This is a genomic window from Pseudomonas chlororaphis subsp. chlororaphis (assembly GCF_003945765.1).
Lineage (GTDB): Bacteria > Pseudomonadota > Gammaproteobacteria > Pseudomonadales > Pseudomonadaceae > Aquipseudomonas > Aquipseudomonas chlororaphis.
The window spans coordinates 2,389,089-2,444,494 of record NZ_CP027712.1; the positions used below are offsets into that span (position 1 = coordinate 2,389,089).

At 64.0% G+C, this 55,406-nt stretch carries 53 protein-coding genes (2 of these 53 cut by a window edge); 25 read left to right on the forward strand and 28 right to left on the reverse strand.

Annotation, left to right across the window (positions count from 1 at the left end; all coding sequences use genetic code 11):
- On the reverse strand, nt 1–1,283 hold the 5' portion of the coding sequence (locus C4K27_RS11095) for an acyl-CoA dehydrogenase C-terminal domain-containing protein (RefSeq protein ID WP_053260449.1). The gene continues 490 nt to the left of window position 1, outside the view; only the first 1,283 of its 1,773 coding nucleotides appear in the window; it begins with the start codon at nt 1,281–1,283; the stop codon falls past the left edge of the window.
- 124 nt (nt 1,284–1,407) lie between these two features.
- Nucleotides 1,408–3,030 (reverse strand): acyl-CoA synthetase, encoded by a 1,623-nt coding sequence (locus C4K27_RS11100; RefSeq protein ID WP_053260450.1) that lies wholly within the window; start codon nt 3,028–3,030, stop codon nt 1,408–1,410.
- A 181-nt stretch (nt 3,031–3,211) separates the two neighbouring features.
- Between C4K27_RS11100 and C4K27_RS11105 the strand changes: the two genes are divergently transcribed.
- From C4K27_RS11105 to C4K27_RS11115, 3 genes are all read left to right on the forward strand, one after another.
- The gene (locus C4K27_RS11105) at nt 3,212–5,101 is read left to right on the forward strand and encodes a PAS domain-containing sensor histidine kinase (RefSeq protein ID WP_053260451.1); all 1,890 of its coding nucleotides are present in this window, start codon (nt 3,212–3,214) and stop codon (nt 5,099–5,101) included.
- Nucleotides 5,098–5,733: a response regulator transcription factor gene (locus C4K27_RS11110; protein ID WP_053260452.1), complete on the forward strand. Its 636-nt coding sequence runs from the start codon at nt 5,098–5,100 to the stop codon at nt 5,731–5,733. Before C4K27_RS11105 ends, C4K27_RS11110 begins: the two co-directional genes overlap by 4 nt.
- An 84-nt stretch (nt 5,734–5,817) precedes the next feature.
- Nucleotides 5,818–6,588 (forward strand): hypothetical protein, encoded by a 771-nt coding sequence (locus C4K27_RS11115; RefSeq protein WP_053260453.1) that lies wholly within the window; start codon nt 5,818–5,820, stop codon nt 6,586–6,588.
- Between the two features lie 222 nt (nt 6,589–6,810).
- Here C4K27_RS11115 and C4K27_RS11120 read toward each other — a convergent pair whose 3' ends face one another.
- The 5 genes from C4K27_RS11120 to C4K27_RS11140 form a co-directional block, all read right to left on the reverse strand.
- The gene (locus C4K27_RS11120; protein WP_053260454.1) at nt 6,811–7,848 is read right to left on the reverse strand and encodes a DUF4062 domain-containing protein; all 1,038 of its coding nucleotides are present in this window, start codon (nt 7,846–7,848) and stop codon (nt 6,811–6,813) included.
- Between the two features lie 300 nt (nt 7,849–8,148).
- Complete coding sequence (locus C4K27_RS11125; protein ID WP_053260455.1) at nt 8,149–8,550, reverse strand: type II toxin-antitoxin system HicB family antitoxin; 402 nt, start codon at nt 8,548–8,550, stop codon at nt 8,149–8,151.
- Nucleotides 8,551–8,790: 240 nt separating this feature from the next.
- Nucleotides 8,791–9,072, reverse strand: a complete 282-nt coding sequence (locus tag C4K27_RS11130; RefSeq protein ID WP_053260456.1) for a hypothetical protein — start codon at nt 9,070–9,072, stop codon at nt 8,791–8,793.
- Between the two features lie 423 nt (nt 9,073–9,495).
- Nucleotides 9,496–9,852 carry a DUF7079 family protein gene (locus C4K27_RS11135; RefSeq protein WP_053260457.1) on the reverse strand — a complete coding sequence of 119 codons (357 nt, stop codon included), beginning with the start codon at nt 9,850–9,852 and terminating at the stop codon, nt 9,496–9,498.
- 155 nt (nt 9,853–10,007) lie between these two features.
- Entirely contained in the window at nt 10,008–10,556 is a 549-nt protein-coding gene (locus C4K27_RS11140) for a YniB family protein (RefSeq protein ID WP_053260458.1), read from the reverse strand.
- A 147-nt stretch (nt 10,557–10,703) separates the two neighbouring features.
- Here C4K27_RS11140 and C4K27_RS11145 point away from each other — a divergent pair, with 147 nt between their 5' ends.
- The 3 genes from C4K27_RS11145 to C4K27_RS11155 all read left to right on the forward strand — a co-directional run bounded on the left by C4K27_RS11145 (nt 10,704) and on the right by C4K27_RS11155 (nt 12,712).
- Nucleotides 10,704–10,853: a hypothetical protein gene (locus C4K27_RS11145; RefSeq protein WP_307669563.1), complete on the forward strand. Its 150-nt coding sequence runs from the start codon at nt 10,704–10,706 to the stop codon at nt 10,851–10,853.
- A gap of 184 nt (nt 10,854–11,037) precedes the next feature.
- Nucleotides 11,038–11,691 carry a peroxiredoxin gene (locus C4K27_RS11150; RefSeq protein WP_007923518.1) on the forward strand — a complete coding sequence of 218 codons (654 nt, stop codon included), beginning with the start codon at nt 11,038–11,040 and terminating at the stop codon, nt 11,689–11,691.
- Nucleotides 11,692–12,160: 469 nt separating this feature from the next.
- Nucleotides 12,161–12,712 (forward strand): arsinothricin resistance N-acetyltransferase ArsN1 family B, encoded by a 552-nt coding sequence (locus tag C4K27_RS11155; RefSeq protein WP_053260459.1) that lies wholly within the window; start codon nt 12,161–12,163, stop codon nt 12,710–12,712.
- A 60-nt stretch (nt 12,713–12,772) separates the two neighbouring features.
- Here C4K27_RS11155 and C4K27_RS11160 read toward each other — a convergent pair whose 3' ends face one another.
- The 5 genes from C4K27_RS11160 to arsQ form a co-directional block, all read right to left on the reverse strand.
- On the reverse strand, nt 12,773–13,483 hold the full coding sequence (locus C4K27_RS11160; protein ID WP_053260460.1) for an aquaporin: 711 nt from the start codon (nt 13,481–13,483) through the stop codon (nt 12,773–12,775).
- A 67-nt stretch (nt 13,484–13,550) separates the two neighbouring features.
- Nucleotides 13,551–14,606 (reverse strand): arsinothricin biosynthesis methyltransferase ArsM, encoded by a 1,056-nt coding sequence (gene arsM, locus C4K27_RS11165; protein WP_053260461.1) that lies wholly within the window; start codon nt 14,604–14,606, stop codon nt 13,551–13,553.
- Nucleotides 14,607–14,620: 14 nt separating this feature from the next.
- Nucleotides 14,621–15,523 carry a DUF8838 domain-containing protein gene (locus C4K27_RS11170; RefSeq protein ID WP_053260462.1) on the reverse strand — a complete coding sequence of 301 codons (903 nt, stop codon included), beginning with the start codon at nt 15,521–15,523 and terminating at the stop codon, nt 14,621–14,623.
- Between the two features lie 10 nt (nt 15,524–15,533).
- Complete coding sequence (gene arsL / locus C4K27_RS11175) at nt 15,534–16,808, reverse strand: arsinothricin biosynthesis radical SAM protein ArsL (RefSeq protein WP_053260463.1); 1,275 nt, start codon at nt 16,806–16,808, stop codon at nt 15,534–15,536.
- Nucleotides 16,809–16,892: 84 nt separating this feature from the next.
- Nucleotides 16,893–18,098, reverse strand: a complete 1,206-nt coding sequence (gene arsQ, locus C4K27_RS11180) for an arsinothricin export permease ArsQ (protein ID WP_053260464.1) — start codon at nt 18,096–18,098, stop codon at nt 16,893–16,895.
- 200 nt (nt 18,099–18,298) lie between these two features.
- On the opposite strand from arsQ, the gene C4K27_RS11185 reads away from it, so the two are divergent.
- From C4K27_RS11185 to C4K27_RS11220, 9 genes are all read left to right on the forward strand, one after another.
- Nucleotides 18,299–18,796, forward strand: a complete 498-nt coding sequence (locus tag C4K27_RS11185; protein WP_053260465.1) for a MarR family winged helix-turn-helix transcriptional regulator — start codon at nt 18,299–18,301, stop codon at nt 18,794–18,796.
- Between the two features lie 215 nt (nt 18,797–19,011).
- The gene (locus C4K27_RS11190; protein ID WP_053260466.1) at nt 19,012–19,680 is read left to right on the forward strand and encodes an ABC transporter ATP-binding protein; all 669 of its coding nucleotides are present in this window, start codon (nt 19,012–19,014) and stop codon (nt 19,678–19,680) included.
- Nucleotides 19,646–22,162 (forward strand): ABC transporter permease, encoded by a 2,517-nt coding sequence (locus C4K27_RS11195; protein WP_238437626.1) that lies wholly within the window; start codon nt 19,646–19,648, stop codon nt 22,160–22,162. The genes C4K27_RS11190 and C4K27_RS11195 overlap by 35 nt, the downstream gene beginning before the upstream one ends.
- Nucleotides 22,152–23,234, forward strand: coding sequence for a lipocalin-like domain-containing protein (locus C4K27_RS11200; RefSeq protein ID WP_053260467.1), 1,083 nt, complete (start codon nt 22,152–22,154; stop codon nt 23,232–23,234). Before C4K27_RS11195 ends, C4K27_RS11200 begins: the two co-directional genes overlap by 11 nt.
- A gap of 203 nt (nt 23,235–23,437) precedes the next feature.
- Entirely contained in the window at nt 23,438–23,575 is a 138-nt protein-coding gene (locus C4K27_RS31210) for a hypothetical protein (RefSeq protein WP_164485835.1), read from the forward strand.
- A 101-nt stretch (nt 23,576–23,676) separates the two neighbouring features.
- The gene (locus C4K27_RS11205; protein WP_053260468.1) at nt 23,677–24,867 is read left to right on the forward strand and encodes an efflux RND transporter periplasmic adaptor subunit; all 1,191 of its coding nucleotides are present in this window, start codon (nt 23,677–23,679) and stop codon (nt 24,865–24,867) included.
- Nucleotides 24,864–28,046: an efflux RND transporter permease subunit gene (locus C4K27_RS11210; RefSeq protein WP_053260469.1), complete on the forward strand. Its 3,183-nt coding sequence runs from the start codon at nt 24,864–24,866 to the stop codon at nt 28,044–28,046. Before C4K27_RS11205 ends, C4K27_RS11210 begins: the two co-directional genes overlap by 4 nt.
- Nucleotides 28,039–29,421: an efflux transporter outer membrane subunit gene (locus C4K27_RS11215; RefSeq protein WP_053260470.1), complete on the forward strand. Its 1,383-nt coding sequence runs from the start codon at nt 28,039–28,041 to the stop codon at nt 29,419–29,421. Before C4K27_RS11210 ends, C4K27_RS11215 begins: the two co-directional genes overlap by 8 nt.
- 118 nt (nt 29,422–29,539) lie before the next feature.
- Nucleotides 29,540–30,127, forward strand: a complete 588-nt coding sequence (locus C4K27_RS11220) for a hypothetical protein (protein ID WP_053260471.1) — start codon at nt 29,540–29,542, stop codon at nt 30,125–30,127.
- A 396-nt stretch (nt 30,128–30,523) separates the two neighbouring features.
- On the opposite strand, the gene C4K27_RS11225 is transcribed toward C4K27_RS11220, so the two are convergent.
- From C4K27_RS11225 to hglS, 3 genes are all read right to left on the reverse strand, one after another.
- Entirely contained in the window at nt 30,524–30,814 is a 291-nt protein-coding gene (locus C4K27_RS11225) for an addiction module antidote protein (RefSeq protein WP_053260472.1), read from the reverse strand.
- A gap of 1 nt (nt 30,815) precedes the next feature.
- Nucleotides 30,816–31,109: a type II toxin-antitoxin system RelE/ParE family toxin gene (locus C4K27_RS11230; protein ID WP_053260473.1), complete on the reverse strand. Its 294-nt coding sequence runs from the start codon at nt 31,107–31,109 to the stop codon at nt 30,816–30,818.
- A gap of 234 nt (nt 31,110–31,343) precedes the next feature.
- Nucleotides 31,344–32,738 (reverse strand): 2-oxoadipate dioxygenase/decarboxylase HglS, encoded by a 1,395-nt coding sequence (hglS, locus tag C4K27_RS11235; protein ID WP_053260474.1) that lies wholly within the window; start codon nt 32,736–32,738, stop codon nt 31,344–31,346.
- 263 nt (nt 32,739–33,001) lie between these two features.
- Here hglS and C4K27_RS11240 point away from each other — a divergent pair, with 263 nt between their 5' ends.
- The 3 genes from C4K27_RS11240 (at nt 33,002) to C4K27_RS11250 (ending at nt 36,092) form a co-directional block, all read left to right on the forward strand.
- Entirely contained in the window at nt 33,002–34,126 is a 1,125-nt protein-coding gene (locus tag C4K27_RS11240) for a diguanylate cyclase (protein WP_053260475.1), read from the forward strand.
- A gap of 93 nt (nt 34,127–34,219) precedes the next feature.
- Nucleotides 34,220–35,464 (forward strand): M20/M25/M40 family metallo-hydrolase, encoded by a 1,245-nt coding sequence (locus C4K27_RS11245; RefSeq protein ID WP_053260476.1) that lies wholly within the window; start codon nt 34,220–34,222, stop codon nt 35,462–35,464.
- Between the two features lie 232 nt (nt 35,465–35,696).
- Entirely contained in the window at nt 35,697–36,092 is a 396-nt protein-coding gene (locus tag C4K27_RS11250) for a carboxymuconolactone decarboxylase family protein (RefSeq protein WP_007932579.1), read from the forward strand.
- 24 nt (nt 36,093–36,116) lie between these two features.
- On the opposite strand, the gene astA is transcribed toward C4K27_RS11250, so the two are convergent.
- From astA to C4K27_RS11290, 8 genes are all read right to left on the reverse strand, one after another.
- Nucleotides 36,117–37,181 carry an arginine N-succinyltransferase gene (gene astA, locus C4K27_RS11255; RefSeq protein ID WP_053260477.1) on the reverse strand — a complete coding sequence of 355 codons (1,065 nt, stop codon included), beginning with the start codon at nt 37,179–37,181 and terminating at the stop codon, nt 36,117–36,119.
- 58 nt (nt 37,182–37,239) lie between these two features.
- Nucleotides 37,240–38,256, reverse strand: a complete 1,017-nt coding sequence (locus C4K27_RS11260) for an arginine N-succinyltransferase (RefSeq protein WP_053260478.1) — start codon at nt 38,254–38,256, stop codon at nt 37,240–37,242.
- A gap of 192 nt (nt 38,257–38,448) precedes the next feature.
- The gene (locus C4K27_RS11265) at nt 38,449–39,792 is read right to left on the reverse strand and encodes an APC family permease (RefSeq protein WP_053260479.1); all 1,344 of its coding nucleotides are present in this window, start codon (nt 39,790–39,792) and stop codon (nt 38,449–38,451) included.
- Between the two features lie 192 nt (nt 39,793–39,984).
- The gene (locus C4K27_RS11270; protein ID WP_007932583.1) at nt 39,985–40,737 is read right to left on the reverse strand and encodes an N-formylglutamate amidohydrolase; all 753 of its coding nucleotides are present in this window, start codon (nt 40,735–40,737) and stop codon (nt 39,985–39,987) included.
- Nucleotides 40,721–42,067: a type I glutamate--ammonia ligase gene (locus C4K27_RS11275; protein ID WP_053260480.1), complete on the reverse strand. Its 1,347-nt coding sequence runs from the start codon at nt 42,065–42,067 to the stop codon at nt 40,721–40,723. Before C4K27_RS11275 ends, C4K27_RS11270 begins: the two co-directional genes overlap by 17 nt.
- Entirely contained in the window at nt 42,064–42,708 is a 645-nt protein-coding gene (locus C4K27_RS11280; protein WP_007932585.1) for a cysteine hydrolase family protein, read from the reverse strand. The genes C4K27_RS11275 and C4K27_RS11280 overlap by 4 nt, the downstream gene beginning before the upstream one ends.
- A 2-nt stretch (nt 42,709–42,710) precedes the next feature.
- Nucleotides 42,711–43,565, reverse strand: a complete 855-nt coding sequence (locus C4K27_RS11285) for a MurR/RpiR family transcriptional regulator (RefSeq protein WP_007932586.1) — start codon at nt 43,563–43,565, stop codon at nt 42,711–42,713.
- Nucleotides 43,566–43,734: 169 nt separating this feature from the next.
- Nucleotides 43,735–44,601 (reverse strand): LysR family transcriptional regulator, encoded by an 867-nt coding sequence (locus C4K27_RS11290; RefSeq protein WP_007932587.1) that lies wholly within the window; start codon nt 44,599–44,601, stop codon nt 43,735–43,737.
- A gap of 94 nt (nt 44,602–44,695) precedes the next feature.
- Between C4K27_RS11290 and C4K27_RS11295 the strand changes: the two genes are divergently transcribed.
- The 6 genes from C4K27_RS11295 to C4K27_RS11320 all read left to right on the forward strand — a co-directional run bounded on the left by C4K27_RS11295 (nt 44,696) and on the right by C4K27_RS11320 (nt 50,113).
- The gene (locus C4K27_RS11295; protein WP_053260481.1) at nt 44,696–45,259 is read left to right on the forward strand and encodes a DUF4865 family protein; all 564 of its coding nucleotides are present in this window, start codon (nt 44,696–44,698) and stop codon (nt 45,257–45,259) included.
- Between the two features lie 94 nt (nt 45,260–45,353).
- Entirely contained in the window at nt 45,354–45,917 is a 564-nt protein-coding gene (locus C4K27_RS11300) for a histidine phosphatase family protein (protein WP_053260482.1), read from the forward strand.
- 72 nt (nt 45,918–45,989) lie between these two features.
- Entirely contained in the window at nt 45,990–46,754 is a 765-nt protein-coding gene (cobF, locus tag C4K27_RS11305; RefSeq protein WP_053260483.1) for a precorrin-6A synthase (deacetylating), read from the forward strand.
- A gap of 365 nt (nt 46,755–47,119) precedes the next feature.
- On the forward strand, nt 47,120–47,899 hold the full coding sequence (locus tag C4K27_RS11310) for an ABC transporter substrate-binding protein (RefSeq protein WP_053260484.1): 780 nt from the start codon (nt 47,120–47,122) through the stop codon (nt 47,897–47,899).
- A 295-nt stretch (nt 47,900–48,194) separates the two neighbouring features.
- The gene (locus C4K27_RS11315) at nt 48,195–49,307 is read left to right on the forward strand and encodes a succinylglutamate desuccinylase/aspartoacylase family protein (protein ID WP_053260485.1); all 1,113 of its coding nucleotides are present in this window, start codon (nt 48,195–48,197) and stop codon (nt 49,305–49,307) included.
- 89 nt (nt 49,308–49,396) lie between these two features.
- Entirely contained in the window at nt 49,397–50,113 is a 717-nt protein-coding gene (locus C4K27_RS11320) for an alpha/beta hydrolase (protein ID WP_053260486.1), read from the forward strand.
- Between the two features lie 36 nt (nt 50,114–50,149).
- On the opposite strand, the gene C4K27_RS11325 is transcribed toward C4K27_RS11320, so the two are convergent.
- The 3 genes from C4K27_RS11325 to C4K27_RS11335 all read right to left on the reverse strand — a co-directional run bounded on the left by C4K27_RS11325 (nt 50,150) and on the right by C4K27_RS11335 (nt 52,606).
- On the reverse strand, nt 50,150–50,725 hold the full coding sequence (locus C4K27_RS11325; protein ID WP_053260487.1) for a DcrB/PsbP domain-containing protein: 576 nt from the start codon (nt 50,723–50,725) through the stop codon (nt 50,150–50,152).
- A gap of 138 nt (nt 50,726–50,863) precedes the next feature.
- The gene (gene yddG, locus C4K27_RS11330; protein WP_053260488.1) at nt 50,864–51,769 is read right to left on the reverse strand and encodes an aromatic amino acid exporter YddG; all 906 of its coding nucleotides are present in this window, start codon (nt 51,767–51,769) and stop codon (nt 50,864–50,866) included.
- 60 nt (nt 51,770–51,829) lie between these two features.
- Entirely contained in the window at nt 51,830–52,606 is a 777-nt protein-coding gene (locus C4K27_RS11335) for an AraC family transcriptional regulator (protein ID WP_053260489.1), read from the reverse strand.
- 254 nt (nt 52,607–52,860) lie between these two features.
- On the opposite strand from C4K27_RS11335, the gene C4K27_RS11340 reads away from it, so the two are divergent.
- Nucleotides 52,861–54,180 (forward strand): Nramp family divalent metal transporter, encoded by a 1,320-nt coding sequence (locus C4K27_RS11340; RefSeq protein WP_053260490.1) that lies wholly within the window; start codon nt 52,861–52,863, stop codon nt 54,178–54,180.
- A gap of 100 nt (nt 54,181–54,280) precedes the next feature.
- Here the strand turns inward: C4K27_RS11340 and C4K27_RS11345 are convergent, their stop codons facing one another.
- Both C4K27_RS11345 and glcF read right to left on the reverse strand, forming a co-directional pair.
- On the reverse strand, nt 54,281–54,682 hold the full coding sequence (locus C4K27_RS11345) for a heme-binding protein (protein ID WP_053260491.1): 402 nt from the start codon (nt 54,680–54,682) through the stop codon (nt 54,281–54,283).
- A gap of 12 nt (nt 54,683–54,694) precedes the next feature.
- Nucleotides 54,695–55,406, reverse strand: the 3' portion of a protein-coding gene (gene glcF, locus C4K27_RS11350; RefSeq protein ID WP_053260492.1) for a glycolate oxidase subunit GlcF. The gene runs 539 nt beyond the window's last position; the window shows 712 of its 1,251 coding nt (coding positions 540–1,251); the start codon falls outside the window, past its right edge — the gene reads right to left on this strand; its stop codon occupies nt 54,695–54,697.

A 55,406-nucleotide genomic window follows, 5' to 3' on the forward strand; every position in this document is an offset into this window, starting at 1 on the left:
TGGCCCCATTCGCGGATATAGCCGTGGCCGCCGAAGACCTGCTGGCCGAGGATGCAACTGTCCAGCCCGGTGTCGGTGAAGAACGCCTTGGCCACTGGGGTCAGCAGCGCCACCAGGGCCTCGGCGTTGTGCCGCTCATGGGGCTGGTCGGCGAACTTGGCCAGGTCCAGCTGCTGGCCGACGTAACTGGCGAAGGCCCGGCCGCCCTCGGTCATGGCTTTCATGGACAGCAGCATGCGCCGCACATCGGGGTGGACGATGATCGGATCGGCGATCTTGTCCTTGGCCACCGGGCCTGCGGGCGAGCGGCTCTGGATGCGCTCGCGGGCGTAGGTGCGGGCGTTCTGGTAGGCGTTCTCGGCGCAGCCGATGCCCTGGATGCCGATGGACAGGCGCTCGTAGTTCATCATGGTGAACATCGCTGCCAGGCCCTTGTTGGCCTCGCCGATCAGCCAGCCGCTGGCGCCGTCGAAGTTCAGCACGCAGGTGGCCGAGGCCTTGATCCCCATCTTGTGCTCGATGGAGCCGCAGCTCACCGCGTTGGCCTGGCCGAGGTTGCCCTGGGCGTCGACCTGGATCTTCGGCACCAGGAACAGCGAGATGCCCTTGGGCCCGGCCGGGGCGTCCGGCAGCTTGGCCAGGACCAGGTGGATGATGTTTTCGGTCAGGTCCTGCTCGCCGCCGGTGATGAAAATCTTGCTGCCGCTGATCCGGTAGCTGCCGTCGGCCTGGGGTTCGGCGCGGGTGCGGATGATCCCCAGGTCAGTGCCGGCATGGGCCTCGGTCAGGCACATGGAGCCGGCCCAGCGACCTTCGTACATGGGCGGCAGGTACAGCGCCTTGAGCGCCTCGCTGGCGTGGGCGTCGATGGCCAGGCAGGCGCCGGAACTCAGGGCCGAATACAGGGCGAAGCTGGAATTGGCGGCGTAGAGCATTTCTTCGAACTGCACCGCGAGCATCTTCGGCATGCCCATGCCGCCGTAGGCCGGGTTACCGCTTAGGCCCACCCAGCCGCCCTGGATATAGGTGGCGTAGGCCTCCTTGAAACCGGCCGGGGTGCGCACCTGGCCGTTGTCCCAGGTGGCGCCTTCCTCGTCGCCGCTGCGGTTGAGCGGGGCGATCAGCTGGCCGGTGACCTTGGCCGCTTCTTCGAGAATCGCATCGGCGGTATCGGCATCCACCGTCTCCGCCAGGGCCGGCAGCCGGGCCCAGAGCCTGGGCGCGTTGAACACTTCATGCAGGACAAAGCGCATGTCACGCAGGGGGGCGTTGAATTCAGGCATCGCAACAAACCTCGGGCAAGAGTGGCGGTTGAACGGCCGGGGCCGGGTGATTCAAAAAGGCTAGGCCCCGCCATGCCGACGCCCTGCAGGGCAACGACATGCACGGGGTTTCTGTCTATTCAAGCTAGAGGTTTTTCGCCATGTCGCGCAGGACGAACTTCTGGATCTTGCCGGTGGAGGTCTTGGGCAACTGGCTGAACACCACGGTGCGCGGCACTTTGAAGCCCGCCAGGTGTTCCCGACAGAAGGCAATGATCTGCGCCTCGCTGACCTGCTGGTGGTCGGCCTTGAGGGTGATGAAGGCGCAGGGCGTCTCGCCCCATTTCTCGTCGGGGCGGGCCACCACCGCGGCTTCCAGCACTGCCGGGTGACGATAGAGCACGCCTTCCAGCTCGATGGTGGAAATATTCTCGCCGCCGGAAATGATGATGTCCTTGAGCCGGTCGCGGATCTCCACATAACCGTCCGGGTGGGTCACCCCCAGGTCGCCGGTGTGGAACCAGCCGCCCTCGAAGGCCTCGGCGGTGGCGCTGGGGTTCTTCAGGTAGCCCTTCATCACCGTGTTGCCGCGCATGAAGATCTCGCCGATGGTCTGGCCGTCGCGGGGCGTGGGTTCGAGGGTTTTCGGGTCGGCCACCATCACCCCTTCCAGGGTCGGGTAACGCACGCCCTGGCGCGACTTGATCTGCGCCCGCTGTTCCAGGGGCAACTCGTCCCAGGCGGCGTGCCAGGCGCACAGGGTCACCGGCCCGTAGACCTCGGTCAGGCCGTAGACGTGGGTCACCTTGATGCCCATTTCTTCCACCGCGCCAATCACCTTGGCCGGTGGCGCGGCCCCGGCGACCATGGCGTCGACCGGGTGATCGATGGCGGCCTTGGCCGAGTCCGGCATGTTCACCAGGGCATTGAGCACGATGGGCGCGCCGCACAGGTGCGTGACCTGGTGCTCGCGGATCAGGTTGAGGATCTTCTGCGGGTCGACCCGGCGCAGGAACACATGGACCCCGGCCAGGGCGGTGACGGTCCAGGGGTAGCACCAGCCGTTGCAATGGAACATCGGCAAGGTCCACAGGTACACCGGGTGGTTGCCCATGGCCCAGGTCATCTGGTTGCCCAGGGCATTGAGGTAGGCGCCGCGGTGGTGATAGACCACGCCCTTGGGGTTGCCGGTGGTGCCCGAGGTGTAGTTCAGGGCGATGGCCTGCCATTCGTCATCCGGCCACTGCCAGGCGAATTCCGGGTCGCCCTCGGCGAGGAAGGCCTCGTAGTCCAGCTCGCTGACCGGCTGGCCCTCGCCGTACTCGGGGTCGTCGAGGTCGATCACCAAAGGCGGCTGGTCGAGCATGGCGACGGCGGCGTGGATCACCTCATGGAACTCGCGGTCGGCGATCAATACCTTGGCCTCGCCGTGAGCCAGCATGAAGGCGATGGCCTCGGCGTCCAGGCGCACGTTGAGGGCATTGAGCACGGCGCCGATCATCGGCACGCCAAAGTGGGCTTCGAGCATGGCCGGGATATTCGGCAGCATCACCGCCACTGTGTCGTTCTTGCCGATCCCGCGCCCGGCCAGGGCCGAGGCCAGGCGCCGGCAGCGGCTGTAGGTCTGGGCCCAGGTGCGGCGGATCGAACCGTGGATCACCGCTGGGTAATCGGGGTAAACGGCGGCGGTGCGCTCGATGAAGCTCAAGGGGGACAGGGCGATATGGTTGACGGCCGTCGGCGCGAGGCCTTGCTCGTAGATGGACATGGTTCGGGTACCCGGTGGCTGATTGTTAGCTCTATTGGCCGAGGCCATTTTTGCGGCACTCGGTGACTTATCCGGGAGCTTTTATATACTGCTTGGCAATGGATATGGAAGTACTACCTGAGTTGTATAGTATTTATACTATATTAATAATTCGCTGATCCAGCCCGCAGGTTTATCGACGATGCCCACCTCCACCCACTTGAACCGCTGGCTGCGCCTGCAGCGTGAAGGCCGGCTGCCGGACTCGCCCTGGCTGGGCCATGACCCGCAACCCAGCCTGCTGCTGGACGCCGAGGCGCGGCCCGTGGACCTGAACCCGGCACTCTTGCAATGGCTGGAGACTGAGGCGTCGAGCGAGGTCGCGGCGCTGCTGCCGGTCAATCACCCGGCCCTGGTCCGGGCCTGCCTGGAGCAACAGCGGGCCATCGAAGAGGTCGAGGCCCAGTGGGGCGAGCGGGTGCTGCTCTGGAGCTTTATCCCCGACCCGCACAGGCAACGGGTCCTGGCCCGTTGCCGCGAAGCCACGGCGCAGATCCTCGCCGAGCGCGAGTCGGCCACGGCCCGGCGCCTGTACCGGCTGATCACCGAGAACACCACCGACCTGATTTCCCGGCATACCCCGGACGGCACCTTTCTCGACGCCTCGCCGGCGTCCTGGACCCTGCTCGGCTACTGGCCCGAAGCACTGCGCGGGCGCCTGGCCCGCAGCCTGTTCCACAGCCAGGACCTGGCCGGGCTGACGCAGCGCACCCGGGACGCCCTGGAGCAGGACGGCTACCACACCATGACCTACCGCATCCGCCATCGCGACGGCCATTACCTGTGGTTCGAGACCGCCTGCCGGGCGATCCGCGAAACCTACACCGGGGCGGTGGTGGAAGTGGTGGCGGTGTCCCGGGACATCACCTCCCGGGTCCAGGCCGAAGAGAACAAGCGGCGCCTGGCGGAAGTGGTGGAGGCCAACCCCGACCCGGTGCTGTTCATCCAGCCCGGCGGCGCGGTGACCTACCTCAACCCGGCGGCCCGGCGCACCCTGGGCCTGGAGGCCGGGCAGCCGATGCCGGACCTGGCAAGCATCCTCACCCAGGAAGTGCTGGACAGCCTGCAACGCGAAGGCTGGCACCGCGCCGAACACACAGGCCGCTGGAGCATCGAGGCGCGCCTGCAACCGCCGGCCGGCGGCGCGTCGGTGCCGGTGTCGCTGATGTTGCTGGCCCATCGCGCGGCCAGTGGCGAGCGCTTCTATTCCCTGGTGGCCCACGACCAAAGCGAACGGGAATTGCGCGAGGCCCAGCAGCGCCATCATCAGGACGAACTGGCCCACACCGCGCGCCTGGTGACCCTGGGTGAACTGGCCTCGGGCATTGCCCATGAGATCAATCAGCCCCTGGCGGCGGTGGTCAATTACGCCAACGCCAGCCAACGTTATCTGCAAGCCCTCGACACTCAGCCCGAGGCCGCCCGCAAGGTCGCCCAGGGCCTGGAGCGGATCGCCGAACAGGCCACCCACGCCGCCGAAGTGATCAAGCGTCTGCGGGCCTTCCTGCGCAAGGGCGGGCGCCGGGTCCAGGCCCTGGACCTGGCCGAGGTGGCCCGGGAAACGGTGCGCCTGTGCGCCTGGGAGGCGCAGGCCTGCCAGGTGACGATCGAACTGCGCCTGGCGGATAATCTGCCGCCGGTGTACGCCGACCGGATCTTGCTCGAGCAGGTGCTGTTGAATCTGCTGCGCAACGCTATCGAGGCCAATCGCGAGGTGCATCCGCAGCAGGGCTCGCAGATCGTCCTCGGTGCCCGGGCCAGTAGCGAAGGCGGGGTCGAGGTCAGCGTCAGCGACCAGGGCCCGGGCGTCTCCGCCGAGCAGCTGGCGCAGCTGTTCACCCCGTTCTACACCAGCAAGGCCAACGGCCTGGGGCTCGGGCTGTCCATGAGCCGCAGCATCGTCGAAGGCTTCGGCGGCGACTTGCAGGCCCAGCCTCAGAGCCGCGGCTTGAAGATGTGCTGCCACTTGCCGGCGACGGCCCCGGCGCAAGCCGATTCACCCACCCAACCGATAACAGGAGCAAGGCAATGACGAGTGCGGCGCAGCAGCTGGTGTATGTGGTCGACGACGACCCGGGCATGCTCGACTCCACCGTCTGGCTGCTGGAGTCGGTGGGCCTCAAGGCCGTGCCCTTCACCAGCGGCCGGGAGTTCCTCGAACACTGCGACCCCAGCCTCGACGCCTGCGTGCTGCTGGATGTGCGCATGCCCGGCATGGGCGGGCTGAATGTCCAGGAAGAGCTGCGCCAGAGGGATATCCACCTGCCGCTGATCTTTGTCAGCGGCCACGCCGATGTGCCCATCGTGGTGCGGGCGTTCAAGGCTGGCGCCGTGGACTTTATCGAGAAGCCCTACAACGAACAGCTACTGCTGGACAGTGTGCAGCAGGCCCTGAGCCGCGCCGACGACCGCCACAGCCGCAACGCCGGGCAGGCCCGGGTCGAAGCGCGCCTGGAGAGCCTTACGCCGCGGGAGAAGGACGTGTTGCTGCCGTTGGTGCAGGGCTACAGCAATCGCGAGATCGCCGAGCAACTGGGGGTCAGCGTCAAGACCATCGACCTGTATCGCTCGCGGGTGATGAAGCGCATGCAGGCCGAGCACCTGCCGGAACTGGTGGGCATGGCCATCGCCGTCGGGCTGGTGGACCCGCTGCAATTGCGCTGAGGCTGCGGCCACCGCACTTTTTGCGTTTTTGCGGTTCTATTCAGGGCCAGGCCGCGCCGATTCCCCGCGCGGCCAGAGTCCAGAATGGTGCCGATGGTTTATCCGCTTTCTCTTTACCTGCGTGTGTTGTTCGCGCCTGTGTTGCGCCAGCCGCTGTGGCTGGTGGGTGCCTTGATGCTCTGCGCCACGGGTTGCAGCCAGCAGCAGGGGCGTGACATGGTCCACCAGTTCAGCAATGGCAAGCCCCAGGAGTTCTTCCAGACCAGCGTCGACCGTATGGCCACCCTGAGCATGCGCGACAACCTGCAAAGCCTTTACCTGCTGATGAACAAGCTCTACCTGCGCAACCCCAATCAGTGGCGCGAGTGGGGGTATACCGATGCCACCAGCGCCCAGCGGGAAATCCGCCAGGCCATCGAACAGCAGAAGGCCTTGCCGGCCTTGGGCAACCGCCGTGACCTGGCTGCGTTGAGTTATGCCCTGAGCCCGGAATTTCGTGGCGACCGGGTCGGCGCTTTCATCTATGCCATTGGCAGCATGCTGGTCACCGCCCACGGTGGGCGTACCGAATTTTTCATGACCGACACTATCGATCCGCAGTTTGTCAGCAATGCGGCGCGCAATATTGAAAAGGCCACTTGGATGCTCAGCCAGCGGCAGGGGGCCAATGGGGAGCTGTTGCTGTTTTCCAATGAGATTTCGGAGGAGGGCAGCAATCTGAGTTTTGCTGTGGAGTTTGGGAAGATTGTGGCGCGGTTGGATTTGTTGACGCAGATGTTGGATGAGCGTTATCGGCGGATTGGGTTGAATTATGCGCAGAGTTTGTTGCTGATGAATTTTTTGCCGGTGCAGTAGGAGCCTGCAAGCCCGCGCTCACCAGTCACTCGATGCAGATACGGAGCGGACCTTTACTGGTGCTTGGGCCTAGGGGTGTAAGTTCAACACATCCCGGCCTGATCGTCTGAAACAGTGGAGAAAAAGTTCGGTGTTGAGTGCTCGTTGAGTTTCATGCCGCCAGTCTGTGCGGTCTGGCGGAATGAGTGAGTATCAGTGGGGCTTAAGAATTTGTGATAACCCCTAATTACGTTGTTTTTTCTTGGCCCGCAATCTTGTCATTACAGTGTCTCCGTATGGAGTTAGCTTCCAGTAGGTCCCACTGTCCTTGACGCTTCTGGCTCTATCGCTTTGTGCAATCAGTCCCAGTGCGCGAAGCTGAATTATTATCGTGTGATAGTCGTCAGTATTAATGTTGAACTGAGCTAATCTTAAATCTTCAAATCGTTTGTCCCCTTTAAAGTGGTCTTGGCTGAATACTTCTATCATTGAGTTTAGGGGCGGGACTAATGTGTAATCACCCGCTTCATTAATCATTAGTGGGGAAAGGGTGAAAAAAATATCATCCCACGTAAATAGTACTGAGCTTTTGTATTCGTTATTTATTAAGTTGTAAGTATTGATGCCTCTGAACGTGTAGTTTATTTCAAATTCGTCACTTCCCTTTTCTAGCTCGGCAGCCCCTTCAGGTTCTTGAGTTTTTGCTAATTTAATTTCTTGCTCAAGCTCCTCAATGCGGTGGTGTAACTTTAATATTTCTTTGGCAGCGCTTTCGTTGGGAACCAGATTCGCTCTGACCCAACCTATAGCTGGTTTGCTTTTAATAAGCTGGACTAAGCTTCTACTAACTTGGCTGCCGAGGTCGGATGGGCTTTCCCAAAAACGGCACATTTTTTGTTGTGCTAATATTCGAAAGTTATTTAATTTCGCCTTGCCCTCGGGCGTTTCTTCACAAACATTTGCGGGTAGCTGGCCGGGGTCTTTGTATACAAAGCCGATTACTGGTTTTCCGATTTCTGTTGCATAACGGTATTCCATTTCCGTATAGCTATAGCCCTCAGGGCCGATAGAACCATACCTGCCTGCGAGAATAACAATGTAGTAGTCACTATCGTCTATCACTTTTTTAATTAGACTCCATTGGTCTTCATCTGCCGCAGGGAAAAGCTCCATGCCTGATGGAATGCAGTCCAACTCCAGTAAAGCTTGCATTACCTCCTTTCTCGCTTCTTGTAAATCTATGAACGTCGAGCTGACAAATACCTGATAACGCTTTTCCATTTTCCAAAAAACTCCTTCGACTTTACCGACTGGTTTGTAGACCTTGATGCGCTGAACCCTATTCGAGCCAATCTAACGCACGTCTAACCCCCTTTCGTAGCGTTATTTTTGCAATGGTCATGCCTTCACGCTACTGCGTGCTCATGAGCGCTCAACCAGCCATCGCTTCCTTTAGATAGTCATACCCCTCCAATCAATGCCTGTATTTGGCCATCGTGGCTAATAGGGCCAGGAGATCAAGAACCGAAGCGAGGCGGCCGGTCTGGACTCTGGGGCTGTGCGCAGGGAGCTCGGAGGTCTTTACCACCCCAGTTTCTCCATCGCAGCATCCGCCAGGAAAGACGACCGGCTCTTGATGTTGTGCTCGCGCACAAAGCGGTCGATGCGTTGAATCACGTAACCCGGCAGGGTCACATTGACCTTCTCGGTTTTGCCCAGGTAAGGCGTGATATCGATATCCAGCATGCCCCAGCCCATCCCTTCGAAGTCGGGGTTGGCGCGGTGTGTGCCGGTGGGTGAGGGCAGGGGAATGGCTTGCCCCTCGCGGGCCAGTTCTTCGAGCATGACGTGGGCGATTTCGATGGCGGCGCTGTACGCGGCCTCGTAGGTATCGCCGGCGGTTACCGCGCCAGGAATGTCGGGAATCTGGATGCCGGTAGCCGTGTGCTCGTCGCCCCACTCGATGCAGATGGGATAGTGCACGGGGATCTCCTCATAAGGTGCGAAGGCTGAGTCGGCGGCTTGGGGTTGACGCTCCCTGTAGCCGCTGCCGAAGAATGAGGCTGCGATCGGGTTGGGCGGCATTCCGACGAAGCGCCCGCCAAACCTGACGACGCGGTGTAACAGGTAAAGCCGGGAGGCAGAATTAGCGTCTGCTGCGCAGCCGATCGCAGCCTCATTCTTCGGCAGCGGCTACAAACAGCCTCCCAGGCTCAATAGCGCTCAGGCCTCCTGCGCCGTGCGCCACTGAATCACCTCCAACACCGCACAGCCTTCCCGGGTCAGCAAATGCACCCCTCGCGTCACCCGCGCCAGATCGCAGTCGGCAATATCTTTCAGGTTAAGCGTGGACAGGCTGTCCATCAGGTCGCGCACCACGGTGAAACGATGGGCTGCACAAGCCGCCAGATCGCTCAAGGGCGCACTGCTATCGAGGTAGAAAACGGGAGCGTCGGCGTCGTGGGTATCGACGGGGGTGAAGCGGGAAGTTTGATGGTCAATCATCGGTGCAGCTCCTATGAATAGAGCAGCCACCTTTCGCGGCCAAGCGAATTAGGGTGGCGGCTGTACGCGGGTTGGCCGACCGGGCATAGGACACCGGCACACCCGAAGGTGTCCCACGCACAGCCGCCATGACACAAAATCGCAGGCACAAAAAAAGCGCCTGCAATGGTGTTTGGACGCTGATGCGTTCCTATGCTCGACCGGCCAAGGTCGTTCGCGGATTTTGCCGCGAGCGCGAACTATAGGGGCCGCGCTTGAGCGGCGCAACCGCGCATTGGAGGGGATGTTTGAGTGGTTGTGTCGGGGGGTGTTAGCAGGGACGGTGGTGGGGCGTAATCACATTGACTTGACGCCCCCTATTGGTATCGACCCTTTTTTATTTCTGTTGTCGATCATGCACTAATGTCAGTTCATAACCGAACCTCAAAGCCTGCAAGCAATTTCCTTCCACATGTAGTCGTAGTTGTACTTCAGCCATAGAGCCAGCACCTTATCAAACTGCCTGCGTAACCAATTACGCTTCCGCGCCTCCAGCCTTTCCTCGATCCTAGCTCTGAGCCAGTCGGGGTCAAAGCCTGTCCAAACAGAGGGCAAGACTGCTGCAAGGTTGGAGAAGCACACGGGCGCCACTTCTGAATAAAAGATTTCGTAGAGTACGTCAGGATCGACACCTTTGACCTGTCGCGCGATGTAGTCGTAATCGGTCGGAAAATAGTTGAATGGCTCAGACAGTGCAGTTCTGACTTCTGTCAGTTGTGGCTCGGTCAGAAAATGTCCCAATGCAAAAACTCCTCCAGTTCCTCATCAAGCGAGTCCTCGACCACGCCGCCTGCGACTTCATACGTTAGAAGCGCTCTGAAAAGGTCCCCTTGATTTGCCTTAACCCATGGATACCTATCACCGAGCACAGAGCCCTCAATCCACCACCACCGGCCTCACAGAATGTGCAGCATCCAAAGCACGCCAACGTAAACCACCCCAATCCCCACCGGCAGCACACAAAGCACCCGAACCTGCGAAAAAAACGAAGGCACAGCTTCCACCGGGGTCGACTCCTCCAATTGCTGCAACGTCATGACTGCGACACCTTCCTCCGCTGGCGCATTGAGCCGAGCCTGGATCAGCGGTTCGACTGCTTCGACTTTGCGCATCAGGGTCCGGCCCCAGGTGAATAGGGCGGCGCCGATGAAGATCAGCAGGTAGATCACCAGGAATTTCCAGTGGGGCGGGTTGCTCAGGCGGATGAAGTCGGGGGTTGGGCTGTTGTCCCAGAACCAGTCCAGGGGGCGGGTGTTTTCGTAGACGGTGAACATGAAGTTCTTGATCGGGCGGTTGATGGTCGCCGCGGCGGTGGTGTAGCTGTCCAGGCGCCAGTGGAGCATTTTCAGGGTGGAAAACACGGTGGAGATCAAGGCGCCGGTAAACAGCAGTGCGCCTGCGGCGATGGCCAGCCGGTATTTCAGTTGGGCCTGGGTGTAATTCATCTGTGCGTCCTGCGATGAAGAAAAGGGCCGCAATACTAATAGTTCGTTGCCCCTGGCCGATAGGGACGGCGCTGGCTTATGGGCTGCCTTTGGGCCTCGAGGGTTTCAGCCGGCAGGGCTGCGACGAACGCTACCGGCGGCTCGGCCTTGCTCTATAACCTGCCGAAATGGGACATGGCCCTGCGCCTGCGTAACGTCTTCGACAAGGACTATTACGCCTCGGCGCATGGCTCGGTGGACCTGATCACGCCGGGCGCGCCACGGACCCTGGAACTGAGCGCCAACTACCGGTTTTGAAGGCCTACCCTGAGAACAAAGCCCGGCAGTGCGAGACTGCCGGGCTTTTTTGTCTGCGCTCGCCTTGCCTGATGGGTCTCCTATACTCATTCGCGCCGATAGGTTCAGTCGTACCCGAACGCCGCCGTAACAGCCGTCAGTTCCCTGACAACTACCCCTCCCAGTCACTGCAAGGAGACCAAACATGGCAATCCGCATTGGCGACGAAGCACCCGATTTCACTGCCGACACGACCGAAGGTCCGCTGCATTTCCACGAGTGGATCGGCGATAAGTGGGCAATCCTGTTCTCCCACCCCAAGGACTTCACCCCGGTGTGCACCACCGAGCTCGGTTATATGGCCAGGCTCAAGCCGGAGTTCGACAAACGCAATACCCGGATTGTCGGGCTCAGCATCGACCCGGTCAGCGACCATAAGGCCTGGGTCGGCGACATCCAGGAGACCCAGGGGCATGCGGTCAACTACCCGATGATCGGTGACGAAAACCTGGTGGTGGCCAAGCTCTACGACATGATCCACCCCAATGCCAGTGGCGGCGCGCGCACCGCCGTGGACAACGCCACCGTGCGTTCGGTGTTCATCATCGGCCCGGACAAGAAGGTCAAGGCGATGCTGGTGTACCCGATGAGCGCCGGGCGCAATTTCGATGAAGTGCTGCGCCTGCTCGATGCCCTGCAGCTGAATGCCAAGCACACCGTCGCCACCCCGGTGAACTGGCGCCCGGGCGAGGACGTGATCATTCCTACCTCGGTATCCGACGAGGACGCCCGGAAGAAATACCCGCAAGGCTTCAAGACGTTGAAGCCCTATCTGCGCACCGTGGAGCAACCCAAGTAACGACCACCGACAAAGGCTTGCTCACGGAGCAGGCCTGCGGGAACGACGCTGCGCCGGATGTCAGGGGTCACCCAGCAGGCCGCCGCGGCGTCGCAGTCACTTCCATGGGGTCGCTTTTAGCCAGGATGGGCAGCCACTGCCCATCCGCGGTTCGAACAGTCCGTTTTAATACTGCTGAGCGCAGGTCGAACCCTGGACGCAGCTGAATCTGTTGACGCTGATGCTCGATGAACGCTACCGGCGTATTGCCCTGAACTATGCCCAGCGTTTATTGCTGATGAATTTTTGGCCGGTGCAGTAAGCTCGGCTGAGTCCTGGCGACTGCTGATCTCTATAACGCCGTCGTCCTGGGTCCGTGCAAAGCAAGTCGTTTTGGATTGTCCATCCCCATGCTCTGCATCGGACCTGAAACCGATAAGATCCACCTGCTCACGCGGTACATGGCGAGTAACGGCAAGGAGAAAACAGGATGGGCAAGATCAGGATAGCAACGCCGGCCGATGCTCCGGCCATTCAGGCGATCTATGCACCTATGGTGTCGGATACGGTCATCTCGTTCGAGCTCATCCCGCCAACGATCGAGGAGATGGCGAGCCGGATCGAGGCGACACTGGCGACCTATCCCTATCTGGTAGCGGAGTTGGACGGCGCGGTCGTTGGTTATGCCTATGCCAGTCAGCATCGCGCCAGGGAGGCTTATCGCTGGTCGGTGGATGTCACGGTCTATATCGACCCCGCGGCACACCGTCGTGGCATCGGCCGCGCACTCTACCAGCGGCTCCTGCCGATCCTCGAGCGACAAGGCTTCCATGCCGCTTACGCCGGCATTGCCCAGCCCAACGCTGCTAGCGTTGGGCTCCATGAAGCCCTGGGCTTCACCCATATCGGCACCTATCCCGAAGTGGGCTTCAAGCATGGGCAATGGCATGGTGTCGGTTACTGGCGCAAGCCGCTGAATACAGTGACGCCGCCGAGAGAAATCGTCGCGTTCAGCGAGGCGAGAGGATACGTAGAGCTGTAGGCCTGGATGAAGTCAGCCCGCGAGCGGGGAGCGCGGGCTGACAGGCCACAGTGAAAAGCCTTATCGGCTTGGTAGTTTCTGGTCGTCAAGCACAGGTTGGGAGGTCTCCAGGGCAGTAGCGTTTCCAGTGAGAAATCTCGCCAGAAAGAGCGCCGTAAGACCACCGAAGAACTGCGAAATGATGAAAGGCGCCGCGTCCGATAGGCGAATCCCTGAGAACGTATCGGTGAACGATCGGGCAAGGGTTACCGCAGGGTTCGCAAAGCTTGTGGAGGAGGTGAACCAGTAAGCGGCCACCACGTAGGCGGCCACCGCCTGTGGCACCTTCGCCTTGTGGTACTTGTCGCACAGTAGGATGGTGAGGACCAATCCAGAGGTTGCCAGGTACTCGCTGAACCATTGCGAAGGCCCGGTGCGGACATGCTGGGAGAACTCCACCACCGGCAGTTCGAACATCAGGTGTGCAGCGAAGACCCCCAGGATCGCACCCACCGTCTGTGCCGCGATATAGGGGCCTAGAAGCTTGGCGCTCAGCCCTCCGCGCAGGTAGTCGACAACCGACACCACGGGATTGAAGTGCGCTCCCGAAAAGGTGGCGAAGCAAACGATCAGTACGTACAAGCTGGCCCCCGTTGCCAAAGCATTGGCAAGGAGCGCGAGTGCATCGTTACCGTTAGCCAGGCGTTGCGCCATGATTCCGGACCCTACAACGGTGCAGAGCAGAATGGCGGCACCGAGCGTTTCAGCCAAAATTTTCCGTGAAGTACTCATCTGGAAGGCTCTGAGAAGGTAAGCGATTGAGGGAAGCGGCTACAGCTAGCAGTAGCCGCAGACAGCGTTACGAGCAGCAGGACTTGGGTCTGATCTGCTCGGGCTGATTGCCTTCCACGACAAACACCGAGCTCTGCGAAGAAAGGTAGGCATCCTCGCAAGCCAGTTCGGTGGGCACTCCACGCTTATAGGCTTTGCCGCTATCACCGGTGAGTTCGCGAGCAGGCCCGCGGTAGATCACGGTCAAAGGATGACCCTTGCGAACCTGTGGCTTGGTGCCAGTGACCGTGACGGAGTAGAACTGAACGGAGCCGATCCGCTTGGTCGACGCGTCGTTCCTCGCTTCGATATTTATCCCCGTCAAACCGGCATCTTGAAGCTGCTGGTAAAACGCCTGTTCCTGTAACACACCCGAATAGCAGGCTGACCACAGCGTGGTGTCCTGCTTCAGTTCGTCAGGTATGGCGACGTTCGAAACATTGTCGGAAATTGCAAAGCGTCCACCCGGTTTCAGGACCCGGTAGATCTCTGCGAAGACGTTCTGCTTTTCAGTTTCTCCGACTAGGTTGATCACACAGTTCGAGATCACCAGGTCGATGGACTGGTCCTCCACCAGTGGATGGGTCTGGGCGCTGTCGCTGACGAACTGTTCGAAGTTTTTCCACGATGCCCAGTCAGTGCAGGGCTCGGTGCGCAGGCGTTCTTCGGCAAGATCCTGGTCAATCTTCAGATTGCTGGCCGATGCCCTGTGGAATCGCAACGGAGCACTGCCGGTGGCCTCTTGAAAGGCAGCCGCCTCGCCGCGGGCAATCTGCAACATACTCGGATTGATATCTATACCGATAACGGCGCCCTTGCTGCCCGCGATCTGCGCTGCAACGTAGCAATTGAGGCCGGCTCCCGACCCCAGGTCCAGGACCACATCGCCTTCGCGCACATACTGGGTCGGGTTACCGCATCCGAAGTTGGCCTCGGTGATCCGCTTTGGAATGTTCTTCAGGTACTGGGCGCCGTAAGCCTCGCTGCAACAGCTCTCGTTGAGCTGCGATTCGAGTACGACGTTGCCCTGACGAAGCGCCTCGGTGTAGTCCGCGATGATTTCGTTTTCAAGTGCAGAAGCCATTATTCATCTCCCGTTTAGCAGCACGAACTACCATCGGCACAGCACGATTCTTCGGCAGAACCAGCGATAGGAAGAAGCCCCTTGGTGACTTTGGGGGCCCGGATGGAGGGTGTGTTGCAGTCAAAGAAGCCACTCTTTTCCAACGGCGGCTCAACGTAGCAACGCACTGGAATGAACTGTCCCTGATAGGGCTGGCTCATCAGCAGATTGAAGGTCTTCTCGCACACTGCGGTACGCACACCACGATGGTAGGTATGGCCATCGTCGTCGACCGTATGCTTCCAGGGACCTTTGTAGATAACAGCATGCCCCTGGTCGAGACATACACCGGCTTTGCCCTTGTAGGCACTGATAGTAAACAGACGGTATTCGATACCGTCCTGAATACAGACGGGCACTTCAGACGCCAAGGCGTAGGTGATGCCATGGAAGCCGGCTTCGCAGAGTTTCTCGGCAACAAGGGGCTCGGTTATCGCCGTCCGACACTCCAGGCCCTCGACGACAAAAGGACGAACAGCGTCGGCTTCCTCATCCGCCAGAATGGCGGGAAATACCAGGCGACCCTGTCGCTCCAGACGTTCATAGATCGACTGTGCGTAGTGGCTGAAAGCGGGTTCAGCATTGAACCCTTCCCAGTAGATGGTCGAGAACGTGGAAGATGGGTCGTCGGTTCCGCTTGGCCTGCCCTGAGCGCTATTTACGCTTGGGCTGAAGGCACGACCCTGAGCTTGGCCATGCTGCGCCGTGAACTCGCGACGACGATTTTCAGGGCAGATGAAGAGGGTGTTTTTGTCGTCCGCCAGGATGCTCTTCATGGACTCCGTGTGAGTCCGCCAGGCAATGTGCGCTGGCGCCTGGAACCCCTCTGTCTGATTGGCCAGTCTGAGGGCCGCTTGTAGCAGGGAAAGTGAAGACATGGTTATCTCCTTAGCACTTCAGGCAGCAGCGTTTGAACACACCTTCTTCTGGCGGCGTGACCGAGTCCATGAAGAGCTTGTCCAGGCGAGAATCCGAATGCTGCCAGTCGAAGTGAAACTCGTGCTCTTCCAGCTTCAGCTCCTTGACCGAGGCGTTGTCGAGCAGTGGTGAGCCTTTGTACAGGTGCAGCCGGGTCTCGAACTGGATCGGGTCGACGATGTTCTCCAACTCGTTCCGGGCGATGAAGTCATGGAGTTCGGCCATGTCTTCGAGGCTTACCCAAGGGTTGAACGTGATGAAGGTCGGGTTGACTTTGACCCCAGCCTCTTTCAAGAACGCCAAAGCCTCCTCGATCATCGGCACATCCATCTCCTTGAAGACCTGATCGAGGACCTCCTGCTTGGGGAACTCCAGGGCGGTGGTGATGAAGGCCAGTCCTAGCTGGCCCATTTCCTTGATCGCTTCCTTGTTCTCCAGGATGTGGTCCACCCGAGTGGTGAAGTCGTACGTCAGTTCGGGAAACAGCGAATGCAGCTTGCGGATGATTTTCAGACCGTGCGTCTTGGCATTGAAGAAGTCAGCATCGGTGAATGTCAGGTGAGTCATTCCTTGTGCGACGAGGTTGGCTACATCCCGCTCAACAAGATCATCAGAGACCAGCAGGACCTTGCCGTCATAGGCTGCATACACCGAGCAGTAAGAGCACTTGTGGTGGCAGCCGCGGGAGCCCTCGACCCCACCCACGATGGCCTTTCTACCCAGCAGCTTTTCCAGCTGGGGCTGCGGATATTTGTGAAGGGGAGGTGCCAGGTCTCGCCTCGGCAGGCGGAATCCATCGCGAATCAACTGGGGTACGACGATCTCACTGGAAAGGCCACGGGGCCGATCGATGACTCCACGCAAGTCTTGCTCTTGCTCGCCATTCAGGTGCTTTGCCAGGCTGACGATGGGTTTTTCCCACTCACCCGCGATCGCGTAATCACCGTACTTGGCAGCCAGGCTCTTTGCATTGATGGTCGCGTACTGCCCGAAGAAGCAGATCTTCTGGTCTGGATGTGCTTCTTTCAGCGTCTTCGCCAACTGGGTGCCGGCTGTCAGCGAGTCAAAAAGCGGCACGCAGATGAAGACGAGATCGGCGCCGCCGAACCGCTCAACGCAGAGGCCCTCTACATAGATATCGATCAACTGCGCATCAATATCTGCATCAAGTAGAGCAGTGGTTGCAGATATCGCATTAAGTGGCTGATATCCCCCTTCAAATGTACTGGCGACCAAGTATTTCATTCTCTTTCTCCTTGAGTTCAGGCGCGACGATTCGGTGGCGAGAGCCACTGTGGGTGTTGCAAGAATTCGAAGTTGGATTCGAAGTTAGGGCGATACCAGCAACAGGACGGCGAGGCCCGCCAATGCTTGCAGGGCTGAACCCGCTGTAATCAGACGCATGTATCTTCCCGTGGGGTATTCAGGAAAGGCGTCTGACTTCACCAACCAGTAGTAACTGTCGTTGGGGAGAATGGCGATGAAGGACCCGAGGCAAACTGCAAAGGTAATGCTCATCAAGTCCACTCCACTGGATGCCAAGAGGGGAGTAAGAACAGGTGGAATTGCAGCAAAAGTTGCAAGCGAGGAGCCATTCAACGTTTTGAAAATGGCAGCCAACACGAACACGCCTACGAGAATATGCGTGGTGCTGCCTGAAGGGGTGAGCGTGTGTTCAAGCAGTTCCTTTGGAAGCACCTTGCCCAGTGCCAGACCCAATGCAGATGCACAGCCGATGGTGAATAGCAGCGAGCTGGTCCTGCGCATGGCCTTGGACAGAAGATCCTGAACCTCGCCAGGCTTGCTGTTCAACGCAATCAGCAGCGAGGTGACAATCAGTGCACCGGCAGGTGTCGTGCAGAACTCGACCACCGGATGCTGGTTCTTCGCAATCACATATCCCGTGATCAGGAGTATGAAGAATACCGCCAGAGGCATGATCACTTTGGCAACCGAGTCCTGAGGCGTAGCAGCGTTAGTTGCATGATTGGTCGTTGGCAAGTCCGTCCGGGTCGTCCAATAGGTCCAGGCCGCCCCGGCTATCCAAGTGATGACTGTGAGCAGCAGTCCCTGGTAGAGGAATCTCGGGTCATGGGTGTTCGCCCCTAATCCGATGCCGATGATCAGCGGGCCGGCAGGCATCAGTAGCTTGAATCCCGAATAGCACCCGATCGCAATGTACTTCTTGTGGTTTCCGGCAATCGGGGCCAGGGAAGCGTAGGCCGTGTCGGGACAAACCATCCCGGCGCCAAGCAATGGTGAAAGCGATACGCCAAATTTGCCAAACGAGGCGCTACCTCGCGCCGCTATCCAGCCTGAAATGAAGAACGCACTCAGAATGACCATGGCGAAATAGCCAAGGTTATTGCCGAAGCCTTTGCTGAGCGTTTCAAAGACGCTGCTACTGCTTGCGCCTCCGAGCAAGGGGAGCAAAATCGCACCCAGCAGCATGGCGACCGGCAGAGGAATGGAAGCGCTATTCCATAGGCTTCGTAACCAGGGCCCCGTTTTAATCCTGAGCGCTTGCGTCAACATCCCTGCACCCCCTAGCGGTTACCGGAGCATGTAACTGAGCGGCCTCATGGCCTTTCCGGGAACCTACAGTGGCAAAATACGTTGCGACCCGCAACTAAAATTAAGAAACAATTTTGTGACATGCTTATATCCAAAATGATTGTCGCTCTGCCTGCTAAGGTGCTATCTGCCTGAGTTCCCGAAATTTCGAGTCGTCCGCTATGCCAAAAATTGACCAGATCGACCAGGATGCAGAGGCGCTTTATGAGGCACTCAGTCACCTGGTTCGGGTCTACCAGTTCCGTGACAGGGATCGCAGTTGCTGCGAAGGCCTCTCCGTCACTCAATGCTATGCGCTTGAGCATGTGATCAAGGCCGGGCCCGTTCGTGTTCAGTCTCTGGCCAGTGAGCTTTTCCTCGACAAAAGCAACGCGAGCCGGCTGGTCGACTCGCTGGGCAAGCAGGGGTTGGTGCATCGTATCCAGGACGTGACCGATGGCCGGGCGGTGGCGATCAGCGCAACGCCAGAAGGCTTGGCTGTGTATGAAAGGATTCGATCGGATCTGGTGGGAGAGGCCCGTCATCTTTCGAGCGACCTCTCGACAGAGGCGCGCAACGGTGCCATCGAACTACTACGTCGCTTTGCCAATGCCACTGAGCAGCGTTGCGGCCTGAAGGCGCCCGAAAACGACGAGTATCAGCCCCTCAAATGCTGCTGAGGGGAGGGCTAATGCTGATAAGTGGGCGCTGCAGGCAAGGCGGGTGTATCAGGAGTGTCTGTACAAGAACCGCATAGTGGTCAGATGACGAGGACATTGAGTCCTTGCCGGGTTGTCTGAGCGTAGGTTGAGCCGTGGGCGGAGTTGCTGCCGCGAACCCTCGTGCTCTGACAAGCGCTATCCTTGAGCCTTCCTTCCGCTGCCAGAGCCCACCCATGCTCGATGTTCAAGCCGTCCGCAAAAGCTACGCCACGCCCCAGGGCCCGTTGATGGTGTTGCAGGGGGTCGACCTGCACCTGGAGCAGGGCGGCAGCCTGGCGCTGATGGGCGAGTCGGGCAGTGGCAAGAGCACCTTGCTGCATCTGATCGCTGGCCTGGACAAGGTCGATGGCGGCAGCATCCGCATCGGCGGGCAGCAGTTGGAGCGGATGAACGAGAACCAGTTGGCCAACTGGCGGCGCACCGAAGTAGGGCTGGTGTTCCAGCAGTTCAACCTGATCGGCAGCCTGCGGGTGGAGGACAACCTGGGGTTCCAGGCGCGGCTGGCCGGGCGTTTCGATGGGCGTTGGCAGGCGCAGTTGGTGGAGCGCCTGGGCCTGGGCGATCTGCTGCGGCGTTACCCGGAACAACTGTCCGGCGGCCAGCAACAGCGGGTGGCCCTGGGCCGGGCCCTGGCCGGCAAACCGCGGCTGTTGCTGGCCGACGAACCCACCGGCAGCCTCGACGAAGCCACCAGCGACGATGTGCTGCAGCTGTTGCTGGAGCTATTGGCCGAGACCCCCACCAGCCTGTTGATGGTCACCCACAGCCAGCGCGTCGCCAGTCGCCTGGGGCGGATCGCGCTGCTGCATGGCGGGCGTCTGGCCGGCGCGGGCGAGCGCTGAGGTGCGGGTGTTCTGGCACAGCCTGCGGGCGCTGCTCAGCCATTGGCGGCGGCACCCGGTGCAGTTCTTCAGTGTGCTGACCGGGCTGTGGCTGGCCACTAGCCTGTTGACCGGGGTGCAGGCGCTCAACAGCCAGGCGCGGGACAGTTATGCCAAGGCCAGCCAGTTGATCGGCGGCGCGCCCCAGGCCAGCCTGGCCACGGCCAATGGTGCGCCGTTTTCCCAGGACCTGTTCGTCGGCCTGCGCCGGGCCGGCTGGCCGGTGTCGCCGGTGGTGCAAGGCCGGCTGACGCTCAAGGGCCATGCACAGCAGCGCCTGCAATTGCTCGGGATCGAGCCGCTGTCGTTGCCGGCCGGTGCGGCGGTCGCCGGCCAGGTGCTGGACTCCGCGCGCATGGTCGAATTCGTCAGCCCACCGGGCAGCACCTGGATCGCCCCGCAAACCCTGCAAGCCCTCGGCTATCGCGAAGGCGATCGGCCGGTGACCGCGAGCGGCCAGCCACTGCCGCCGCTGCACAGCCAGGCGGACATGGCGCCGGGGTTGCTGCTGGTGGATATCGGTTTTGCCCAGCCGCTGCTGGGGTTGCCGCAGCAGATCTCACGGCTGCTGTTGCCGGCGGATTTCACCGCCAGCGCGCCGGCCTTGCCCGATGCGTTCAAGGGCCTGCTGGTGCTCAAGCGCGGCAGTGAGGAAAACGATCTGGCGCGCCTGACCGAAAGCTTTCACCTGAACCTGGATGCCCTGGGTTTCCTGTCGTTCCTGGTGGGCCTGTTTATCGTCCACGCCGCCATTGGCCTGGCCCTGGAGCAGCGGCGCGGCCTGCTGCGGACCCTGCGCGCCTGCGGGGTCAGCGCGCGGATGCTGATCGCCTGCCTGTGTGTCGAACTCGGTGGCCTGGCCTTGCTCGGTGGGCTGGCCGGGGTGCTTAGCGGGTACCTGCTGGCCAGCGTGCTGCTGCCGGATGTCGCCGCCAGCCTGCGCGGCCTGTATGGCGCCGAGGTGGCGGGGCGGTTGAGCCTGAGCCCCGTGTGGTGGTTGAGCGGCATCGGTCTGAGCCTGCTCGGCGCCTTGCTGGCGGGCGCCAACAGTTTGCTGCGGGCGGCGCGTTTGCCATTGCTGGCGCTGGCCGATCCCCAGGCCTGGCACCAGGCGCATGCGCGTTGGCTGCGGCGTCAGGCCTGGGTCGCCACGGCCCTGATAGCGCTGGCGGGCGCGGCCTGGACCTGGGGTAACAGCCTGGGCAGCGGTTTCGTGCTGATGGCCGGCTTGCTGCTGGGCGCGGCCCTGGGTCTGCCGGTATTGCTCAATGGGTTGCTCAGCGCGCTGCTCGGGCGCAGCCGTTCGGTGCTCGGGCAGTGGTTTCTCGCCGATTGCCGGCAGCAGTTGCCGGCCCTGAGCCTGGCGTTGATGGCGCTGCTGCTGGCCCTGGCCGCCAATATCGGCGCCGGCAGCATGACCGCCGGTTTTCGCCAGACCTTCGCCGACTGGCTCGACCAGCGCCTGAGCGCCGAGCTGTACATCAACCCGCAGACCCCGGCGCAGGCGCGGGAGCTGCAAGGCTGGCTGCCTGAGCAGCCTGCCGTTGCCGCGGTGCTGCCGGTCTGGCAGGTGGCGCTGCAACTGCAAGGCTGGCCGGCGGACCTGTACGGGGTGATCGAGCATGCCAGCTACCGCCAGCACTGGCCCTTGCTCGAAGCCCTGGGCGAGCGGCCCTGGACCCAGCTGGCCAGCGCTGACACCTTGATGCTCAGCGAGCAGACGGCGCGCCGGCTCAAGGTGCGGCTGGGCGATCGGCTGGAGATTCCCGTGCCGGTGGGGCAGTGGGCGCCGCAAGTGGTGGCGATCTACGCCGACTACGGCAACCCCAGGGGCCATCTGCTGGTGAACGCCGAGCACTTGCTAGCGCACTGGCCGCAGCTGACACCCAACCGCTTTAACCTGCGTATTGAGCCAGCCGCCGTGGCGCCGTTGGTAAGCGCCTTGCAGCAGCGCTTCGGTCTCGACGACAGCCGCATGGTCGAGCAGGCGCAGCTCAAGGGCTGGTCGAGCCAGGTATTCGAACGCACCTTCGCCGCCACCGCCGCACTCAACAGCCTGACCCTGGGGGTGGCCGGCGTGGCGCTGTTTATCAGCTTGCTGACCCAGAGCCAGAGCCGCCTAGGCCAGCTCGCGCCGCTGTGGGCGCTGGGGGTGAGCCGGCGCCAGTTGATGCTGCTCAACCTCGGGCAGACCTGGTTGCTGGCGCTGCTGACCTTGCTCCTGGCGCTGCCCCTGGGCATCGCCCTGGCCTGGTGCCTGGACACGGTGATCAATGTCCAGGCCTTCGGTTGGCGCCTGCCGTTGCGGGTGTTTCCGTTGCAACTGGTGCAGCTGCTGGCCCTGGCGGTGCTGGCCACCTTGCTCGCATCGGCCTGGCCGTTGCTGCGGTTGTATCGCAGCCAGCCGGCGGATCTGCTCAGGACCTTTGCCCATGAAGATTGAACGGCTGCCTGGCCTGTTGCTGGCGTTGGCCCTGTGCGGTTGCGATAAAGGCGACGAGCCGGCGCAAGGTTTCGCCGGCCTGGGCGAGGATACCGCGGCGTTCACCCAGGTGGTGCCGGGGCGGGTGTTCAGTTTCCCCGCCGACCATGGCGTGCATGACGGTTTTCGCATCGAGTGGTGGTACCTCACCGCCGACCTCAGGGCCAGCGATGGCCAGCGCTTCGGCGTGCAGTGGACGCTGTTTCGCAGCGCCTTGCGCGCCGAACCCGACCAGCCCGGCTGGCAGGCGCCGAATGTCTGGCTGGGCCACGCCGCGGCGACTTCGGCCACTGCCCATCACGCCGCCGAACGTTACGCCCGCGGCGGGGTGGGGCAGGCCGGGGTGACCGCGCAGCCGTTCAAGGCCTGGATCGACGATTGGAGTTTCAGCAGCCAGTCCGCCGACGCCAACGCCGACCCTCTGGCCCATATGCAACTGCAAACCAGCGGCGCGGGTTTCGCCTACCGCTTGCAGCTGCGCAGCGACCGGCCCCTGGTGCTCCAGGGCGAGGCGGGCTACAGCCGCAAGTCCGAACAGGGTCAGGCGTCCTATTACTACAGCCAGCCGTTTTTCCAGGCCAAGGGCAGCCTGCAGATCGACGGCCAGACCTATCAGGTCAGCGGCCCGGCCTGGCTCGACCGCGAATGGAGCAGCCAGCCCCTGGCGGCCGGGCAGAGCGGGTGGGACTGGTTCTCCCTGCACCTGGACAGCGGCGAACGGCTGATGCTGTTCCGCGTGCGGGAAAACCACAAACCGCCCTACATCACCGGCACCTGGATCGAGCCCGACGGCCGCACCCAGACCCTGCACAAGGACGATATCCAACTCACCCCGCTGGAGGACTCCAAGGTGGCGGGGCGCACGCTGCCCACCCGCTGGCGTTTGCGCATTCCCGGCCACGGCCTGGATATCAATGCCGAGGCGCTCAACCCCAAGGCCTGGATGAACCTGCGCATTCCTTATTGGGAAGGGCCGGTGCAATTGAGCGGCAGCCATGCCGGCAGCGGTTATCTGGAAATGACCGGTTATTAACGAGGTATTCGTGAGTGCCGGTCATTAGTTATTTGCCCAATATTCATTTATCTCTCGCGTCAAACTGTGAATGGTTTTCTGTTGAACTAATAAAGTGTCGATTCATGATTTCGACTCAATATTCTTTTCCCCTGTGCAGCATTTATCTTTTTTCGCAAAGACGGAGAATTCGCTCAACTTAAATATCACTGAGGTTCTCCGTCATGTTCAGCCTGAAAAAATCCGCAGCCCTGTTCCTTGCCTTGCTGGCCTTGTCTTCCGTGGTCAGCGTGCAGGCCGAGGAGTCCGGTGCCTTTGTCGAAAGAAACCGCGCACTGAGCGCGGGCTCGGCACAAAACTGAAGTTTAAAGTTCAAGTGGCCGCTGCTGGAAAGTAGGCGGCCGACTCTTTTGTGTGGCTGAAAACTGGGTTGCAAAGTTGTTCGCCAACCCCGGAGAAAGTTATGAAACCAAGATTATCCGCGATAAAGTCCAGACCCTTGAAGTTTGCCGCGTTGTCGGCCATCGGCCTGGCGCTGCTGTCGGCGTTGTCCGGCTGCGGTCCGGATCAGGTACTGGCCCCGCCCGTGCCGCCGACGGTTTCGGTGAGCCAGCCGGTGAACCGGCAGATCATCGATTGGGACAGTTTCACCGGACGTTTCGAGGCTACCGATTCGGTGGAAGTGCGTTCGCGGGTCAGCGGCTACCTGGAAAAGGTCGCCTTCACCGACGGCGCCATCGTCAAGAAGGGCGACCTGCTGTTCGTCATCGATTCGCGCTCCTTCCAGGCTGCGGTGGTCCAGGCCCAGGGCAAGCTGGCCCAGGTACGTTCGCAGCTGGCCCTGGCCGAGCAGGAGTATGCCCGGGCCAAGGTGCTGATCGAATCGAAGACCATTGCCCGCAGCCTGTATGACCAGCGTTTGCAGGCGCGGCAGGCGGCCCAGGCCGAAGTCCTGAGCGCCGAAGGCGCCTTGAGCAATGCCCGGCTCGACCTGGAGTTCACGCGCATCACCGCGCCCATGAGCGGGCGGATCAGCCGCAAGCTGATCAGCGAAGGCAACCTGGTCAACGGCGGCAACAATAATGCGACCCTGCTGACCACCATCGTGTCCCTGGACCCTATCGACATCTACTTCGATATCGATGAGCAGAGCTACCTCAAGTACCGCCGCCAGGAGCAGGGCACCGGGGGCCAGAACCTGGTGCGCATCGCCTTGCCGGGGCAGAGCGAGCCGACCCTGAGCGGGCGCATGGACTTCATCGACAACCGCCTCGACCCGTCCACCGGTACCCTGCGCCAGCGCGCCCGGGTGGCCAACCCGGACCTGCGCCTGAGCCCGGGGCAGTTCGGGCGTGTGCAGTTTTCCGGGCGCCCGAGCTATCAGGCGCTGTTGCTGCCGGACACGGCGATCAGCGTCGATGCCACGCGCAAGGTGGTCTATGTGCTCAATGCGCAGAACCAGGTGGAACTGCGTCCGGTGCAACTGGGCAAGCTGCATGACGGCCTGCGCGAAGTCGCCAGCGGCCTGCGGCCCGAGGACCGGGTAATAGTCGATGGCATCCAGCGGGTGCGCGTCGGCGAGACCGCGACCGCCAGCGAGCAGGCCCTGGCGCTGGCGCCTAAGGCCTCGGCCAGCGAAGGAGCGCCGCTATGAACCTGGGGAAAATCTCCGTCGAACAGCCGGTGCTGGCGATCGTGCTGTCCATCGTGCTGATGATCGTCGGCGGCCTGGCCTACCTGATCCTGCCGACATCCGAGTACCCGGACATCGCGCCGCCCACCGTGGTGGTGCAGGCAACCTACCCGGGCGCGTCGGCGCAGACCGTCGCCGAGACCCTGGCGATCCCCCTCGAACAGGAGGTCAACGGCGTCGAGGACATGCTCTACATGTACAGCCAGGCGACCTCCGATGGCAGCCTCAACCTGACCGTGACGTTCAAGAGCGGCACCGATGTCGACAAGGCCCAGGTGCTGGTGCAGAACCGCGTGGCCCTGGCCACGCCGCGCCTGCCGGAGCCGGTACAGCGCAGCGGCGTGTCGGTACGCAAATCGTCGCCGACCCAGCTGTCGACCATCTTCATTTCCTCGCCCAAGGGCACCTACGACCAGCTCTACGTTTCCAACTTCGCCATCCGGACCGTCGCCGATACCCTCAAGCGCATCGACGGCGTGGGCGACATCAATCCGCTGGGCGCCCGTGAATACTCCATGCGCATCTGGCTCGACCCGGAGCGCGTGGCGTCCTTCAACCTGACGCCGGCGGACATCATTGCCGCGGTGCGTGCGCAGAACACCCAGGTGGCGGGCGGGGTGATCGCGCAACCGCCGGTGGCGTCCCAGGCCTTCCAGCCGAACCTGATTTTCGAAGGCCGCCTGAAAGAGCCGGCGGATTTCGACAACATCGTCATCAAGTCCGGCAGCGCCGGGCGCCTGGTGCGCCTGAAGGATGTGGCGCGCACCGAAATCGCCGGCCTGGCCTACGTCAACAACACCTATTACCTGCGCCACCCGGCCATCGGCTTGCAGGTGTTGCAACGTCCCGGCGCCAATGCCCTGGCCACCATGAAGGTGGTCGAGCAGACCATGCAGGACCTGAGCAAGGAATTCCCCGAAGGCATCGAGTACAGCATTGGCTACAACCCCACCGCGTTCATCGCCGACAGCATCGGCGAGCTGGGCAAGACCATCTACGAGGCGGTGATCCTGGTGGTGCTGGTGATCCTGGTATTCCTGCAAGGCTGGCGTCCATCGATCATCCCGATCCTGGCGATTCCGGTGTCGCTGGTGGGCACCTTCGCGGTCATGGCCATGCTCGGTTACTCGATCAACAACCTGACCCTGTTCGGCCTGGTGCTGGCGGTGGGCATCGTGGTCGACAACGCCATCGTCGTGGTGGAAAACGTCGAGCGCCATCTGGCCGAAGGCAAGAGCCCGTTGCAGGCCACGCTGATCACCATGCAGGAGATTGGCGGCGCGCTGGTGGCGATCACTCTGGTGCTCTGCGCGGTGTTCATTCCCACGGCGTTCATTCCGGGGATCTCCGGTGAGTTCTTCCGCCAGTTCGGCATCACCATCGCGGTGGCCACGGCGATCTCGCTGTTCAACTCGGTGACCCTGTCGCCAGCGCTGGCGGCGATGATTCTGCGACGCCACGACCCCAAGGCGCATCAAACGCCACGGCGCGGTGTGGCCGGCCTGCTCAAGCGCGCAGCGGAGGGCTTCAACCGCGGCTTCCTCAAGCTTTCGGTGGGCTATGCCGGCAGCGTGCGGGCCCTGGTGGCGCGGACTCCATTGATGCTGGCGATCTACGCGGTATTGATCGCGGCCACCGCCTACCTGCTGGTGTCCACGCCCAAGGGCTTCATTCCGGCCCAGGACCGCGGTTACCTGGTGGTGATCGTGCAACTGCCGGAAGGCGCTGCGCTGGAGCGCACCAATGAGATTTCCCGGCAGATCGAAGCCATCGCCCTGCAAGTGCCGGGTGTCGACCGGGTGCCGACGTTCTCCGGGTTCTCCATGGTCACCGGCACCAGTTCTTCCAACTCGTCCGGCCTGGCGCCGGTGTTCGAGCCCTGGTCCAAGCGCAAGCTGCGCGGCCTGACCTCGGACAAGATCGCCGCCGACCTGCGTGAGCGCCTGAAAGTGGTCAGCGGCGCGTCGGTGATTGTCGCCACGCCGCCTCCGGTCCAGGGCCTGGGCAGCACCGGCGGCTTCTCCATGCGCCTGCAGGACCGTGCCGGCCTGGGCAGCCAGGCCCTGGCCAAGGCCACCGAGCAACTGATCGCCGCGGCCAATGCGACCCAGGGCATGACCGGTGTCTACTCGCCGTTCTCGGCCCGTACGCCGCAGGTGTTCGTCGAACTGGACCGTGAGCGCGCCGAGATGCTCGGGGTGCCCAGCAGCCAGATCAACCAGGCCATAGAGACCTATTTCGGCTCGACCTACATCAACGACTTCAACCTGGTGGGGCGCACCTATCGGGTGACGGCCCAGGCGGACTTGTCGTATCGGGTCACGCCAGAGGACCTGGCGCGGGTCAAGGTGCGCAACGAGGCCGGCGACATGGTGCCGATCGCCAGCGTCACGCGGTTGCACGAGTCGCTGGGGGTCGAGCGCTTCCCACGTTACAACCTGTTCCCGACCGCGGAAATCAACGGCGATACCTTGCCCGGACTGGGCTCCGACTTCGCCCTGCAAACCATGGAGCGCCTGGCCGGGCAGACCCTGCCAGCGGGCATCACCTACCAGTGGACCGACCTGAGCTACCAGCAGACCACCGCCGGCAACATGGGCCTGCTGGTATTCCCGCTCTGTGTGATCTTCGTCTACCTGGTGCTGGCCGCGCAGTACGGCAGTTGGAGCCTGCCGCTGGCGATCCTGCTGATCGTGCCCATGTGTCTGCTGGCCGCCGCCGGTGGCGTGCGCCTGATGGGCCTGGACATCAACATCCTGACCCAGATCGGTTTCATCGTGCTGGTGGGGCTGGCGGCGAAAAACGCCATCCTGATCGTCGAGGTGGCGCGCCAGCAGGAACAGGACGGGCAGGGCATCGTCGATGCCGTGGTGGAGGCTTGTCGCCTGCGCCTGCGACCGATCCTGATGACCTCCCTGGCCTTCATCCTCGGTGTGCTGCCGCTGGTGCTGTCCGAGGGCGCCGGTTCGGAAATGCGCCAGGCGGTCGGTTCGGCGGTGTTCTTCGGCATGATCGGCGTGACCCTGTTCGGCCTGCTGTTCACCCCGATCTTCTATGTCCTGATCCGCCGTCTTGCCGGGGGCGAGCGGCGGTCGCAGGACTTATCCAGCGTCTCTGCTTCGGGAGTGGTCCATGAATAACCTGCTGCGTTTTCCCACCCTGGCCTTTACCGCGGCGCTGCTTGCGGCCTGCGCCGCACCGACCTTGCCACCGGCTGTCGAGGCGCCCGCCGGGCGTTTCGTCAATGCGCCGCAAATACCGGCGGCGGGCATTGCCGAGCAATGGTGGACGCTGTACCACGACCCCTTGCTCGACCGCCTGGTGGCGCGGGCGCTGGAGGAAAACCTCGACCTGCAGATTGCCCTGGCGCGGATCGATGCCAGTCGTGCCTTGCGCGGCGTCGCGGCCGCCGGCGCGAGCCCTGAGCTGAACCTGGGGGCCAGCGCCGCCCGGCAACGGATCTCGGCGGACCAGGCCGGGTTCAGCGAACCCTTGATGACCGAGCCGCTGAGCCTGGGTCTCGACGCCTCCTGGGAGATCGACCTGTTCGGGCGGATTCGCGAAGGTGTGCGGGCCGCCGATGCCGACCTGCAGGCCAGCGCGGAAGAAGCGCGCGGGGTCAAGGTGGCGCTGGTCACCGAGGTGGTGCAGGCCTATGCCCAGGCGCGGGGGCTGGAAGAGCGCCTGAGCATCGTGCGGCAGAACGCCGAGAGCCAGAGCCGCACCCTGCAACTGACCGAGCAGCTGTATGCGGCAGGCAGCAGCCCGCAGGCCGATCTGCTGCGGGCGCGTTCCCAGTCGGAATCCACTGCGGCCCAGGTGCCGGCCCTGCAACTGGAGTGGCAGCGCTCGTTGCACCGCCTGGCAGTGCTGCTGGCGCAGCCGAGCGAGGCGCTGTACCAACAGTTCGCCGCCAGCCCGACGCAACTGAGCGAGGTGGATCTGGTGGATGCCGGCACCCCGGCCGACCTGCTGCGTCGGCGCCCCGACATCCGCGCTGCCGAGGCCCGGCTGATCGCTGCCTACGCGCGGGTCGGGGTGGCCAAGGCCGACCTGCTGCCGCGCCTGAGCCTGTCGGCGGCCCTGGGCTCGCTGGTCGACGGTGTCAGCGCCGCGAACCTGGCCAGTTCGACTTTCTGGCTGGCCGGTATCAATGCCAGCATGCCGCTGCTGGACGGCGGACGCCGGCGCGCGGTGGTGGAGCTGCGCGATGCCGAGGGGCGCCAGGCCTTGCTCGGCTATCGCCGTACCGTGCTCGGCGCGGTGGCGGAAGTCGAGTCGGCCCTCGCCGCAGCCCGGCGCAATGCCGAGAGCCAGCAGCATCTGGCCAGTGCCGCGGCGCAGGCCAGTTCGGCGGCGCAGCAGATCCAGCGTTCCTGGGCCGCCGGTGAGGCGCCGTTTCTCGATGTGCTGCAGGCCCAGCGCGTCGAGCTCACGGCGCAGAACGCGCTGTCGCGGATCAAGACCGCGCAATTGCAGAACCAGGCTGTGCTGGTGCGGGCGCTCGGTGGTTGAACGGGGAGCAACGAATCTGTGGTTCGCGGCGGCGTAGGCATTTACAGCGTCTATGCTCAAGCGGCACCGCGCACCTGAACGGCGCGGGTCTTGTCTTCAATTACAGGGATGAATGTCTATGAAGCCGCTTCACTCTCTGGCCAAAGCCGTTGCCTTGGCCACTCTGTTGTCTGCTGCCAGCCTGCATGCCCATGCCGCCGACATTCCGTTGGCCGGTACCGTGGAGGCCGATGAACTGGTGACCAAGGTGCTCTCCGTGGATGCCGCCAAGCATCGCGTGGTGCTGGAAGGCGCGCAGGGCCAACCGGTGCATGTGCAACTCAGCGATCAGGCCAAGGACCTGGGGCATTTGAAGGTGGGCGACCAGGTCAATGTGCGGGTCACTCACGCGGTGGTGGCGGTGCTGGACACCAATGTGGAAAAAGGCCTGCCGGATTCCGCCGAGCGCACCGGGGTGATTCGCGCCACCAAGGACAACCCCAACCCGGGCGGTGAAGCCTATCGCCAGGTACAGGTGCAACTGAAAATCACCGACATCGACCTGAAGAACAACCAGCTGACCTTCCAGGGGCCGGCGGGCAATAAGAAGGTCCTGGCCGTGGAAAAACCGGAAGTCCAGGCCCGGCTGAAAGACCTCAAGGTCGGCCAGAGCGTGGTGGTGACCTATACCGACGTGTTGCAAGTTACGACCCAGCACGAAGGTTGATTGAGAGCGGGCGCTGGTCGCTGTGGCGGCCGGCGCGCGGATCTCGGGAGGTCCGTGCGGGGAGTTGAACGAAGGTGAGCGAAATAAAAAAAATTTCGCCAGCTTTGTGTTCAGAATTCTTCAGAATATGTGCACGGACTTTCTTTTCCTGTTCGATTAAAATAGTTCTCGTTCGCCCGGTGCAAGGGCTCTTTACCGGTGCATGGATTGCCAGGCCAGAGCACTGGGCGAACACCCTCTTCGGGGTTTCCGCCCCACCATTTCCGCCATTGCGTTCATGCGACTTGCGCAGGTTCGACGCCTGTTGCCAGCGGTTGCCAAGCACTCTCGGCTCTCTCCAGCAAGACTCTTTACCGACACAGCCTGTTGTTTCATTGCCTGCCGCCTGGGTCGGCTTCAGCCTCGGGACACGGTGGTGCACAGCTGCAGGCCCAGCGCGCGCATGACCTTGACCACGGTATCGAAGCGCGGCTTGGCGCCCGGGGCAAAAGCCTTGTAGAGGCTGGCCCGGCCCTGGCCGGTGGCCTTGGCAATCTGCGTCATGCCCCGCGCCCTGGCGACATGGCCCAGGGCGCGGATCAGTTCATCGGTATCGCCATCGGCCAGGACCTGGGACAGGTATTCGCTGATCGCCTGGTCGCTGTCGAGCAGGGCGGCGATGTCGAAGGCAAGCAGTGTGTCGGACATATCAGAACTCCTTGGCCAGGTAACGGGCCTGGCAGATATCGGCAGGCTGGGTGGACTTGTCGCCGCCCAGCAGCAGGACGATCAGCGTATTGCCGCGAACCGTGAAATAGAGGCGGTAGCCGGCGCCCATATTCACGCGCATTTCCGAGAGACCGCCGCCGAGGTTTTTCACATCGCCCAGGTTGCCCGCCGAAGCCCGCTCGATACGCCGAGCGATGGCTATCCTGGCGCGCAGGTCCCGTAGTGTGGTGTGCCATCGGGCAAAGACGGTCGTCTGCAGGATCTCGTAATTCATGAGAACTGTATCCACATAGAGACAAAATAAAAAGGTGTAATGACCCCCAGGCGACTGACGGTGCACCTGAAGACGTCATGGGAAGGTAAGCAGGAGGGGAGTGGACGAGGCGGGCTGTTTCGTATCGGCATGTTGTCGATCAGGGTTGCCGAAACACCCTGTAGCCATTGCCCTGTGGTGGCTGCTGGAAAGGGCCAGCATCAGCCATTCTGGCTGATGCTGTGGGACGCAAAATCAGAGAGCGGGCAGGCCCAGCGCCGTGGCGCATGCCTGGAGCGAGCGCTGTTGGGTGTCGGCGTACAGCTGCAGTTCATCGATGGTCGGGCGCCCCAGGGCCCGCTCGAAAGCCTGCCGGTTGGAGTGGCCGGCGTAATGGCTTTGCGCATCGTCGCCCAGGTTGGACTGGAAGATCCCGGCGGCGCTGACCGGCAGGAAGTCCTCGTACACCAGCGGCTCGGCCCGCACATGCCCGGCGTGGATCAGCGCCTCCAGGTTCGTCGGTCGATCCGCCTGTTGGCGCGCGGCCAGGCCTTGTTCGCTGACGAAGTAGCGGAAGTACGCCAGGCCCTGTTCGCGCATGGCCTCGTGGTCATCGGGAAAGGCGCGGAAGTGTTCGGTCATCAGGGTGTTGTAGCGCTGGGCATTGGCTTCGTTGGGAAAGTCCCCCAGGGTGTCGCGGGCGGCGTTCAACAGCTGGTCGTACAGCGCCCGGCCCTTGGGGGTGAGGGCGGCGCCGCGCTGTTCGATCTCGCCGAAGCGCGCGCTGTGGCTGCCGCGGCTGTCGGGCTGGTCGGTGAAGGCCACGGCTTCCTCCAGCGCCTTGAAGCTGGTCTGGCGCAAGAGGATCGGGCATTCCCGGCGCGGCGGGCCTTCGATCACCGCCTTGGGGGTGATGCCGTGGGCCGGCATCAGCGCTTGCACCTGGTCGATGTCCAGGGTGCGCGGCGTCAGGTGGTTGATGTGCGGCCCCTTGAACGCCACCACGTCGGCGATCAGCCGGTGCTGGGCGCTCAGTTGCTGGTACTGCCCGGCTGTGACCGTGGCGCTGTGGTGCCAGCGGAAGGTTTCCAGGGCCTGCTCGACGAATTCCCCGGCGGCGCGGTCGTCGAGGCCGCCCTGGGTTTCGGCCTGTTCGATCAGGGCCAGGGCGCGCGGGGTGAAAATGCTCCGGCGGGCCAGCACCGATTCGGCGAAGCTACGCAATTGCGGGTTGTCGATCAGTTCCAGGCGCAGCAGCGAAGTGAAGACCCGGAACGGGCTGACCTGCAAGGCGCTTTCATGCACCGCGCGAAAGGCCGTGGAATGCACCGGTACCCCGGCCGGGGTGAGGTCGTAATAACCCACCGGCTGCATGCCCATCACCGCGAACAGGCGGCCCAGGGTCGCCAGTTCGGTGGCGGTGCCGACGCGAATGGCGCCGTGGCGCTCCAGGTCCAGGCGCTGGATTTCGCCGGTGCTGCGCAGCTGCCGGGCGATCCTCTCGTCGCTGTCCAGGACCCCGGCGTTGACCTGGGCCACCAGCTCCATCAGGGCACCGTACAGCGGCACTTCCTCGCGGTACATGTCCGACATCGCCCGTGAAAAACGTTGGCGGATCAGGTCTGGGCTGACGAAGCTCTGCAGGCTCATAAACAAGGATTCCCGGCGTAGTGAGACAAAGAGGGTAGTGGTGTTGGCTGGGCCTGATTCTGGTTGGCGCGGGGTGTACTGACAAACGAAGTTTCTTCCGGACTTCATTCTGCAAATGAATGCAGGCGGGCAGGGTGGCTACGTGCAGCTGGACCGATGGCATCCGCTGGTTTCACTCAGGCAACCCGCAGCGCTTTCCGGGGGCTGAGCGGTGATGGCGATTTGCCGTTGCGCTGATAGACTTCTGAACACGACCGCATTCCATGGCTTGCGTACCGTTCAACGGAGGCGACTTGGCCTTGACGCCGCACAACGGAGGAAAGGGACTTTCACTGGCCAGGAGGCTGTACAAAACGCGAATTCTAGGGCTGGCCCTGGGGTTCTTCTGCGTGGCCGCGGGCATATACCCGCTGCATCCATCGCCCTGGGTCTGGGCGTTCATGTCGTTCAACGCGTTCATCTGGCCGCACCTGGCGTACCAGTGGGCGCGCTGCTCGCCAGTGCCGTTTCGTGGCGAGCATCGCAACCTGCTGGTGGATGCCTTCCTCGGCGGGTTCTGGGTGGCGGCCATGCATTTCAATCCGCTGCCGACCACCACCACCCTGTCGTTGATGGCGATGAACAATATCGCCCTGGGTGGCGTGCCCTTTTTCCTGGCCGGTTGTCTGGCGCAGATGCTGGGAGTCGCGCTCGGGCTGCTGCTGTTCGGCATCGGGTTCGAGGCCCAGACCAGTGCGCTGCAGCTCTATGCCTGCTTGCCGATGCTGACCCTGTATCCGCTGGCCCTGGGGTTTATCTGCTACCAGCAGGCCAATGTCCTGTCTCGGCACAAGCGCGAATTGCTGGCCCTGAGCCGCACCGACAGCCTGTCGGGCCTGCTCAACCACGGGGCCTGGAAGGACCAGCTGGAAATCGAGTTCCAGCGTTGTCGGCGCCAGGGGACGAACCCGAACCAGGGCGGCGCCATCGCGCTGATCGACATCGATCATTTCAAGGCCATCAACGACACCTACGGCCATGTCGCCGGCGACATCGTGTTGCGCCAGCTGAGCAAGCTGCTCAAGCAGAACCTGCGGATCAGCGACCTGGCCGGGCGTTATGGCGGCGACGAGTTCTGCGTGATCCTGCCGGACGTGCCGCTGGAGCATGCCGCCGAACTGATGGAGGCTTTGCGTTGCCGTTTCGGCGGATTGGGCTATGAGCAGAGCCCGGCCCTGGAGGTCAGCCTGAGCATCGGCCTGGCCGCCTATTCCCCGGACCATAGCGATGCCCTGGACTGGTTGAACGATGCCGACCAGGCCTTGTACGAGGCGAAGACCACCGGCCGCAACAAGGTCAGCTGCCGCCGCGGCGGCTGCTCGTCGAAGGTCCTGCTGAACTCCTTGTAAGGCCGTTCGCAGAGCATTGCGCCAGCATGGAGGGGGGCGAATTTGTCAGGTAGGGTGGGCGGGCACCTTCCGACACGAAACAAGGACCGATTCATGACGCAGACTTCCCCTCGCTCATTGCTGGCCGCCCGTATCGGCCTGACCCTCGCCCTTGGCCTGCTGGCCACCCACGCCAGCGCCGCCCCCCACCCACAAGTGCAGAACGATGCGCAGCAATACCAGGGCGACGCCCTGAAACTGTTGGAGCGCCTGGTGAATATCGACTCGGGCTCCGGCTACGAGGCGGGGCTGGACCAGGTGAGCGACATCGCCATCGCCGAGCTGAAGAAGCTTGGCGCCAGCATCGAAAAAGTCCCCAACGGCACGGCCGGCGGCAGCCATGTGCTGGCCACGCTCAAGGGCACCGGCAAGGCCAGGATCCTGCTGATGGCGCACATGGACACGGTGTTCAAGGAAGGCACCGCGGCCGAGCGGCCGTTCCGTATCCAGGATGGCCGCGCCTATGGCCCGGGAGTGATGGACGACAAGGGCGGCATCGTCGCCGGGATCTACGCGCTGAAGGTCCTGGATAACCTCAAGTTCAAGGACTACGCACAGATCACCTTCCTGCTCGATGCCAGCGAGGAAACCGGTTCGGAGATCGCCACCGAGCTGATCAAGAAAACCGCCAAGGCCCACGACGTGACCTTGAACCTGGAACCGGGGCGCCCGGCCGATGGCCTGGTGGTGTGGCGCAAGGGCAGCGCCACGGCGCTGGTGGAGGTCAAGGGCAAGGCGGCTCACGCAGGCGTCGCGCCGGAGCTGGGGCGCAACGCGGCGATGGAGGCGGCGCACCAGATCCTGCAACTGGGCAAGCTGGGGGATGAAGAGAAGAAAACCACCATCAACTTCACCGTGCTCAAGGCCGGCGACCGGACCAATGTGATTCCCGACCAGGCCACCGCCAAGGCGGATGTGCGGGCGGCGGTGCCGGAGGAGTTCGACCGCATCGAGAAGGATCTGGCGCGGGTCTCGGCCAACAAGCTGATCGCCGACACCGAAGTCAAGACCACCTTGCAGCGCGGTTTGCCGCCGATGCCGCAGACCGAGAAGTCCGATGCGCTGGTGGCCATGGCCCAGGGCATCTACGGCGAGCTGGGCCGCAAGCTGACCATCGAGGGCAGCGGCGGGGCGGCGGACTCCAGCCTCTCGGCCGGCGTCGGCACGCCGACCCTGGATGGCTTCGGCATCGTCGGCGGCAATATCCACACCCCCGAGGAGTACGCCGAAGTCGAGAGCGTGGCGCCGCGGATCTATCTGCTGGCGCGGATGATCATGGAGCTGTCGGCCAAGCATTGATTGCAGGAACAGACGCACTGCATTTTCTGCATGGCCGGACCCTGTAGCCGCTGCCGAGCCCGCGAGGCTGCGATCGACTGCGCAGCAGGCGCAAGGATCTCGAGACCGCTGGAGGACCTGCGGTCCTATCGCAGCCTCGCAGGCTCGGCAGCGGCTACAAGGGAATGGCTGCAGGCGCCTGCGATCCCTCTGCCTATACTCGAAAGCCTCGTCCCCCACAGCGGAGCCTTCAATGAGCAGCCACCTCACCGAATACGTCGACGCCAGCCCGGAAGTGCGGGCGGTGTTCGACGACATCATGCGCACCCGCCGGGTCGACCAGGTGAACAACTTCTGGAAATGCCTGGCGGCCCATCCGCCGACCTTGCGTCGTACCTGGGACAGCCTCAAGGAGATCATGGCGCCGGGGGCGCTCGATCCGCTGACCAAGGAGCTGATCTACGTCGCGGTCAGCGTCACCAACAACTGTCCGTATTGCATCGCTTCGCACACCGCCGCGGCGCGCAAGGCAGGGATGACGGAGGCGATGTTCGGTGAATTGCAGGCGGTGGTCGGCATGGCCAACGAAACCAATCGCTTGGCCAACGGCTACCGGGTGCCGCTGGATGACGGGTTCAAGCTCGAATGAGTCCGATGCGGCCCGTGGCGCCGCTCAGGCATCAGCCAGCGCCGCCCTTGGGCTTTCGGCCGCGGCCGCCTTGGCCTGGGTGGCCAGCAGCGGCACGGCGCGCACTAGGTCGCCGGGCTGCACTTGCAGGCGCTTGGCGCTGAGGCGATCCACCAACAGGCAGCCGGACACCAGGCGAGCGCGGGCGCGGGTGACGCGGCAGCTTTCCAACCGACGGTTGTGGATCAGCCAGGTCGGCGCGTCGTCGTCCGGGGTGCCGACCAGCAGCGGCAACACCTGGCTTTCGCGCACCGCGCGGACTTTGCTCAGCTCGGCCTCGATCACCGGCCCGCCGTCGAAGATGTCGATATGGCCCTGATGGGCAAAACCTTCGTGGCGCAGGATGGCCAGTGCCGCCTCGGCGTTTTCGTGGGCCTGGCCGATCGCGGCCTGGGCCGGTTCGCTGAGCAGGCAGGTGTACAGCGGCTGGCGCGGCAGCAGTTCGGCGATAAAGGGTTTGTGGCCGAGGCTGGACAGGTGGTCGGCCTGGACGAAATCCATCTGCAGAAAGTGCCGGCCCAGGCTGTTCCAGAACGGCGAGCAGCCATTCTCGTCGCCCTTGCCGCGCAGCTCGGCGATCAGCTTGTCGCCGAACAGGTGCGGGAACTCGGCGACGAACAGCAGGCGCGCCAGGGACAGCAGGCGGCCGTTGGTGTCACGGCGCTGGTCGGGGCGCAGGAACAGCGAGCAGAGTTCCGATTGGCCGGTCATTTCGTTGTTCAGGAACAGGGTCGGGATTTGCCGCCGGATGCCCAGGTGCGGCGCCGAATTGACGGTCATGCCGACCCGGTAGCTGTACCAGGGTTCGCGCAGGCCCACGGCGCCGGTCAGGGCGCTGATGCCGATCACTTGCTGGTCGTCGTCCTCGAGCACGAACAGGTAGTCGGCGTCGGCCCGTTCCACCTGCTCGGCAAAGGTCCGCTGGGCCCAGCGAATCCGGTGGGTCAGGCGCTCCTGGTTGGCCGGCAGGCTGGTCAGCCCCAGGCCTGCGCGCCGGGCCAGGGCCATCAACGCGGGCAGGTCGGTCACGCGTACCGGGCGAACGATCATGATGCAGCTCCTTCTGCGCGCCTGTTCAGGCGGCGAATGCAAACGTGTCCGGGGTTCTTCATAGGGCGACCAGCCGTACCGGGTCGCCGGTTTGCAGGTGCAGGGCCTGGAAGGTTTGCGGGTCAAGGTTGACCAGGTCGCCGGGGGCTTCGTCCAGGTGCACCAGGGCCGCCCGGTATTGCCCCAGCCGCTCGTTGCTCGCCAGCCAGGCCCGGCCGCTGCCGCTCTGCTGGCCCGGGCAGGCGTTGGCGATAAGGCTCTGGCGGATGGAGCGAACGCCGTTGTGGCGGGCGTACAGCGTCGGGCCGCCGTCGAACAGGTCGACATAGTGGTTGGCTTCGAACCCCTCGCGCAGCAGGATCTCGTAGGCCTCGCGACCCTGCGGGTGGACCTGGCCGATGCAGTCCTGGGCCGCCTTGGGCAGCATCGGGATGTAGATCGGGTACTGCGGCATCAGGTCGGCGAGGAAGCTGCGGCTTTGCAGGCCGCACAGGCGTTCGGCCTCGACATAGGGCAGGTCGAAGAAGTGCTTGCCCAGGGCATCCCAGAACGGCGAATGGCCGTCGTCGCTGCTGTAGCCGACGATCTCGGTGATGCTGGTGTCGGCGAAGCGCGCGCCATGGGCGGCGATGAACAGCAGGCGGGCCCTGGAAAGCAGCTCCGCCATCGGTGTGCCCACCAGGTCCGGGTCGATATGGAAGCCGCGCAGCAGGCTATGGTTGCTCAGGTCCTGGCACAGCGACAGGGTCGGCACGCCGTGCTGCACGTTCAGCTCCCGCGAGCTGCTGACGAAGGGCCGGTTGCGCAGGCTGTAGAAGGGCGCGCAAAACCCGGCCATGGCGAGGATTTCCGAACAGCCGCGCAACTGGCCGCTGGACGGGTCGTGCAGGACAAAAAAATAGTTCTCCGGCCCCGGCGCCTGCACGTTGGCGGCGAAGGAGGCGCAGGAATCGAGAATCTTGTCCAAAAGGTGTTGTCGATCGTCCGGCAGGGACGTCACCCCCACCAGGCTTTCACGGGCCAGCCGTTGCAACTCCGGCAAATCGTCTGGCGCAACTGGGCGTAAGACCAGCATGGATGCACTCCTGTATCAAAATGATCGACGCCTGGTCGCGAAACCCGGGGCGCCGAACCTGACAATCACTGTCGGTTTCCACGCATTACTGCCACTGCCCGCATGGGCGGGCGGTGGCACGCAGGCACCTGTCGGCGCCCACTCGGATTCGCCGGAGCACCTTCATGGTGCCGCGGCGGCCGGGGGTGTTGATTAAAGTGGATCGGCCAGCGCCGTATTGGCGCCCAGCTTGTTGAGGAAAAACAGGTAGACCAGGCCGATGGCGATCCAGATGCAACCGAGTTTCTGCGCATCGACCCCCATGTTGTACATGATCGCGCAGACAATTAGAAAGCCGATCACCGGACAAATCAGATGCCGCAGTACCTGGGCCGACTGGTTGCGACGCCAGTAGTGATTGATCACGGTCAGGTGCAACAGCATGAAACCGCTGAGGGCGCCGAAGTTCACCAGGGAGGTGAGGGTGTCCACCGAGTTGATGAACAGGTAGCAGATCAGCAGCGACAGCACGGCCACCAGGTAGATGCTGACGTGTGGCGTGTTGTGCTTGGGATGGACCTTGGCCAGGATTTTCGGCAGCTTGCCGTCGCGGGCCATGCCGAACAGTAGGCGCGACACGGCCGCTTGCGAGGTGATGGCCACCGCCACGCCCCAGGCCAGCGCGGTGGCCACCGCGGTCAGGGTCGCCAGCCAGCTGCCGCCGGCGATTTCGGCAATCTCATAGAAGGCGGTGTCGGCCGACTTGAAGCCCATGCCGGCGGCCAGGTCGGTGGCGATCCAGGTCTGTACCACGAAGATCGCGCCCATCACCAGCAGGGTGATCAGCGCGGCGCGGCCGACGCTCTTGCCCGGCTCGCTCTTGATCTCTTCGGCCAGGGTGGAAATGGCATCGAAACCGAGGAACGACAGCACGGCGATCGACACGCCCTGCATCAGCATGCCGAAGTGGAAATTCTCCGGGCTGTACAGCGGTGCCAGGGTCAGCTGGCCGTTACCGGCGCCACCGTGCAGGGCATTCCAGGCGTAGAACAGGAATATCCCCAGCACCACCAGTTGCGCCAGGAGGAACACGATGTTCATCCGCGCGGTGAAGGTGATGCCGCGCAGGTTGACGAAGGTGGCGCTGACCAGGAACGCGAGGATGAAGCCGACCTTGGGAATGTCCGGATACAGGTGGTTCAGCGCCATGGCCGCGTAGACGTACAGCAACGGCGGAATCAGCAGGTAGTCGAGCAGCATCAGCCAGCCGGCGATGAAGCCGACATGGGGGTTGAGCCCGCGCTGGGCGTAGGAGTAGACCGAGCCGGCGATGGGAAAGGCGCGGGCCATGCTGCCGTAGCTGAGGGCGGTGAAAAGCATCGCCAGCATGCCGATGATGTAGGCCAGCGGCACCATGCCCGGTGCTTCCTGGTTCACATAGCCGTAGACCCCGAACGGGGCGATGGGGATCATGAAAATCATCCCGTAGACCACCAGGTCGCGCAGCGTCAGGCCGCGCTTGAGTTCCTGTTTGTAGCCGAATTCTTCAATCTCCATGAAGAGGTTCTCCTTGTCAGCCAAAGGGGGGCGGGAGCCTGTCGCTGAGGTCGAAGGACGACCTGCAGAGGCAAGCAATGTATTTGAACCTGGCAGGTTTAAAGACACGCCACGGCGGTTTTTTATAGTTGTTGTACCGGTACAGCAAACAGCTTTTTTACAACGACAGCTCCATCCTGATGTACAGCTTTTTTACAACAGCGGCGCCAGATAATCCGTCCAGCACTGTATGGCCTGCGGGGTGCGCAGCAGGTCGTTGCGCACCTCGATCAATACCGAATCCAGCCCGCGGGCATCGCCGTGGGCCGGCACGGTCATGTCGCCCAGGGCGTCGATCTTGTATGGCTCGTTGCCGGCGATCTTCACGTCGTGGACCGACATGCCTTCCAGCAGGCGCCGGGCATAACCCTCGGCGCGGTCGAACAGCACGCCCATCTCCAGCGTGCGGCGCTGGCCGTAGTACAGCGGGGTAAAACTGTGGATGCCCACCACCCGCACCGGCCGGCCCGCGGCCAGGCGTGCGTCGATCAGCCCGCTCAGGCGTGCATGAAAGGGCCTGAACAGCTGCTTGCGGCGGTACTCGCGGGTGGCTTCGTCGAGGTGCTGGTTGCCCGGGATCTGGTAGATCTCGCTCTGCAACGGAATGCTGTCGTGGGCCTGGCACGGGCGGTTGAGGTCGATCAGCAGCCGCGAATAATTGGCCGTCAGCAGGGTGGCGCCGAGGGTCTGCGACAGGCTTTGCGCCAGCTCCAGGGCGCCGGGGTCCCAGGCGATGTGTTCACGCGCCGCTTCCGGGTCCAGGCCGAGGTCGTTGAGCGCCGCCGGGATATAACGGCTGGCGTGTTCGCAGACGAGGATCAGCGGGTGCGCGGAATCTTCCCGCAGCAGCCGGTAGGCCGGTTGGGTGTACAGCCCCAGTTCAGCGGTTTCAGTACAGGTGTGCATAGTGCTCACAGAGTTGGGCAGGGGTCAGGTGCTCGGTCAGTTCTACTTCCTTGTGTTTGACGGCGAAATAGGTGTCCAGCAGCGGGGCTGGCAGTGCTTGCAGCAGTTCCGGACAGTTGCGCAGGCAGTCCAGCGCCTGCGGCAACGAAGCCGGAAGGGCGACGATGCCGCGGTCCTGGCGCTGCTGCGCGCTCAGTTCGTCCGGCACTTCGTCGGTCACGGCGCGCAGCGGCAACTTCTGTTCGATGCCCAGGCGCCCGGCGATCAGCACCGCGGCCATGGCCAGGTGCGGCGAGGCGGTGGCGTCCAGCGCGCGAAATTCCAGGTTGTACTGCGGCGCCACCGGCTTGCCGCCGAGGCTCACGGTGGGGCAGATGCGCAGCGAGGCTTCGCGGTTGCGCTGGCCCAGGCAGGCGTAGGAGGCGCTCCAGTGATGGGGTTGCAAGCGGGCGTAGGAAATCGGCGTCGGCGCGGTAAAGGCGCAGAGCGCCGGCAGGTACTTGAGCACCCCGGCGGCCCAGCACTCGCCGAGGTACGACAGGCCATTGGTGCTCTGTGGGTCGTACAGCACCGGCGCGCCGTCCAGGTCCTGCAGGCTCAGGTGCAGGTGTACGCCATTGCACACCGCGTGCTCCGCGGTCTTGGGCGCGAAGCTCAGGCCATGGCCGAGTTGCCGGGCGATCTCGCGGGTGATCTCGCGCACGTTCACCGCGCGGTCGGCGGCGGCCACGCCCTGGGTCGGGCGGCAGGTGATTTCGTATTGGTGCTTGCCGTATTCGGGCAGGAACATTTCCGGCTCGACGCCCGCGGCGCGCAAGGCGCTGAGCAGCCAGCCGCCGAAGTCCGCGCCCTGGCGCTGGGCCTGCAGGGAGAAGGCCAGGCGTTCCGGTTGCGCGGTGGCGCCGCGCAGGTTGAATTCGTGCTCGAAGGCGGCGGTGACCTGCAGCCCCAGCTCGCTGGCGTAGCGCTGCACCTCGTTGCGCAGCAGGGTGCGCGGGCAGGCGGCCCAGGGCTGGCCGTCGGTCTCGCAGATGTCGGCGTGGATGAAGTCCAGCGGCGAGGCGCTGGCGTCCGGGCCGTTGCCGACCTGGACTCGGCTGGCCAGGTCGGGGATCAGCCGCAGGTCGCCACGGGCGCCCCAGGGGTTGGGTTCGGCAATGATGTCCTGCGGGGTCAGCGCGCTGTTGGCCGGTACCCAGCCGCAGCCGGTGCTGGTGTAGCTGTCCAGTTCGTCGCTGGGGAACGAGCGGCCACGGCTGACGCCAATCAGGTCGGTGGTGAGCAGGGTGGTCATGGCCACCGGCCGCAACGGCTCGCTGTTCCGGCTCATGCCTGCATCTCCCGCAGGCGGCCGAGCACGGTCTGGGTGTCGGTGATCCAGCAGTAGCCCTTGATCGCGTTCAGGCAGGCCTGGTGCCGGGCGTCGGTGTAGGTGGCGCAGGCGTCTTCCACCAGGGTCACCAGGTAACCGCGGTCGGCGGCGTCGCGCACCGCCATGTCGACGCACTGGTCGGTGACGATGCCGGCGACGATCAGGTGGCGGGTCTGCAGGTTGCGCAGCACGTAGTCGATGTTGGTCGAGTTGAAGACCCCGGAGGAGGTCTTGGGCAGGACGATTTCGTTCTCCCGCGCCGCGAGCGGATCGATGATCGCCGCCTGCGGGCTGCCCTTGGGCAGGTGCATGTCCGACAGCTTGTGGTCCAGCGAGCGGTCGCGGCCATCGGCGGTCAGGCTTTCGATAATGGTGTGCAGCACGTTCTGCCGGGCGCCGCGCATGGCCGCCAGGAGCTTCTGCTGGTTGGGAATCACCTGCTCGCGGGTGCGCTTGAGGAAGTACTCGGCGTCCGGCACCTGCAAATGCGGATCCAGCTGCGGCTCGAGCCAGGCCCGTTGCATGTCCACCAGCAGCAGGGCGGTGCGATCGAGAGTGAATGGCAGGTCGCGGGGCGATTGGTGGGGAAGGCAGACCATCCTTATTTGTCCTCCAGCAGGTGAGTGGCGAATTCGTTGCGCAGGGCGTCGATGCCCTCCAGGCGTCGGTCCAGGTCGGTGCTGCGCAGGGTCAGGCTGGCGACCAGCGCCTCGACCTGGGCCAGCGCCGGCACCAGGGTGTCGAAGGCCGAGGCCGACTCCACCGGGGCACTGATGATCAGGTCCGCCAGCTCCCGCAGGGGCGAGGCATAGATGTCGGTGAACAGCACCACCCGCGCGTGCCGCGCCTTGGCCGCGCTGGCCACGCGCAGGGCCTGGCTCTGGTAGCGGCGGTAGTCGAACAGCAGGACGATGTCCTGGCGCTGCACGTCATACAGGCGGTCGGGCAGTTGCGCGTTGTCGTCCAGGGCCACGCAGCCGGGGCGCATCAGGCGCAGGTGATTGAGCAGGTAGCTGGCGAGAAAGTTGCTGAAGCGCCCGCCGTAGCAGTACAGCGCGTGCCGGCTGTCCAGCAGCCAGTCGACCAGGATGCGCACGTCTTCGGGCTGGGTCAGGGCCTGGGTCTGTTCCAGGCTGCGCAGGCTGCCTTGCAGGTAGTGGCTCCAGGCATCGTCCCGGGGCACCTGGGCCCGCGGTTGCAACAGGGTGCTGGGCGAACGCAGGCGAGCGTCCATGTCGCTGAGCAGCGCTTCCTGGAACTGCGCATAACCGCCGAAACCGAGTTTTTTCACCAGCCGCACGATGGTCGGGTCGCTGACGCCGGCGTGTTCGGCCAGCCGCGACATGGGCCCCAGGCCGTTGCGCGGGTAATGGTCGAGCAGGGCCCGGATGACCTTGCGCTCCGAAGGCGTGAGGTCGAGGGCCGGGTCGGTGATCTGGTCTCTGAGAGACGGCATGAAAACGCCTTCGCAAGTGGATGTCGTTTTTGTTTCACTGAAAGTGAAAACAGTATTTATGTAATTTACGCTACATGTCCAGTGAAAAATAAAAGCGCCCTGCAATGCGCCAAAAGGGGGCGTGAAAGCCCCGGTTTATTGGGTGTTCGAGGTTTTTTGAGGCACGCCGTCAGCGCGGCAGGGTGCCGCGAAAGGCAGCACTGAGGGCGCGCAGGGTTTCCTCGGAGCGGGCGTCGGTGGGCCGCGCGAGCAAGATGATTTCACTGACCGGCAGCACCGGCAGCCCGAGACGTTCGCCGACTTCCACCGCGCCGGCCGGCGCCACCCGATGGGCCAGCGCCGCGACCCCGAGCCCGGCGCTGACCGCGGCGCACACGGCCATCACGCCGCCGCCGATAAAGACTTCGGTCCAGGCAATGCCGGCGTCGTCCAGCACACGCACGGCGACATGCCGCACGCCACAGGGCGCGGCCATGGTTGCCAGCCGCAGCGGGGTGCCCGGAGCCTGCTGCCAGGCCGGCGCGGCGAACCAGCCGAAGCGCTCGGCCACCAGCACTTCGCCGTCCTGGCGCGCGCCTTCGTTGCGCACGATGACCGCGTCCAGTTCCTCGCGGTCGAAGGCCGCCGTCAGGTCCCGGGAGGAGGCGATGCGCACCTCGATGATCAGCAGCGGATCGTAGGCGGCGATGCGGCTCAGCAGGTGCGGCAGTTCCGCGCCGGCCACGTGGTCGCTGATGCCGATGATCAGCCGTCGCGCCGGCGCCGCCTGCATGTCGCCCAGGGCCCGCTCATGGGCGCGCAGCAGGTCGCGGGCGGCCTGCATGAACTGCTCGCCGACCGGCGTCAGGCGCACATGCCGGGGCGTGCGCTCCAGCAGGCGATAGCCGAGGCGTTCCTCCAGGCGCTTGAGCTTGAGGCTGATGGCGGCCTGGGAGGTGTCCAGCGCCTGGGCGGCGCGGGTGAAACTGCCGAAGTCGGCGATCAGCACGAAGGCGTGCACGGTGTCGATGTCCAGCGGCTTGACGGGTTCGCTCATATCGAATGCTTATCGCAGATATATGTGCAGATATCTTGTTGTAATGGCTGGCCCTGCGCAAGCTGGCCACACCCTCAAGCACAGGAGCACCGCCATGTTGGCCAAACAGTATTCACACCGCTTGCCCGCCGATTACGACATGGGCGTGATCCGCCACCGCGCCGCGGATCGCGGGCCCTTGTGGGACGAGGTCGACGGGCTGCTGTTCAAGGTCTTCGCCGGGCAGGAGCGGGGCGTGCACGGCGCGCGGCATAACCTGTACGCCTCGATCTACCTCTGGGCCGACCCGGCGGGCGCCGCCCGGTTTCTCATGGGCAGCGGTTTCGACAGCGTGATCGACTCCTTCGGCCGCCCGCACATCGAGTCCTGGTTGCCCCTGGACTGGCGTCGCGGGCGCGCCAACCAGGCACGGACGCTCTACCGCGAGTCGCTGGCGATCGATCCGCTGGCGGACCGGGCCAGGCTGCTGGCCGAGCAGGTCGAACACAACCAGCGGCTGGCCGATGACCCGGATACCTTCGCCGTGTTCGTCGCCCTCGACCTGCAGGCCTGGGAGCTGGTGCGCTTCACCCTGTCGGCCAGCGCGCCCGACAGCGCACGCGGCGCCGAACGCTACGAGGTGCTGTACCTGGCCCGGCCGGGGATCGCCAGCGCCTAGGTTCAACTGCGACAAGTTGGGAATCCCTCGGCGGCCCATGATACAAACGCAGCCACATTGCCCACTGCGTCCATTCAACGTCGAGAGATTCCCCGTGCCGGCCACCCGCTTGACCCTGATCTGCCATGCCCGGACCGTCGCCCAGAAGCTGGCGCGTTTCCCGCTGGACGAACCGCTGGAGATGGACTGGCAGGCGCTGGCGGGCTCGCGGGCCGGCGCGTTCAAGGGGTTGCCGCGGCTGCTCAGTGCTCCTGAGCAACGGGCGCGGCAGACCGCCGCCCTGTATGGCGCCGCCGTGGAGACGGTGGCGGCGTTGCGCGACTGTGACATGGGACGCTGGCAGGGCCTGTCCATTGACTCTCTGCAGCGCGAGCAGCCCGAGGCCGTGCAAGCCTGGCTGGCAGACAGCCAGTTGGCGCCCCATGGCGGCGAGTCGGTGGCGCAGCTGTGCGAGCGGGTCGCGGCGTGGCTGGCGTCGCTGTGCGAGCAGCCCGGGCATGTGCTGGCGGTGACCCATCCGCTGGTCATCCGCGCGGCGCTGGTGCACGTCATGCAGTGCCCGCTGGCGAGCTTCAATGCCATCGATGTCGAGCCGCTGGCCCAGGTCGAACTGCGCTTCAATGGCCGCTGGAGGTTGCGCCTGGACCGGCGTGATTAACGCAGCCGTCCTGTGACGCCACCCGCCAACCCGGCCATACTCGATCGCAGTATCGACTCCGAGATTTCTTCCATGAAAACCCTCCTGATCATCGGCATTGGCGCCGGCAACCCCGACTACATCACCCTGCAGGCGGTCAAGGCGCTCAATCGCAGCGACGTGTTCTTCCTGATGGACAAGGGCCAGAGCAAGGACGCGCTGATCGACCTGCGCCGGGAAATCTGCGAGCGCTACATCGAGCGGCCCGGCTACCGGTTTGTCGAAGCGCAAAGCCCGGAGCGGCTGCGCGGCGCCGAGGTGGATTACCAGGCCAGCGTCGCCGAGCTGAACCGCGACAAGCAGCGCACCTTCGAGCGGCTGATCGACGAGGAACTGGCGGACGGCGAAACCGGGGCTTTCCTGGCCTGGGGCGATCCGGCGCTGTACGACAGCACCATTCGCATCCTGCAGGCGATCCTGGCCAGCGGCCGCTGTGCGTTCGAGTTCGAGGTGATCCCCGGCATCACCAGCGTCCAGGCCCTGGCGGCGCAGCACAAGGTGCCGTTGAACCGTATTGGCCGCTCGGTGGAGATCACCACCGGCCGGCGACTGGCGGCGGGGCAGGTGAGCGATGCCGACAGCCTGGTGGTGATGCTCGACGCCGAGGACTCCTATCGCCAGGTGGCGGACCAAGACCTGGAGATCTACTGGGGCGCCTACCTCGGTACGCCGGAGGAAATCCTGATTGCCGGCCGGCTCAAGGAGGTCGCGGGGCAGATCCAGCAAGTGCGCAAGGCGGCGCGGCAGGCCAATGGCTGGATCATGGACACCTACCTGCTGCGCAAGCCCGAGGATTGAGGAGGGCAGAGCTGGCCCTTTCGCGGGCAAGTCGGATCGCCGCCCGCTCGCTCCTACGGAAGCAGCCCTTCAGTCACGCCAACGAAACAGGCTTCTGTAGGCGCGAGGCTGGCCCGCGATGACGTTCTCCCGCTCGGCCCATCACTCGGCGACCACCTTCTCCCCACGCCCGAACCGTTCGCGATACGCCGACGGCGGCAGCAGGGCGGCTTGCCCGACGCCTGAATGCAGGTGTGGATTTTATATAAGTATTTGTCGCATAAACACAATTTGCCTCCCAGGCGCCGCTCTAGACTGCTGGCCACTTCGATTTCCCCCAATCGAACCTTTCTGCCAATAAAAGCCTCCGTCTACGGGAGTTATAAATGAAGAAGCTTGTACTGTTCGGTGCCCTGGCACTGTCCATGCTGTCCCTGAGCGCCGTGGCTGACGATGCCAAGCCGATCCGCATCGGTATCGAAGCCGGCTACCCGCCATTCTCGATGAAGACCCCCGACGGCAAGCTCACCGGTTTCGACGTGGATATCGGCGACGCGCTGTGCGAGCAGATGAACGTCAAATGCACCTGGGTCGAGCAGGAATTCGACGGCCTGATCCCGGCGCTGAAAGTGCGCAAGATCGACGCCATCCTGTCGTCCATGACCATCACCGACGACCGCAAGAAGAACGTCGACTTCACCATCAAGTACTACCACACCCCGGCCCGCTTCGTGATGAAGGAAGGTACCGAGGTCAAGGACCCGCTGACCGAGCTCAAGGGCAAGAAAGTCGGGGTGCTGCGCGCCAGTACCCATGACCGATTCGCCACCGAGGTGCTGGTGCCGGCCGGGATCAACCTGGTGCGTTACGGCTCCCAGCAGGAAGCCAACCTGGACATGGTGTCCGGTCGCATCGACGCGCTGCTGGCCGACTCGGTCAACCTCGACGACGGCTTCCTGAAAACCGACGCCGGCAAGGGCTTCGCCTTCGTCGGTCCCGAGTACAACGATCCGAAGTACTTCGGTGGCGGCGCCGGCATCGCCGTGCGCAAGGGCGATACCGCCCTGGCCGAGAAATTCAACACCGCCATTACTGAGATCCGCGCCAACGGCAAGTACAAGGCCGTGCAGGACAAGTACTTCAAGTTCGACGTCTACGGCGAGTAATTCGCCGGGCTGAAAAAGGCGGCTGCCGTTTACCGGGGCCGCCTTTTTCATGAGTGCTATTTACCCCGTGCGATGGGGCGCTCCTGTAGCCGCTGCCGAGCCCGCGAGGCTGCGATCGACCCCGCAGGGCGCGCAGGGACCTTGAGATCGCTGAAGGCCTTCGGCCTTATCGCAGCCTGCGGCAGCGGCTACAGAAGCCCGCGCCACCCGGCAGCGGACGACGACCTTTTCACGGCCGCGCAAATGCCTCAGGCTACGGTCCCCGCCGAACTCCATTTTTCTTCCGGAGCCCTTCATGCAACGCATCGACCATTCCCTGCCCTGGAGCCACCTGGGCACCCAGCGCCAGCTCAGCGTGTTCCGTTTTGGCGGCGGCAGCCGCAAGGTCTATATCCAGGCGAGCCTGCACGCCGACGAATTGCCGGGCATGCGCACCGCCTGGGAACTGAAAAAACGCCTGAGCGAACTGGAAGCCCAGGGGCAACTCAAGGGCGTGATCGAGCTGGTGCCGGTGGCCAACCCCATCGGCCTCGACCAGCACCTGCAAAGCAGCCACCTGGGACGTTTCGAAAGCGGCAGCGGGAAGAACTTCAACCGCGCCTTCGTCGAACTCAGCGGCCCGGTGGGCGACCTGATCGGTGACCGCCTGGGCAGCGATGCGGCGGCCAACGTCGCCTTGATCCGCCAGACCATGGGCGACGTCCTCGACCGCCTGCCAGCCCCGACCTCGCAACTCCAGGCCCTGCAACGCCTGCTGCTGCGCCATGCCTGCGACGCCGAGATCACCCTCGACCTGCACTGCGATTTCGAAGCGGCGATCCACCTCTACGCATTGCCTCAGCACTGGCCACGCTGGCAATCCCTGGCCGCGCGGCTGAAGGCCGGGGTGGCGCTGCTCTGCGAAGACTCCGGCGGCAGCTCGTTCGACGAATCCTGCTCCACGCCCTGGCTGCGCCTGGCCCGCGACTTCCCGCGGGCGGCGATTCCCCCGGCCAACCTCGCCACCACCCTGGAGCTGGGCAGCATGGGCGACACCCGGGTCGAACAGGCCCAGGCCAACTGTGAAGCGATCCTCGGTTTTCTCGCCGAGCAGGGGTTTATCGACGGCCAATGGCCGGCGACCCCGGATGCCTGCTGCGAGGGCATGCCGTTCGAAGGCACCCAATACCTGTTTGCCCCGCACCATGGGGTGGTCAGCTTCCTGCGTGAGGCTGGCGAATGGGTGGAGCGGGGCGACGCAATCTTCGAGGTGGTCGACCCGCTGAACGACATCGTCAGCGTGGTGCGTGCCGCCACCAGCGGCGTGCTGTTTGCCCTGGACCGCAGCCGCTACACCGAGCCGGGCATCTGGCAGGCCAAGGTCGCCGGCCGCGAGCCGATCCGCAGCGGCAAGCTGAGCAACGATTGAGACGTGCGCCGGCCTGATGATGGCCGAGCGTTTCCCCTGCTTGCAGGCCTGGCCACACCGCCAGGCCTGCCCACCCGGAAGGACGTCCCATGTTCAAGTTCCTGGCCCTGTTGCTGCTAAGTGTTTGCGCCACTGCCCAGGCGCAGACGGTGCTGCACGACGACCTGCCGCTGCTCTACCTGGAACAGGCCGCGGCCGATTCCCGCGACCGGCCTTTGGTGATTTTTCTCCACGGCTACGGCAGCAACGAAGAAGACCTGTTCGGCCTCAAGGATGGGTTGCCGGCGGATTACACCTACCTCTCGGTACGGGCACCGCAGACCGTGGAAGAGGGCAGTTACCAGTGGTTTCACAAGCAGGGCGAAGGCGCTTACGACGGCGTGACCGCCGAGCTGGCCGACAGTGCCAAGCTGATCGACGAGTTCGTGCGGCAGGCGCTCGCCAAGTACCACACCCGCGCCGACCGGGTGTTCCTGGTGGGCTTCAGCCAGGGCGCGATCATGGCCTACGAGCTGGGTCTGCGCCATCCCCAGGCGGTCCGCGGGATCGCCGCCCTGAGCGGGAAGATCCTGCCGGTGCTGCGCTCGCAGCTCAAGAGCGGAGCGGGCCTGGAGCGGCTGGCGATCTTCATCGCCCATGGCACCGCGGATATGCGCCTGCCTTACAGCGACGGCTCCGAGGCCGACAGCCTGTTGCGCGGCCTGGGCCTGGCTCCGCAATTCCATGCCTACCCGGGCATTGGTCACACCATCAGCGACACCGAGCTCCAGGACCTGAACCGCTGGTTGCTCAGCCTCAACCCTTGAAGCCGTGAACCCGCCGCGGCCGCTGTGCCGCTGCGCTTACTTGCCGACGATCTGGCTGACCAGCTTGTCGTGATTGGCCTTGTCGCCGATCCGCGAAATCACCTGCACCACCGCCATGCGGTTACCCGAGCCGGCCAGCAGGGTGGAGCTCTGGGTCATGCCGCCGCCCTGGGTCGCGGTGCTGTCGATCTGGCGCAGGCCGAGGCCGCCGCGGGTCATGCTTTTTTCGCTCTGCTTGCTGAAGTCCGGCAGGGCCGCCGCCTGCTGCGAGAGGAAACCCGACACCGCGCTGTCGAGGAACTGCGCGTCGTTGTCCTTGGCCTGCACTGCATCGGGGATCAGGTTCTGCGCGGCGATGACCACGGTCTTGGTGCTGGCGTTGGTGTACATAGTGCCAGTGGCGCCGGCGGTGCCGCTGGCTTCGTCGCCGGCCGGCAGCGGGTTGGCGATGAAACCCTTGGGCAGGCTGAACTTGAACTTGCCGCCGAGCATCGAGACGGTCTCGACCTTGGCCTTGTTGTTCGTCGGCTGGGCCGCGGACACCTCCAGGGCACTGAAGCCGGCTAGCGCCGCCAGGACCAGGACCGCGGCGTGTTTACCGAACAGGGACATGCAGATTCTCCAGAGTGAGCGCGTTGGGGCGCGCATCTTCCCATGGCTGTCGCGGGGCACTCCAGCGGGATATGCGGTGACGCGAAATTTCGGATAAAAGGGCGCGGGCGCAGCCTCGTGGGGCTTATCGGACGCTCCTCAACCCTGGGCAGAACGGGCTCCCGACGTCGCCAGCACCGCCCCGGCGATAATCAGCAACGCCGGCACCAGCAGCCACACACTGGCCGGGCTTTGCCCGATGACGATCAGCAGCAGGGTGGAGATCAACGGCGCCAGGTACGACAGCGCGCCGAGCGTGGCCAGGTTGCCGTGTTTGGTGGCGTGGTCCCAGGCGAAGAAGGCCAGGCCGACCGGGCCCAGCCCCAGGCCGAGGATCGCCAGCCATTGCTTGAGGTCCGGTTGCACCGGGCTTTCGAACATCAGGTGGCAGAGCAGCCCGGCCAGCGCCACCAGCCCGCAGATGCCGCCGATCAGGCTGCTGGGCACGCTGCTGAAACGGCGGTTGAGCACCGAGTAGCCGGACCACACCAGGGCGCAGCCGAACGCCGCCAGGTAACCCGCCACCGGCATCGCGCCGACCTGGCTGGAAGCGCGCTGCTGCATGATGAACGCGGTGCCGGCCAGCCCCAGCAAGGCACCGGTCAGTTGCCGGCCGCGCAGCGGTTCGCCGCCGGCCCTGGCCGCCAGTAACACGATCAGCAACGGCCAGAGGTAGGCGATCAGGCTGGCCTCGGCAGCCGGCGCGGCTTTCAGGGCGAAGAAATACAGCGCGTGGTAGGCAAAGATCCCGCCGAACCCCAGGGCCCAGACCGGCCAGGGCTGGCGCCAGCCACGAAAACCGGCGCGTCCCTGCAGGCCCAGTAGCACCAGGCTGGCGCCACAGGCCACGGCGAAGCTCAGGGCCAGCAACTGGAAGGGTGGAATGCCGGCGGTGAGGGTAGTCAGCAGCGCCAGGCATGACCAGAGGAACACCGCGATCATGCCGATGGCGGTGGCGGCGCCGCTGCGGGAGGGGGCGAGGCGGGTTGAGTGGATTGCGGTCATAGACACACCGAGGCAAGGGCGGTGTGGCCAGCATAGAAGGCGCCGCGACGGCGGTATTGATCAGGCCTGCCGAACTCTTGTCGCAGCCTGCGCCTGGGCGTCGCGAGCGGCCTTGCGCAGGGCGGCCGGGGTCTGGTTGCGCGCCTTCTTCAAGGCGTGGGTCAGGGCACTCTGATCGGCGTAGCCGACCCGCTGGGCGATCTCGCTGATGGGCAGCAGGGTACGGCCGAGCAGGTCGATGGCGCGGTCCAGGCGCAGGGTCGAAATGTAGGCGAAAGGCGTGCTGTGCATGTCCCGCTCGAACAGCAGGTACAGGCTGCGCTCGCTGACCCCCGCGGCCTGGGCGATGGCGCGGGCGCTTAGCGGGCTGCCCAGGTGCTGCTCGATGTAGGTCAGGGCCCGCACCAGCGTCTGGCGTTGCGGCGCGCTCGGCGTCGGGCGGGCCAGGCAGGCCAGCAGCAGGGCGCTCCAGGCGCTGGCGACCGGGCTGGAGGAGCTGAGCAACGCGCCGCTGTGGCTGGCATAGCCGAGCAGGTGGCGGATCTGCGGGTCGATGGCGAAGAAGCGGCTATCGGCCAGAGGCGCCTCGTTGCCGGGGCTATCCAGGTCGAGCACCAGAAAGGTGTTACGGCGCTCGGCCAGGAAGCTATGCCGGGCTCCCGGCGCAATCACCACGCCCTGGCTGGCATCGACCTTGCCGCCACGGCCGTCCACCTCGATCTCCATCGCCCCCGACTGCGGCAGCACGATCTGCGGAAAATTGTGATGGTGCAGCTCGACCTGCCCGGAATACGAACGCATCGCCAGGGCGACAGTGGGTTGGGCTGGAGTGTTCATGGCGCGGCTCCGCGGATGGCTGCCCCGCATCATGCCTGAAAATACGGGCGCTGTAGGAGCGGCCGGTCGGTGTAGGGTAGTTTGGGAAAAGGGGGCGGCTCATCTGTGGTGGTGACTGATATGCCGCTATCGCGAGCCAGCTTCGCTCCTACAGAGGCAGGCTGCAAAAGGCCGGGGCAGGGCGCTATCAAGGCTTGGGCCGGTTCGCTGAAACGTCTAAGCTGGGCCACCGTTCCAGCCTTACGGATGCCCGCGTGAAATTCACTCTCCCCAAAGTCGGTACCGCGCCCTTTTGCCCGCCGGAAGTCGCCGGCACCATCGTTGTCGATCCCAAGGCACCACTGTTCAAGCGCATCCTGCGTTTCGCCGGCCCCGGCCTGCTGATTTCCATCGGCTACATGGACCCGGGCAACTGGGCCACCGCCATCGAGGCCGGCTCGCGCTATGGCTACAACCTGCTGTTCGTGGTGCTGCTGGCGAGCCTTGCGGGCATGGCCGTGCAGTGCCTGTGTTCGCGCCTGGGCATCGCCACCGGGCGCGACCTGGCACAGCTTTGCCGGCAGCGCTACAGCACCCGCACGGCGCGCACCCAGTGGCTGCTGGCGGAGGTGTCGATCATCGCCACCGACCTTGCCGAGGTACTGGGTTGCGCCCTGGCGTTCCACCTGTTGCTCGGCGTTTCGCTGACCACCGGGATTGTCATCACCGCCTTCGACACCCTGTTGATTCTCGCCCTGCAGAACCGTGGCTTCCGCCGCCTGGAGGCGATCATGCTGGTGCTGGTGGGCACCATCGGCCTGTGCTTTTTCGTCGAGCTGCTGTTGATCAAACCCTACTGGCCGGACGTGGCGCGGGGCTTCACGCCGTCGCTGGCGGCGATCAGCGAAGCCGCGCCGCTGTACCTGGCGATCGGCATCCTCGGCGCCACCGTGATGCCGCATAACCTGTACCTGCACACTTCCATCGTGCAGACCCGCCTGGTGGGCCGGGACGAGGCCAGCCGGCGGGATGCGATCAAGCTGGCGCGCATCGATACCATCGGCTCCCTGGCCCTGGCGCTGCTGGTCAACGCGGCGATCCTGATCCTCGCCGCCGCGGCCTTCCATGGCACCGGGCACACCGAGGTGGTGGAGCTGCAGGACGCCTATCACCTGCTCGATCCGCTGGTGGGCGGGGCGCTGGCCAGCGTGCTGTTCGGCGTGGCCTTGCTGGCCTCGGGGCAGAGCTCGACCTTTACCGGCACCATCGCCGGCCAGGTGATCATGGAGGGCTACCTGAACCTGCGCCTGCCGTGCTGGCAGCGGCGCCTGATCACCCGCGGCCTGGCGCTGGTGCCGGCGTTCGTCGGCGTGTGGCTGATGGGCGACGGCGCGGTCGGCCAGTTGCTGGTGCTGAGCCAGGTGGTGCTCAGCCTGCAACTGCCGTTCGCCCTCTACCCGCTGATCCGCATGACCAGCGACCCCCGGTTGATGGGCGTGTTCGTCAACCGCTGGCCGACCCGCATCCTCGCCTGGAGCCTGTTCGCCGTTATCAGCGGCGCCAATGCCTGGTTGATTGCACAGTTGGTGGTGTGAGCCGAAGGATTGGCCGGCCCGCTCCTGCTTCTGTAGGAGCGAAGCTTGCTCGCGATGGACCGCGCAGCGGTCCTCAAACCCAGGCCGACCGGCCCAAGCTTCAATCCAACGCCTGGGCAGCGAACCGCGCCACCAGGGCATCCTCCCCGGACTTGACCCCGGACACCCCGACTGCGCCGATCACCTGGCCGTCGAACACCACGGGCACGCCGCCTTCCAGCGAGGTCAGCAGGGGCGCCGAGAGAAACGCGGTGCGCCCGCCATTGACCATCTCTTCATAACCCTTGGACTCGCGTCGGCCGAGGGCCGCGGTGCGGGCTTTTTCCATGGCGATGTAGGCGCTGACCGGCGCGCAGCCGTCCAGGCGTTCGAGGGCCAGCGGATGGCCGCCGTCGTCGACGATGGCGATGCTCACCGCCCATTGGTTGCGCTCGGCCTCGTCCCGCGCGGCGATCAGAATGCGCTGGACTTCGCGCTGACCCAGTACGGCTTTGCTGTGCATGGCGTGCTCCTTTCAGGGCGTAGCTGATTGATGGGAAGCATTCAGGGGCGGCAGGGCGGCCTCGACCAGCTCGATCCAGTGCCGCACCGGGGTGCGCCCGGCACCGTCGAGGTGGGTCTGGCAGCCGATATTGGCGGTGGTTATGACTTCGGGCCGGCCGCTTTCCAGGGCATTGAGCTTGTTGTCGCGCAGTTGCCGCGCCAGCTCGGGCTGGGTCAGCGAGTAGGTGCCCGCCGAGCCGCAGCACAGGTGGCTGTCGGGCACCTCGGTGAGTTCGAAACCCAGGCGCTTGAGCACTGCCTCCACCGCGCCGCCGAGTTTCTGCGCGTGCTGCAGGCTGCACGGGCAGTGGAAGGCCAGGCGCTGGTCGCTGTGGGCGTGCAACTGTTCCAGCGGTTCGTCGCGCAGCACTTCCACCAGGTCCCGGGCCAGGGCGCTGACCCGCTCGGCGCGGGCGGCATAACGCGGGTCGTGGGCCAGCAGGTGGCCGTAATCCTTGATGAAGGCGCCGCAGCCGCTGGCGGTCTGCACCAGGGCTTCGGCACCGTTTTCCAGGTGCGGCCACCAGGCGTCGATATTGCGCCGGGCCCGCTCCAGGCCGGCCTCCTGGGCGTCCAGGTGGTAATCCACGGCGCCACAGCAGCCGGCTTCGCTCACGGCTTGCACGGCAATGCCCAGGCGGTCGAGGACCCGCGCCGTCGCCGCATTGGTATTGGGCGACAGG

What these genes read in the sequence shown, in the direction of transcription:
- C4K27_RS11190 (WP_053260466.1), top strand. Translation starts at nt 19,012, where the DNA reads ATGCTCGATGTTCAAGCCGTCCGCAAAAGCTACGCCACGCCCCAGGGC.
- C4K27_RS11110 (WP_053260452.1), top strand. Translation starts at nt 5,098, where the DNA reads ATGACGAGTGCGGCGCAGCAGCTGGTGTATGTGGTCGACGACGACCCG.
- C4K27_RS11325 (WP_053260487.1), bottom strand. Translation starts at nt 50,725, where the DNA reads ATGTCCCTGTTCGGTAAACACGCCGCGGTCCTGGTCCTGGCGGCGCTA.
- yddG (WP_053260488.1), bottom strand. Translation starts at nt 51,769, where the DNA reads ATGACCGCAATCCACTCAACCCGCCTCGCCCCCTCCCGCAGCGGCGCC.
- C4K27_RS11155 (WP_053260459.1), top strand. Translation starts at nt 12,161, where the DNA reads ATGGGCAAGATCAGGATAGCAACGCCGGCCGATGCTCCGGCCATTCAG.
- C4K27_RS11275 (WP_053260480.1), bottom strand. Translation starts at nt 42,067, where the DNA reads ATGAGCCGGAACAGCGAGCCGTTGCGGCCGGTGGCCATGACCACCCTG.
- C4K27_RS11335 (WP_053260489.1), bottom strand. Translation starts at nt 52,606, where the DNA reads ATGAACACTCCAGCCCAACCCACTGTCGCCCTGGCGATGCGTTCGTAT.
- C4K27_RS11260 (WP_053260478.1), bottom strand. Translation starts at nt 38,256, where the DNA reads ATGCTGGTCTTACGCCCAGTTGCGCCAGACGATTTGCCGGAGTTGCAA.
- arsM (WP_053260461.1), bottom strand. Translation starts at nt 14,606, where the DNA reads ATGGCTTCTGCACTTGAAAACGAAATCATCGCGGACTACACCGAGGCG.
- C4K27_RS11295 (WP_053260481.1), top strand. Translation starts at nt 44,696, where the DNA reads ATGTTGGCCAAACAGTATTCACACCGCTTGCCCGCCGATTACGACATG.
- C4K27_RS11215 (WP_053260470.1), top strand. Translation starts at nt 28,039, where the DNA reads ATGAATAACCTGCTGCGTTTTCCCACCCTGGCCTTTACCGCGGCGCTG.
- hglS (WP_053260474.1), bottom strand. Translation starts at nt 32,738, where the DNA reads ATGAGCCTGCAGAGCTTCGTCAGCCCAGACCTGATCCGCCAACGTTTT.
- C4K27_RS11270 (WP_007932583.1), bottom strand. Translation starts at nt 40,737, where the DNA reads ATGCACACCTGTACTGAAACCGCTGAACTGGGGCTGTACACCCAACCG.
- C4K27_RS11310 (WP_053260484.1), top strand. Translation starts at nt 47,120, where the DNA reads ATGAAGAAGCTTGTACTGTTCGGTGCCCTGGCACTGTCCATGCTGTCC.
- C4K27_RS11160 (WP_053260460.1), bottom strand. Translation starts at nt 13,483, where the DNA reads ATGAGTACTTCACGGAAAATTTTGGCTGAAACGCTCGGTGCCGCCATT.
- C4K27_RS11170 (WP_053260462.1), bottom strand. Translation starts at nt 15,523, where the DNA reads ATGTCTTCACTTTCCCTGCTACAAGCGGCCCTCAGACTGGCCAATCAG.
- C4K27_RS11150 (WP_007923518.1), top strand. Translation starts at nt 11,038, where the DNA reads ATGGCAATCCGCATTGGCGACGAAGCACCCGATTTCACTGCCGACACG.
- C4K27_RS11320 (WP_053260486.1), top strand. Translation starts at nt 49,397, where the DNA reads ATGTTCAAGTTCCTGGCCCTGTTGCTGCTAAGTGTTTGCGCCACTGCC.
- C4K27_RS11245 (WP_053260476.1), top strand. Translation starts at nt 34,220, where the DNA reads ATGACGCAGACTTCCCCTCGCTCATTGCTGGCCGCCCGTATCGGCCTG.
- C4K27_RS11195 (WP_238437626.1), top strand. Translation starts at nt 19,646, where the DNA reads ATGGCGGGCGTCTGGCCGGCGCGGGCGAGCGCTGAGGTGCGGGTGTTC.
- C4K27_RS11220 (WP_053260471.1), top strand. Translation starts at nt 29,540, where the DNA reads ATGAAGCCGCTTCACTCTCTGGCCAAAGCCGTTGCCTTGGCCACTCTG.
- astA (WP_053260477.1), bottom strand. Translation starts at nt 37,181, where the DNA reads ATGATCGTTCGCCCGGTACGCGTGACCGACCTGCCCGCGTTGATGGCC.
- arsQ (WP_053260464.1), bottom strand. Translation starts at nt 18,098, where the DNA reads ATGTTGACGCAAGCGCTCAGGATTAAAACGGGGCCCTGGTTACGAAGC.
- C4K27_RS11105 (WP_053260451.1), top strand. Translation starts at nt 3,212, where the DNA reads ATGCCCACCTCCACCCACTTGAACCGCTGGCTGCGCCTGCAGCGTGAA.
- C4K27_RS11315 (WP_053260485.1), top strand. Translation starts at nt 48,195, where the DNA reads ATGCAACGCATCGACCATTCCCTGCCCTGGAGCCACCTGGGCACCCAG.
- C4K27_RS11140 (WP_053260458.1), bottom strand. Translation starts at nt 10,556, where the DNA reads ATGAATTACACCCAGGCCCAACTGAAATACCGGCTGGCCATCGCCGCA.
- C4K27_RS11185 (WP_053260465.1), top strand. Translation starts at nt 18,299, where the DNA reads ATGCCAAAAATTGACCAGATCGACCAGGATGCAGAGGCGCTTTATGAG.
- C4K27_RS11265 (WP_053260479.1), bottom strand. Translation starts at nt 39,792, where the DNA reads ATGGAGATTGAAGAATTCGGCTACAAACAGGAACTCAAGCGCGGCCTG.
- C4K27_RS11115 (WP_053260453.1), top strand. Translation starts at nt 5,818, where the DNA reads ATGGTGCCGATGGTTTATCCGCTTTCTCTTTACCTGCGTGTGTTGTTC.
- C4K27_RS11120 (WP_053260454.1), bottom strand. Translation starts at nt 7,848, where the DNA reads ATGGAAAAGCGTTATCAGGTATTTGTCAGCTCGACGTTCATAGATTTA.
- cobF (WP_053260483.1), top strand. Translation starts at nt 45,990, where the DNA reads ATGAAAACCCTCCTGATCATCGGCATTGGCGCCGGCAACCCCGACTAC.
- C4K27_RS11250 (WP_007932579.1), top strand. Translation starts at nt 35,697, where the DNA reads ATGAGCAGCCACCTCACCGAATACGTCGACGCCAGCCCGGAAGTGCGG.
- C4K27_RS11210 (WP_053260469.1), top strand. Translation starts at nt 24,864, where the DNA reads ATGAACCTGGGGAAAATCTCCGTCGAACAGCCGGTGCTGGCGATCGTG.
- C4K27_RS11225 (WP_053260472.1), bottom strand. Translation starts at nt 30,814, where the DNA reads ATGTCCGACACACTGCTTGCCTTCGACATCGCCGCCCTGCTCGACAGC.
- C4K27_RS11285 (WP_007932586.1), bottom strand. Translation starts at nt 43,565, where the DNA reads ATGCCGTCTCTCAGAGACCAGATCACCGACCCGGCCCTCGACCTCACG.
- C4K27_RS11230 (WP_053260473.1), bottom strand. Translation starts at nt 31,109, where the DNA reads ATGAATTACGAGATCCTGCAGACGACCGTCTTTGCCCGATGGCACACC.
- C4K27_RS11345 (WP_053260491.1), bottom strand. Translation starts at nt 54,682, where the DNA reads ATGCACAGCAAAGCCGTACTGGGTCAGCGCGAAGTCCAGCGCATTCTG.
- C4K27_RS31210 (WP_164485835.1), top strand. Translation starts at nt 23,438, where the DNA reads ATGTTCAGCCTGAAAAAATCCGCAGCCCTGTTCCTTGCCTTGCTGGCC.
- arsL (WP_053260463.1), bottom strand. Translation starts at nt 16,808, where the DNA reads ATGAAATACTTGGTCGCCAGTACATTTGAAGGGGGATATCAGCCACTT.
- C4K27_RS11280 (WP_007932585.1), bottom strand. Translation starts at nt 42,708, where the DNA reads ATGGTCTGCCTTCCCCACCAATCGCCCCGCGACCTGCCATTCACTCTC.
- C4K27_RS11290 (WP_007932587.1), bottom strand. Translation starts at nt 44,601, where the DNA reads ATGAGCGAACCCGTCAAGCCGCTGGACATCGACACCGTGCACGCCTTC.
- C4K27_RS11100 (WP_053260450.1), bottom strand. Translation starts at nt 3,030, where the DNA reads ATGTCCATCTACGAGCAAGGCCTCGCGCCGACGGCCGTCAACCATATC.
- C4K27_RS11130 (WP_053260456.1), bottom strand. Translation starts at nt 9,072, where the DNA reads ATGATTGACCATCAAACTTCCCGCTTCACCCCCGTCGATACCCACGAC.
- C4K27_RS11240 (WP_053260475.1), top strand. Translation starts at nt 33,002, where the DNA reads ATGGCTTGCGTACCGTTCAACGGAGGCGACTTGGCCTTGACGCCGCAC.
- C4K27_RS11200 (WP_053260467.1), top strand. Translation starts at nt 22,152, where the DNA reads ATGAAGATTGAACGGCTGCCTGGCCTGTTGCTGGCGTTGGCCCTGTGC.
- C4K27_RS11205 (WP_053260468.1), top strand. Translation starts at nt 23,677, where the DNA reads ATGAAACCAAGATTATCCGCGATAAAGTCCAGACCCTTGAAGTTTGCC.